This window comes from Mycobacterium barrassiae (assembly GCF_025822765.1).
Classification (GTDB): domain Bacteria; phylum Actinomycetota; class Actinomycetes; order Mycobacteriales; family Mycobacteriaceae; genus Mycobacterium; species Mycobacterium barrassiae.
The window spans coordinates 113,700-170,488 of record NZ_JACKUK010000029.1; the positions used below are offsets into that span (position 1 = coordinate 113,700).

Genomic DNA, 56,789 nt, shown 5'->3' on the forward strand with positions numbered 1-56,789 from the left:
CTTTGGACGCCGCCCGTGACCTCACCGCGACGCACACCAGCGAGCGCGTTCAGTTCGGCCGGCCCCTGGCGAAATTCCAGGCGGTGCAACACTCGCTCGCCACGATGGCCGGCGAGATCGAACGTGCCCGGGCCGCGACCGAGCTCGCCATCGCCGCCGCTGCCGACTACGGGTTCGACAACGCGGCAACCGATTACGCGGTGACGGTGGCGAAGGTGGCCGCGGGCCGCGCCGTGGGCTCGGTGACCACGATCGCGCACCAGTTACACGGGGCGATCGGGGTGACCGTCGAGCACCGACTGTGGCTGTTCACCATGCGGGCGCGTGGTTGGATCGACGACTTCGGCACCACCGTTGAGTACGCGCGACGGCTGGGCCGGATCGCGCTCGCCGCCGACGATCCGTGGCAGGTCGTCATCAGCTGTCCAGAACCTCGCTGACGCGCGCCTCGAGATCGGCACCGTCGCCGAAGTCGGCCAGGTCGATACCGAACCGCTCGGTCAAGGCGTCGAGCACGTCGGCGGCCGTCGCGAACCGGATTCGCTCGGTGTCCCCGGCGCTGTGGATCGCCAGGTTGCGGCCGCGCAGGTTCCACCGGGCGTCGTCGGTGATCAGCGAAACGGACAAACCGGTGACGAAGCCCGACTTCGGATGCGTTGAGACGTACCAGCTTCCGACCTCACGGTCGATGGGCGGCACCGGTCGCGCGGTGAAGATGTACAGCGACTGCCACTGATCGCGAATCTGCGCCTGAAGGACGTAGGTGTCGCCGTGTTCGACCACCCGGTAGGGCTCGTGCCGCGTGGGTTGCACCGTGTCCACTTCCAGCCGGATGGGCGACGTCAGCGTTTGTCCCCCGAACCCGACGTCGACCAGCCACGGCGGACCGTCGGCACCGGGCACCGTCACCGACAACGCCTCGTGCGTCTGCGCAGGCAGTTCATCAGAGGTGTGCATCCACACCACGCGGCCGCCGAGACGCTCGACGCCGAAACCCAACTCCGCCAACGCGTATCCCAGTAGGCCGTTCTGCTCGTAGCAGTAGCCGCCACGCCGCCGGTGCACGAGTTTGTCAGCGAGCGCGGCGGAACCCAGGTCTGCGACGGGGATGCCCATCAGCGGATCGAGGTTCTCGAACGGGATCGCACCGTTGTGCGCCGCGACGATTGCATGCAACGTCTCGAGAGTGGCCGTCGTCGGGCCGGTATAGCCGATGCGCGCGAAGTACGCCGCCACGTCTGTCATGTGGACATCTTGCGACCTCAGCCGAGGTTGAGGTCAACCAGGGGCGAGGCTCAGGTGCCCGTCCACTTCGGCGGACGCTTCTCGGCGAACGCGATCGCGCCTTCCTTGGCGTCGTTCGACATGAAGACGGGGCCGAAGATCTCGACCTGCTTCTTCCACATCTCCTGGGAGTTCCAGTCACCCGACTCGACGATGATCCGCTTGGTCGCCGCCACCGCGAGCGGACCATTGGCGGTGATCTTCTCCGCGAAGGCGATCGCCGCTTCCAGCGCCTGGCCGGGCTCGGCGAGGACGTTGACCATTCCGAGCTCGTGGGCGCGCTGAGCGGACAAGCTCTCACCGGTCAGGGCCAGTTCCATCGCGAGGCCATACGGGATGCGCAGCGGCAGCCGCAGCAGGCCGCCGCCGCCGGCCACCAAACCGCGTTTGACCTCGGGGATGCCGAACGCGGACTCCTTCGACGCCACGATCAGATCGGTGGCCAGCGCCAGCTCACAGCCTCCCGCGAGGCAGTAGCCCTCCACGGCCGCAATCAAGGGTTTGGCCGGCGGCTTCTCGGTGAAGCCGAGGCCGCGTCCGCCGATGGCCACGTTCTCGCCGCGCGCGAACGCCTTGAGATCCATACCTGCGCTGAACGAGCCGCCGGCACCGGTGACGATGCCCACCGACAGTCCGGCGTCGCCGTCGAGACGGTCCATGGCCTCGGCGAGCCCTTGGCTCACCTCCGCGTTGACGGCGTTCTTGGCCTGCGGCCGGTTGATGGTGATGATCAGGATCCGGTCGCGCTGTTCGACCAGTACTGCCTGTTCGCTGTTGTCAGTCACGGGGCTGATCGTAACGGCCGCCGATTTCGGCCGGTCCGGTGCCGTCAGCGCTTCTTGCCGTTGCCGGGGCCACGCCCGTTGCCGTTGCCGTTGCCGTTGTTGCCGTTGCCCGGTTTCTTCTTGGGCGGTGGCGGCGGCGCTTCGACCACCGGCGTGGGCGTAGGTGATGGTGGCGGCGAACTGATCGGAGGTGGTGGGGGCACGGCGGTGCTGCTGCTGACCGGCTGCGGTGTCTGCGTGGACGACGACGGATCCAGCGCCAATGCGAACGCGACGACGAGCAACCCGACGAATGCTGCCGCCGCGAGAAGCAATTTCCGTCGCCGGGTCATCGGCTTTCGCTGTGGTCCCGCGACGAAGTAGTTGGCCGACGGAGCCGGATAGCCGCCCACCGGAGGCAGCGGCTGTGCGAGCACCTTGGTCGACGGCCGCGGCGGTGCCGGAGCGCCCGCGAGGGCGGCCTGCATCTCGAGCGCACTGCGGAAGCGTGTCCCGTTGCGGGCCATCGCGCGGTTGACCACCGCCGCCAGGCCAGGGTCCACGTCGGGGCGCACCGCTTCGATCGGCGGCGGCGGATCATCCAAGATGGCGCGGACCAGCGACGCGGGATTCTCCTGCGGGAACGGGCGCCGCCCGCTCAGCGCTTCGTGGGCCATCACTCCCACGGCGTAGAGGTCGTCGGCAACCGATGCGGGAGCACCGGCCACGCGTTCGGGGCTCATGTACGCCATGGTTCCGACGATCTGGCCGGTCGCGGTGTGGGCGGATCCGGCGGTCTTGGCGATACCGAAGTCGGCCACCTTCATCGCGACGCCGTTCTGGGCCAACAGAACATTGCCGGGTTTGATGTCGCGGTGCACCACTCCCGCCGCATGAGCGGTGGCGAGCGCTCCCAGGACGTCGGCGAGCATCGCCCGCACCCGGTGCTGCGCCATCGGCCCCATCGCGATCTCGTCGCCGAGCGTGCGGCCCGGCAGCCGCTCCATCACGATGAACGGCGCACCGTGGTGCTCACCGCAGTCGTGCACCGCCACGATGTTGGGGTGGCTGAGCGAGGCCGCGGCCCTGGCCTCGTCCTCAAACCGGCGCCGGGTGTCCGCGTCGGTACTGATGGACGGATAGAGCAGCTTGATCGCCACAGCCCTGTTGAGCCGCGTGTCCCAGCCGTCGTGGACCTCGGCCATCCCGCCGGTACCCAGCAGCCCCCGCAACTCGTATCGGCCCGCAAGTGGTTCGCGGCCGCTCATGGCCGATAACGTAGCCCGGCAGACCCTCGGTCAAACTTCGCACGGCCAGGCCTGGGGCGCACTCTGGGCCGGAAGGTAAACTAGAACACGTTTCACTTTTACGCTAGGGGACAGTCCGTGACCGATACCGAATCGTCGGAGCTCACCAAGTGGGATCCGGGCCTGACCCGACGCGTCATGGGAGTGATGCGGCCCTTTCTGAAGCGGTACTTCCGCTCGGAGGTGCGGGGGCTGGAGAACCTGCCACCAGGCGGGGCCTTGCTGGTCTGCAACCACTCGGGCGGCATGTTGCCGATGGACGTCCCGATCCTGGCGGCCGACTTCTACGAACACCACGGCTACGACCGCCCGCTGTACACGCTGAGCCACGACATGCTGTCGGTCGGCCCGACGGGCGACTTCTTCAAGAAGATCGGCTACATCAGCGCCAATCACGCCAACGCCGACGAGGCCCTGCGCTCCGGCGGTCTTGTCGTGGTGTTCCCCGGCGGTGACTACGACGTGTACCGCCCGACGTTCGCCGAGAACGTCATCGACTTCGGCGGGCGCACCGGCTACGTGAAGGCCGCGCTGAACGCCGGGGTGCCGATCGTTCCTGCGGTCGGGATCGGCGGCCAGGAGACGCAGATCTTCCTCAGCCGCGGGACCTGGCTGGCCGAGCGCCTCGGGCCGATCGCCCGCCTGGCCCGCACCAAGATCATGCCGGTCTCGTTCGGCTTCCCGTTCGGGCTGTCGCTGGTGGTCCCGCCCAACATCCCGCTACCGTCCAAGATCGTCATGAAGGTGCTGCCGCCGATCGACCTCGCGGCCGAGTTCGGCGAGGACCCCGATATCGACGAGATCGACTCGCACGTGCGACGGGTGATGCAGCGGGCACTGGATGAGCTGGCCGAAGAACGCCGCCTGCCGGTGCTGGGCTGATCCGGGTTAGGTTTTGAATGGCACGCGCTTCGGTTATCAAGGTCTTCATGAGTAAGCGTCGTCGCTTCCCGTTGCTGCGCGCGGTCGCAGAACTCGTCAACGCCGCCAACGGTGTGCGGCCCATCGGCCGCGAGGGTTACATCACGATTCCGGTGTTCGCATTCGGCTGGCCGACGTCCGAGATGTCGCCGGTGTACATGGGCGCCTCGATGCTCGACGCGCTGCGGCGCGGACTGCGTGGCGACTTCCGCGGGGTTCGGGGTCGAATCGCCTTGGTGCTGACCATGATTGCGTGGGCGCTGCTGTGGTTGATCCATCGCCGAAACGTGTCGTCGCAACCGTATTTCGAGACACCGCTGCAGGAAGCGCTCGGCGCGGACTACGAACAGGTCGCCAACCAGTCACCGGCGCGGCGGCGGCGCCCGCAGATCGGCGTGTGGCCCACCGACCTGGTCCGTCGGCGATACGTCGAAAAGGCGGGCACCGTGCAGTACGGCCCGCACGGTCGGGCGAACCGGGCCGACATCTGGCGTCGCGCCGACCTGCCGCGCGACGGGAAAGCGCCCGTGCTGTTGCAGGTGCCCGGCGGCGCGTGGGCCATCGGCATGCGGCGCCCACAGTCCTACGCGATGCTCAGCCATATGGCCGAGCGCGGCTGGGTGTGTTTGTCGATCGACTATCGCGTGAGCCCGAAGAACACGTGGCCCGACCACATCGTCGACGTCAAGCGCGCGCTGGCCTGGATCAAGGAGAACATCGCCGACTACGGCGGTGACCCCGACTTCGTGGCCATCACCGGCGGTTCGGCGGGTGGCCATCTGTCATCGCTGGCCGCGCTGACGCCCAACGACCCGGTGTGGCAGCCCGGCTTCGAGGACGCCGACACCTCGGTCGCTGCGGCGGTGCCGATCTACGGCCGCTACGACTGGTTCACCGTGACGGGCTCCGGCCGCAAGGAGTTCATCGCCTTCCTGCAGAAGTTCGTGGTCAAGAAGCCGTTCACGGCGAACCGTCAGACCTACCTCGACGCCTCCTCGATCAAACGGTTACGCCCTGATGCGCCACCGTTTTTCATCCTGCACGGTCAGGACGACTCCATCATCCCGGTCGGTGAAGGCCGTGAGTTCGCCGAGGCGCTTCGCGAGGTGTCGACGTCCACCGTCGCCTATGCGGAGATCCCGCACGCACAGCACGCGTTCGACTTCTACTACGGCTCACCGCGCGCGCACTACACGGCGCAGGCGGTCCAGGAGTTCCTGTCCTGGGTGCACGCCAAGCACACGGCGGCCAAGGAACGACGAGCAGTCGCAAACTGACGCAACACGCCGAGACACCTGAGCACTTTGCGTCTGCTCGCGGGAAGAACGCGCTAGGGCGCCATCGCTGATTCGATGACCGTCAGTTTTTCGGAAAGCCCTGCAGCACGACGGATTTCGACGAATGCGTCGACCATCGCGTCGGTGAGCTCATGCGGATCCTGCAGCGTGGCCCCGTCGGACAGCACGGAGACGTTGAGCTGGTCGACGTAGCTCCACACCGTGATGTTCAGCCCGCTGCCCGTGGTGAGCGGACCGACCGAGTAGATCTCGGTGACCAGCGCGCCGCCGACGCGGCCGGGCTGCCGCGGTCCGGGCACATTCGAGATGGGGATGTTGAGCACCTTGTTCTGGCCGTCCTTGTCGGCCAGCCAGTGGAACAGGCGCTCGGCGGGTCGGGGCGGCAAATAGGCCGACCACCTGCTGACGAGCTCCGGGCCCATCAGTTGATGGGTTTCCTTGGCGTTCACCGCGGCGTCGTGGACCGCCTGTACCCGCTCGAGCGGATCCTCGAGTTCGATCGGCACCACCATCATCACGCCGCTGAAGCGGTTGCCGGAGATGCGATCCTCGGAGAAGTCGAAACTCACTGGCACAGAAGCCAATAGCGGGTGGTCCGCCTTGCCGTCGTACTTGAGCGACAGCTGCCGCAGCGCGCCCGCCGAGATCGCGAGCACCATGTCGTTGATCGTCACGTTCAGATGCTTGGCGGTTTCTTTCACATCGGCCAGGGCGAGGGTGGTGGTCGCGAACTTGCGTTGCGCGTCGACGCGGTGATTCATGAACGACGGCGGCGGGGTGAACGGACGGGTCAGCTCGGGCGACAGCTTGCGCGAGCTCTGCCGCACCCGTCGCAGTCCCTTCGCGGTGTAGGCCATGACGCCGGGCAGCCGCCCGATCTGCCGCATGTGGTCGGCGAACGCCGTGCGCAGCAGTTCGCCCTTGGTCGGCGGCGGTTCGCAGGCATAGGAGTCACGATCGGTCTGCGGCGCCTGCTGTAGGTCCATGCCGCGGGCCAGCAGGTTGGCCGACGCGACACCGTCGGCGAGGGCGTGGTGAATCTTGCCAAGCACCGCGATCCGGCCGTTGGCCAATCCCTCGATGAAGTACATCTCCCATAACGGCCGGCTCCGGTCCAGTGGGGTGCTGGCGATGCGGCCGACGGCTTCGTCGAGTTCGCGGCGGCCGCCTGGGCTGTCCACGCGGTATGGGCGGACGTGGTACTCGAGGTCGACCTCGCAGTTCTCTTGCCACATCGGGTGGTGGAACTTGAACGGGATGTCGATGAGCTGATAGCAGAACGGCTCGAGCTTGTAGAGCCGGCTGTGGATGACCTTCCGGAAGTCGTCGATACCGAAGGGGCGGCCCTTCAGCTCGGAGAGATCGATCACCGCAAGCTTGAGGGTGTGCATGTGCACGGTCGGCGTCTCGCTGTACAGCAGGACAGCGTCCCACCCGCTGAGCCTCTTCATAGAGCTACCCCCTGCCCGGAGGAGTCTATATAACCTTCTTCGCCCCGATCAGCGTGCGGCTTCGGTGAATTTGGTTGAGGAACAACCCGATTGCGGTCGACGCCGATCCCGTGCGGGCGCCGTCGATCATGTCGAATGCGTGTCCCGCGCCGGGCAGTTCCACATAACCCACCACCGAGTGCGACACCGCTCGCAACCGCTCGACGAAGCTGCGGGCCTGGGCGACGGGGATGACGCTGTCGCCGGTGCCGTGGACGACGAGGAACGGCGGCGCGTCGGCATGGACGCGCGCGATCGGCGACGCCTTGCGGTAGATGTCGGGGTGCTTGGCGATCTTGCGCTTGACCACCACCCGCTCGAGGAAGTCGACGAATCGGGCGCGCTCGGCGGTCGAACGATCCTCCCAGTCGTACCTGCCGTAGATGCCCACGACCGCGTCCACCGAGGTGTCCGAGCCCTCCGGCAGTTCGCACTGCATCTCGGGGTCGTTGGCGGTCAGGCCGGCGAGTGCCGCAAGGTGGCCGCCCGCCGAGGTGCCGGCGATCGTCACGAAGTTGCGGTCGCCACCGAACTTGTCGACGTTCGCTCGCGCCCAGGCGATCGCCGTCTTGACGTCGGTGATGTGCGACGGCCACGTGTGGTGCGGCGCCACGCGGTAGTCGATCGACAGGCACACCCAGCCGAGTTCGGCCAGGTGCGACATCAGCGCGTAGCCCTGCAGCAGGCGGCTGCCGTGTACCCAGGCGCCGCCGGGCACGAAGATCAGCACGGGTGCGGGTTCGGTGGGCAGATCTTCACGGCGCCAGACGTCGAGCAACTGGGACGGGCGGGGGCCGTACTGCACGGAGGTGCGGTGGACGCTGCGCCGGTGCTCGCGCAACTTCCACAGCGGCGGTGCGCTTTCCGGTGCCGGCCACTCGATGTCGAGATCCTTGGCGTTGACGATTCCCCGCAGCGCGGCCTGCGAGACGGCGTTGGTGCTGTCGCGTTCGGAACGCCTTAGCTCGGCGTTGCCCGGGCTAAGCCACGACTTCGCGGTCGCGCCCACAAAGTCGGGGAGGTGCCGGTATCCCCAGACGCTCATCGCGGTGGCCGCGCCAAGGGGCTCAAGGTGTTTGCCGATGACAGGAAGGGACGCCGACGCGACGCTCATCGCCAGCATGTAGTCCGCGGGTCCGGCGTTCAGCAACCACCGAGCGCGTGTCCACATCGTCGGGCCTGGATACCGGGTTTCCGGTCGTGGCGACATTGCGCGACTGTACCCCGCTGTACAGATTCCAAACGACAACATTCGCTAGATGTCTACTGATCACATCCACACGAAGTTTTGTGAGCCGGATCACGTATACCCTGAGCTGCGCCGACGGGATAGCGTGACGTTATTGGCGTCGAATGTAAACCGATCTGTGAATGAGGACTTCCACCGTGAGTAAGTCAGCACTAGCCATCACCGAAGAGCACACAGACCTTGCCGATGCGGCGTTCGGCCAGCTCAACCGGCTGAAGAGCCGCGCCGCCGCCCGCGCGAGCCTCGACGGCGGATCCTCGAATCCAGCCGAGCTCTGGTCGGCCGCAGCGGATCAGGGGTGGACCGGCCTGGCCATCGCCGAGGAGCACGGCGGGTCGGGCTTCGGGCTGTCTGAATTGGCGATCGTGGTGGAGGCTCAGGGCCACGAGTTGTGTCCCGGCCCGTTCCTGCCGAGCGTCGCCGCGGCCGTGGTCATCGATCGCTGCGCATCGGATTCCCTTCGCGCCCAACTGCTTCCGGGGCTGGCCGACGGCACAACCGTCGGCGCGCTTGCGCTTTCGGGCAGCGTGACGGTCGGCTCCGACCTGGTGGTGACCGGCGAGAGCCCCGCCGTGCTGGGGGCGCCGGACGCGGACGTCCTGGTCGTCATCGCCGGCGACGACGTGGTGGTGGTCGACAGCGGCGCCGACGGCGTCACTGTGACGGCGCTGGAGTCGCTGGACCCGACCAGAAGCATCGGGTCTGTGTCGTTGCGCGACGTGAGGGTCGCCGAGGACCGGGTCCTGCGCGGTGCGGCCCGCAGGGCGCGCACCGTGTTCCGGATCCTGGCGTCGGCCGAAGCCGTCGGCGTCAGCTGGGCGACGCTGGAGATGGCCGTCGACTACGCCAAGGTGCGCGAACAGTTCGGCCGCACCATCGGCACCTTCCAGGCGGTCAAGCATCATGCCGCGAACATGCTCGTCAACGCGGAGGAGACGACCGCGGCCACCTGGGACGCGGCGCGCGCCGACGACCTGGACACCGCGTGGTTCGCCGCCGCCGTGGCCGCATCACACGCCATCCGGACCCAGATCTTCAACGCGCAGAACAATATTCAGCTGCACGGCGGGATCGGCTTCACGTGGGAGCACGACGCGCACCTGTACCTGCGCCGCGCCCGCACCCTCGCCGCGCTGATGGCCGAGGCCGGCGATCCGCTGCCCGAGATCGTCGAAGGCCAGCGCAGCGGTCAGGCGCACGGCGCCTCGTTCACCCTGCCCGAGGAAGCGGAGAAGTACCGCGAACAGGCGCGTGAGGCCGTCGCGACGCTGCGCGGGCTACCCGCCGACAAGCAGCGCGACTTCCTCGTCGACTCCGGCTATCTGGTGCCGCACTGGCCGAAGCCATGGGGCCGCGCCGCCGACGTACTCGAACAGTTGGTCATCGAGGAAGAGTTCAGCGGCGTCGATCGACCGGACTTGGGCATCACCGGCTGGGTTACGCTGACGATCTCCCAGGCCGGTACCGACGACCAGCGTGAGCGCTGGGTGGAACCGGTGCTGCGCGGCCAGGTGATGTGGTGCCAGTTGTTCTCCGAGCCCAACGCCGGTTCGGACGCCGCCGCGGTGCGGACGTCGGCGAAGAAGGTCGACGGCGGCTGGCGCGTCACCGGGCAGAAGGTGTGGACCAGCCTTGCGCACGAGTGCCAGTGGGGGCTGGCGACCGTGCGCACCGATCCCGACGCCCCCAAGCACGCCGGTGTGACGATGATGGCCATCGACATGAAAGCCCCTGGCGTGACGGTGAATCCGCTCAAAGGGCTGACCGGCCACGCGCACTTCAACGAGGTCTTCTTCGACGACGTCTTCGTTCCCGACGAGGATGTGGTCGGCGACGTCAACAAGGGCTGGCTGGTGGCGCGGGCGACACTCGGCAACGAGCGCGTCTCCATCGGTGGCGGATCGGGCGGCGCCAGCGCGTTCACCGCCGACGATCTGATCAAGCTGCTCGACAACGCCCCCGCCGAGACCGCGGCGTACTACGTGCGTCGCGCGGGTGAGGTCATCGCCGAGTCGCATACGCTGCGGCTGCTGAACCTGCGGCGGGTGACGCGGGCGATCGCCGGATCCGAACCCGGCCCCGAGGGCAACGTCACCAAGCTGCTGCTGGCCGAAGCCGGCCAGCGGATGACCGAGCTGGGGCTGGAACTGGCCGGTTCGGCGGCCGTCGTCGGGCAGACCCCGATGCTGACGCTGGCCTACCTCGGCAACCGGGCCATGACCATCGCCGGAGGCACCTCGGAGATCACCCGCAACACGATCGCCGAGCGGATCCTCGGCCTGCCGCGCGATCCTTTGCTGAAGTAGAGCCGAAGCATAGGGAAACACCCGATTCCTCCACCCATGCCTCGCGCGCACACTATGGGACATGGTCGAGAAATGGGCCCTGGTGGCGGGCTTCGCGGCGGCGCTCGTGGCAGCGCCCGCAACGGCATCAGCCAGCCCTGACCCTGCAGACGCGACCGCGGTGCCGATGGTGCCACTCAACGGGCCGTACATCATGACCACGGCCCTGGACCGGCAGACTTTCAACGGCGCCCCCTCGCCCGCCATTCCGTTTGCCAGCGAGGTGTCCTTCACCACGACATGCGCGGCCGGCGGCTGCGTCGCACATTCCAGCCTTTCGGCCCACGGGGTCCCCTTCGACTTCCGCTGGACCGGGAGCAGGTGGGAGTCCGTCCAACCGCTGCAGTGGACGTGCGGTGGCGATCCCGCCCCGGCAACCATGACGATCACACTGGTGCCGAAAGTCAACGGGACATTGGCGGGTAAACGCAGCACGGTCGTCGGCACGCCGGGTTGCGGCAGTCCTCGCGTCCCCGGCACGGTCGTCGCACCATTGTCCGTCGTCCCGGCGTGACATCGGACGGCTGATACATACTTGTCGGGTGGCGCGCGCTTCCCGTACAGCTGACTTCCATCCAGATCTGCGCCGAGCCGCGCGGCTGGCTCCTAAGAAGGCGGTCACTCCGGTGACGCTGCCGGTCATCCGCTTGGTGACCCGGAGGATGTGGCGCAAGGTCCCCAAGGACATCGAGGCGCTGACCCTGCCATCCGGTATCGGGGTGCGGTTGTACCGGCCGACCGGATCCACGGGTGTCGGACCCGCGCTGTTGTGGATGCACGGCGGCGGTTATGTGATCGGCCATCCCGGCCAGGACGACGGATTTTGCCGCCGCTACGCCCAACGCCTGGGTGCCACAGTCGCATCCGTTGACTACCGGCTGGCGCCCGAGCACTCCTATCCGGTGCCGCTGGAGGATTGCTATCAGGCGTTGAAGTGGCTGGCGGCGCTGCCCTCGGTGGACCCCGGCCGCGTCGCGATCGGTGGTGCGAGCGCGGGCGGAGGTCTCGCAGCCGCGCTGGCGCTGCTCGCCCGCGATCGCGGTGAGGTCCCATTGGCCGCCCAGTTGTTGGTCTATCCGATGCTCGACGACCGCACCGTCGGCCACGGGCTGGACCATCCCGGTCTACGGCTGTGGAATCAGTCGCTCAACAAGTTCGGGTGGTCGGCCTACCTCGGCGATGCCGACCCCGAGGTTGCGGTGCCCGCGCGGCGCACCGACCTCAGCGGGCTCCCGCCCGCCTGGATGGGCGTCGGCACCCTCGACCTGTTCCATGACGAGGACCTCGCCTACGCGGAGCGGTTGCGGGCCGCCGGCGTGCCGTGCGACGTCGAGATCGTCAAGGGTGCCTTTCACGGTTTCGACGGAATAGTCCCGAAAGCGCAAGTGTCGCAGTCGTTCTTCGATAGTCAGTGCGCCACGTTGCAGCGATTGCTCGCCCCAGCGGCGGCCTAGTTTCCGTGAACTAAATTTCCGGCGACGATCGTCGCCGTGACCATGCCTGAGTCGAGTTCGGCCAGCACCGCCTCGGGAGGAGCTCCGAGGATGCACAGGTCACCGGGTTCGCCCGGTGCGATCTGGCGCGGCGTGGTCGGCGCGTCCGGGCCGCCGAAGAACATCTGTAGAGCCTCGCGCGCCGGGATGCGTTCGTCGCCACCCAGCAGGGCGCCCGTGCCGGTCGTGCGAAATACGGCGGCGCGCATCGCCTTCCACGGGTCGTCGTCGCCGAAGGGCATATCCGTGGACAGCGCGACGGGTACGCCGGCGGCTGACAGGGTCGCGACCCGCCACAGTTCGTGATGCTCGGCGGGGGGCACGTCCTCGAGATACTGCTCCCCTCGTTCGGCGACGAAGTTGGGTTGCGTGACGACGGTCGCGCCTGTCTCGACAAGCTCAGCGACGCTGTCGTCGGGAACCACCGCGGCGTGCTCGATGCGGTCCTTCGGATGGGGGCCGGCCGATCGCAGCGCAGCCAGGGTGATGACGAGCTGCGCGGCGGTCACACAGTGCACCGCGACCGGCGCGTCATCGGCGTGGCGCTCGGTGATCCACGCGGTCAGGTCGGCCAGGTCGAGGTCGGTGTCGTGGAGGATCCGCTTGCCGGGAGCCAGGCAGTGCACGCGTTGGAGCAGTTCCCCGCGACGGTGGGCGTCCATCAGTTTGACGACGTCACCGACGGTGAGATCGGGCGTCGCGTCGGTCACCCCGGTGACCCCGTAGGCGCTCAGCCGTCTGCTGACCTCGATGAGTCCACTTTCGTTGCGCTCCAACGTATCTGACCAACTATGATCAGCGCTGCGCAGCCGACCGTCGGGGTGATCAGCAAGGCCGACTCGCGCCAGTCCGGCGGAGTTCAGCGTCCACATCACACCGCTGCGGTGTTGGACCCTGACCGGCACCCCAGGAGACACGTCGTCCAGAACGGCGCGGTCCAGCGGTCCGGCCACCGCCTCGTGATATCCGACGGCACGAACCCAGCCGTCGCTGCCGATGTTGGCGTTGGCGAGCACCCGCGCCAGATCGGCCCGGCTGTGCACTTCGGCGGGGCCGACTCGCACAGACGTCAACGCCGCTGCCGCCGAACGGAGATGGACGTGGTGGTCGTGCAGACCCGGCATGACGGTCCCGTTCGCAGCGTCGTAGATCTGCTCTGCCGGTAGCGGTGTCAGTTGGGGTTCGACGGCCACAATCCGGTCTTCGACGCGGATGTCGACGGTACCGCCGTCGAGGAGGGTCGCGCGTTGGATCAACATGAAGCGACGCGCTTCTCGGCGATCAGCTGCTCGACGATATCGTTGTCGGCGCCGAGCGCGGATGCCGCCTCCGATAGTGATGGCGTTGCGGTGCAGTTGGTTTCATCTCTGCGTGGCAACGCGGCGTACGTGGCAGCGACAGCCGCCATCGACATCTCGATGAGCTCACCGCCGCCGCGGCGCAGCGATCGAGCCACCTCGACCGCCGCTTCGAGACCCGTCAATGGGTCGGCGATCGCGTCACCGCAGAAGGTCGGATCGTCGTCGCTACCGCGGACCAGGCCCCCGGACACGGCGGCGTCGTCACCGAACGCCACCCAGTCGGCCCGCTGGCCCTCGGTGCCGTGACCGGTGATGCGCAGCCAGACCCGACCGTCGCGTGGCGCGATCGACGCCGGCCCGAGGCCGCGGCGGATGAGTGCCGCCGGCCGCGACGACTCGATCACCACGTCGGCCGCGGCCAGAAGCGCGTTCAGCGGGCCAGGACTGTTGAAATCCACGGCATACGAGAGTTTTCCGGTGTTCATCCAGTCGAAGAAGGCGGGTGGGCCCGCGCGGGTGCCGTCCGGCCGCGATCGGCTCTCGACCTTCACGACCGTCGCGCCGGCGCGCGCCAGTAACTGACCGCAGAGCGGCCCCGCCCACATCGCGGACAGGTCCGCGACCAGCAGGCCGGTCAGGCCGCGCTCGGTTGTCGACGCTCCGCAGCGCACGACGCGCGGTGGGGCAGCGGGGGTTTCGCCGAGTGCGGCGACCGGGAGGCCGAGCAGACGGGCGCGCTCGGTGACGTCAGCGGAGGAGCGTTCGGCGGTCCAAGTCTCGACGGCCGGCCACGGGTCGTCCCCGATGGCCTCGGCCTCGATCAGCGCGGGGACGGCGTCGATATCGTCGGGGCGCGACAGCGTCAGCGCACACCAGCCATCACGGCTTCGCATCAGGCGCGTCGCCCCGCCCGCCGAGATCCGGCCGTGCGGCGAGTGTCCCAGTAGTCCGGCCCGGCCGGCGATGATCTCGTCAGCGTCGACGTCTACGCCGGTGAGCGCCCGAAAGTCGTCGGCGACGTCGCGGGCCCGCGACAACACGGCGGCGGAGACGACCAACGACGTCACATGCCCATTGTGCTCAGAACTGAAGAGCAGTAAAGCGCCAGTCCAGGACCTGCCGGTCAGGCTCGCCCGGGTGCCCGACAGCGTGGACCACCGACCGCAACTTCAGCACCCCGCCGCGGTCGTCCGGCAGTGGGACGGCGCCTTCGACGTGCAACTCGCTGTAGAGGGTGTCACCCTCGTGTACGGGTCCGGTGTGGTCACAGGACTGCCAGCCCAACACGGTGACCACGTTTGGCAGCAGTCGGGTGGCCTGGGCCAGCGCCAGGCCGATGGTGTGCCCGCCGTATACCAACCGCTGGCCACCGCTGCGCCAATCATGGTGTGTGGCTGCGATATTCAACGTCAGCCGGGCGAGTTCCGGGGCGCTGCTGACGACGTCGGCGGTGCTCTGCAACACCGCACCGGCGAGGCCGGCTTCGAAGTGGGCGCCCGGGACTTTGGCACGGTACGCGTCGGCGTTCCAATCGGCGGTCGGGTCGGGAACCGCCGCTTCCTCAGTGCCGATCGCCGACAGATCGTTGGCGAGGCCCGTCTCGACGGCGTCGCCGCTCAGCGGAAGCATTGCGCAGCGGTGGAAATCGAGGATCAGCCGGCCGACGTCGTCGACGGTCGTCATCCGCAGCGCCGCAAGGCCCGTCGCGGCCCGGCCCGGCTTCGCCGAGTTCTGCTTGAGCCCGACCACTTCCGTGCGGGTGAACAGCGTGTCACCGATGACCGGGAACCGGTGGAACTTCAGCCCGCGGTAGAACAAGTTGGCCTTGACCCGTTGCGTCACCAGCGTCGACTGGCCGATCGCCACATCGCATACGAGGGCCGGATGGGCCAGCGGGGCGGAGGCTCCGGTGACCGCGGCGGCCAGCTCACCGTCGAGGGCGAGGCGCAGGCGATCGCCGATGATCGACTGGTGGACCGCTGCGGCGCCCGCCGTCAGCGTCATCGAGGGTGCCGCGTCAAAGACCTGGCCAACGTGCAAGTCGTCGAAATATGGGCCGCTCACGGCAGCCACTCTGGCATTAGGCCGCACAAAGTGTCAATATGGCCGTACATATGTTGACTGAAGAAGAAACCCTGCTGGTGGACACGGTGCGGGCGTTCATCGACCGCGACGTCAAGCCCACGGTGCGCGAGGTCGAGCACGCCAACGAATACCCCGAGGCGTGGATCGAGCAGATGAAACGCATCGGCATCTACGGCCTGGCCATCCCCGAGTCCTATGGCGGTACCCCCGTGTCGACGCCGTGCTACGTCGAGGTCACCCAGGAGCTGGCACGCGGCTGGATGAGCCTGGCCGGTGCGATGGGCGGACACACCGTCGTCGCCAAGCTGCTGACGCTGTTCGGCACCGAGGAGCAGAAGCAGAAGTACCTGCCGTTGATGGCGACCGGTGAGCTGCGGGCGACGATGGCGCTCACCGAGCCCGGCGGCGGCTCGGATCTGCAGAACATGTCGACCGTCGCCGCGGTCGACGGCACCGACTTGGTGATCAACGGGTCGAAGACGTGGATCAGCAACGCCCGCCGATCCGGCCTGATCGCGCTGCTCTGCAAGACCGATCCGGCCGCCACGCCGAAGCACAAAGGCATTTCGGTGGTCCTCGTCGAACAGGGCGAGGCCGTACCGGGCCTCGACATCAACCCCAGCCCGGGGCTGTCGGTGTCGAAGGATCTGCCCAAGCTCGGCTACAAGGGCGTCGAGGCGTGCGAGCTGACGTTCGCCGACTACCGCACGCCTGCAACTGCGATACTCGGCGGAGAACCGGGCAAGGGCTTTGGGCACATGATGAAAGGACTTGAGACGGGCCGGATTCAGGTTGCATCGCGTGCGCTCGGTGTCGCGAAGGCGGCATTGGAGGACGCGCTGAAGTACGCGCAGGAGCGCGAGAGTTTCGGCCAGCCGATCTGGAAGCACCAGTCCGTCGGCAACTATCTGGCCGATATGGCAACCAAGCTCACGGCCGCGCGACAACTCACCCTGTACGCCGCCGAACGCTATGACAGCGGCGAACGTTCGGACATGGAAGCCGGCATGGCGAAGCTGTTCGCCTCCGAGGTTGCGATGGAAATCGCGTTGAACGCGGTCCGAATCCACGGCGGCTACGGCTATTCCACTGAATACGACGTCGAACGGTACTTCCGCGATGCGCCACTGATGATCGTCGGCGAGGGTACCAACGAGATACAGCGCAACGTGATCGCCGCTCAGCTGGTCGCCCGCGGCGGGATCTGATGCGGAACGCGCCGGCCTATCAGACCCTGCGCGAACAACTGCGCGACGATATCGCATCGGGTCGGTACAGTGACGGTAAGCGACTACCCACTGAGTCGGAACTTGTTGAGCAGTATAAACTTTCGCGTCAGACGGTGCGGCGTGCGTTTCAGGATCTGGTCGCCGACGGCACGGTGTACCGGGTGCCGGGGCGCGGCACCTATGCCAGTGAGACAGGCCGGCGGTATCTCCGTCAGCTCGGCTCGATCGAAGACCTGATGAGCCTGTCCGACGACACGACCATGGAGGTGCTTTCCGGGCTGCGCAGGCGCGTCGACCTCGACGCTGCCAGCCGGCTGCGGCTCGACGACGACATCGTCTACTCCGTGGTGTTCCGTCGCCTGCACGACGGCGTGCCGTTCGTGATGACGACCGTGCACCTCGCGCCATCCGTCGCCCAGGCGGTGCTGTCGTCGCCCGAACTGCAGGACGGTGCGATTGGCACGCAAACGGTCATCGGCGTGCTCGAGCCGCATCTGGACGAGCCGATTGCCGAAGCAGCACAGTCGATTACGGTCGCACCCGCCGACAGTGCGGTAGGGGAAGCGCTGTCGTGCGAGCCCGGGCACGCGATGCTGAGAGTGGACCGGCTCTATAGCGACACCACGGGCCGACCCGTCGAGCTGTCGGTCAGCCATTTCCTTCCGGAGCAGTACACCTACCGCGTGACGCTGCGCCGTAATTAGTGATTTCGGCGTGTTTAGTCTCGCTCAGGGTGACCCAGCACGCCGAAATCACAGGAGTTCGTCGACGAGGCCCCATCGCAGCGCGGTCTGCGGGTCGACGGTCTTACCGCTGAGCACCAGATAGGCGGTGCGCCATCGGCCGATTCGCCTCGTGATGCTCACGGTGCCCCCTGCGCCGGGAATCAGGCCGAGGCTCAACTCCGGCAGGCCGAAGACTGCGTCCGGCCGCGATTGCACCCATCCGCAGAAGGCGGCCATCTCCAGCCCGCTGCCCAGCACCTGACCGTGCACCTCGGCGCGACAGCGCGGGCCCAACCGGGCCGTCAGTTCGTCGAGCACCAACGCGGGGCTGTGCCGCGTGCGGGCCACGTGGGCGCTGGCCGGATCGGCGAATGTGCCGAACTCGGCCAGGTCGCCGCCGCTGCAGAACGAGGGGCCGTTGCCCGATAACACGACATTGGTCACCGACGGGTCCAGCCGCGCGACCTCGAGCGCTTCGAGCAGTGCCGCACGCGCGTCCGTCGAGAACGCGTTGTGCCGCTGCGGCCTGTTGAACCGGACGTACAGGGTTCCGTCGACACGCTCGGCCTGCACCGGATTCGGGATGTCCACCGGCCGCGCGGGGCCCCGCTCGTCGAGCCAGCGGGCGAACTCCGGTCCGGACTGCAGCGTCGAGTAGGCCACCGATTCGGTGATGACGCCGGCGTACGCGGGTTCGTCGACATCGAGCGCGCGCAGCACGTCGCCGCAGACCGCCGCAGCGATCGGCCATCGCCGGCACCGGTCCTCTAGCTCTTCGAGAGCATCGGGCACCGATGCCACCGTCACGACGCGCCGGTCGTCGCTGTCCTCCTCGGTGAGCGTGAAAAGCGCGTCGTCGGAGGCAGATCCGATCGCGACGACCACACCCGAGGCGAGTTCACCGTCGTGCGTCACGAGTACTTCTTTATCAGCTCCTGCTTGAACATCTTGCCGGATTCGGTCCGCGGCATCTGGGCCTCGAAAGAGATCGACTTCGGGCACTTGTAGTGCGCCAGCCGCTCTCGCAGCCACACCAGGAGCTCCTCACCGAACTCCTCGCTGGCATCGGCGGGGTCGACGGTTTGGACGACACCCTTGACGCGCTGGCCCATCTCGTCGTCGGGGATGCCGAACACGGCGGCGTCGAGCACCTTCGGGTGGGTGATCAACATGTTCTCCGCCTCCTGGGGATAGATGTTGACGCCGCCGGAGATGATCATGTGGTGCTTGCGGTCGGTGAGAAACAGATAGCCGTCCTCGTCGAGGTACCCGACGTCGCCGACCGTCACCCAGCCGTGCTCGTCGCGTGACGCGGCGGTCTTCTCGGGATCGTTGTGGTAGACGAACGGCACGACGCCAAGATCGAAGTAGATCTGGCCGGCCTGGCCGGCCGGCAGCTCGTTGCCGTCATCATCGAGGACATGCGCCACCCCCAGCAGCGGTTTGCCCACGGAGCCGGGGCGTTTCAGCCATTCCTCGGCTGTGATGAACGTGATGCCCGCTCCTTCTGATGACGAGTAGTACTCATCGACGACCGGACCCCACCAGTCCATCATCTGCTTCTTGATGTCGACCGGGCACGGCGCCGCCGCGTGCACCACTCGGCGCAGGCTCGACAGGTCGTATGAATCACGCACTTCCTGAGGCAGTTTCAGCATCCGCACGAACATCGCGGGTACGAATTGTCCGCTGGTCACCTTGTACCTCTGAATGGCCTCCAGGGCGGATTCGGGATCGAACTTGGACATGATCACCGTCGTGACACCCATCGCCTGTGCGCTCATCGACCACAGACACGGCGCGGTGTGGTACAGCGGCGCCGGGCTCAGATAGACGGATTCCGAGTCCACCTGGATCGCCGTCAGCAGCACCGCCAGCATGCTCGGCGTATCGGCGGGCTTGAGGTGGGTGAGTTCGCGGCGAATTCCCTTGGGGCGCCCGGTCGTTCCCGACGAGTACTGGAGCAGATCGCCCTCGAGCTCGTCGTCGATGGGCGTGCTCGGATACTCCCCCACACATTCGGGATAGCGCTGCCAACCGTCGAGATCGTCGTCGGCGATCATCAGCAGATCGGGAAGCACGTCGAGCTCCGCCATTCCCTCGAGGGTCTGGCGCATCGCGGCCGATCCGATCACTGCCTTCGCGCCGCAGTTCTCGATGATGTAGGCCACCTCGGCCGGGGTGAGGTGGGTGCTGACCACGGTGTAGTACAGACCGCTGCGGCGGGCCGCCCACATCGCCGTGGGCAGGTGCTCGTTGTTCTCCATGAGGATCGCGACGGTGTCGCCTTCGACCAGCCCGGCATGGCGGAAGTGGTGGGCCAACCGGTTGGCCCGCTCCTCCAGCTCCTTGAACGTGACGACGGTCCCGGCCGGGTGGATGATGACGGCGGGTTTGTCGGGGGTGGCCTCGGCATGCTCACGAATCTGCATGCGCAGACTCTACGACGTGCGATCTTGACAGGTGTCAAGTGGGTCTAATTTGTCTTGGGCGGCGCCGCTTCATCGCACGAACAGACGCAAAAACCCCCGAAATCGCTCCATTTCGGGGGTTTTCACGTCTGCTCGCCGAAGATCGGGAGCTCGCCGAAGAGTTACTCCGCTTCGAGGCGGTGCTTCAGCGCGTCGAACTCGTCCTTGATGCCCGTCGGCAGCTTCTCGCCGACGAACTCGAACCACTCCTCGATCAGCGGGATCTCCTGCCGCCACTCGTCGGCGTTGACCTCGAGCGCGGCGTCAACATCGGCGGAATCCACGTCGAGACCGGACAGGTCGAGATCCTCGGCGGTCGGGACGATGCCGATCGGCGTGGTGCGCCCGTTGGCCTTGCCCTCGATGCGGTCGATGACCCACTTCATCACGCGGCTGTTCTCGCCGAAGCCCGGCCACAGGAAGCGGCCGTCCTCACCGCGGCGGAACCAGTTGACGAAGAAGATCTTCGGCATCTTCGACTCGTCGGACTGCTTGCCGATGTCGATCCAGTGGGCGAAGTAGTCGCCGACGTTGTAGCCGAGGAACGGCAGCATCGCCATCGGGTCGCGGCGCACGGTGCCGACCTTGCCCTCGGCGGCCGCGGTCTGCTCGCTGCCCATGGTGGCGCCGATGAAGACGCCGTGCTGCCAGTCGCGGGCCTGCGTCACCAGCGGCACCGTGGTCTTGCGGCGGGCGCCGAACAGGATCGCCGAGATCGGCACACCCTGCGGGTCGTCCCACTCGGGCGCCAGCGTCGGGCACTGCGACATCGGGGTGCAGTAGCGCGAGTTCGGATGCGCGGCCTTCTCGTCCGAGTCGGGCGTCCAGTCGCGGCCCTTCCAGTCGATGAGGTGCTGCGGGTCGCCCTCGAGGCCCTCCCACCACACATCGCCGTCGTCGGTCAGCGCGACGTTGGTGAACACGGTGTTGCCCGCCGAGATGGTCTTCATCGCGTTCGGGTTCGACGACCAGTTGGTGCCGGGGGCGACACCGAAGAAGCCGAACTCCGGGTTGACCGCGTACAGGCGGCCGTCCTTGCCGAACCGCATCCACGCGATGTCGTCACCGATGGTCTCGGCGCGCCAGCCCGGGATGGTGGGCTGCAGCATCGCGAGGTTGGTCTTACCGCACGCCGACGGGAACGCCGCCGCGACGAAGTAGGCCTTGTTCTCGGGGCTGATCAGCTTGAGGATCAGCATGTGCTCGGCGAGCCAGCCCTCGTCGTGCGCCATCGCCGAGGCGATGCGCAGCGAGTAGCACTTCTTGCCAAGCAGCGCGTTGCCGCCGTAGCCCGAGCCGAAGCTCCAGATCTCGCGACTCTCCGGGAAGTGGGTGATGTATTTGGTGTCGTTGCAGGGCCAGGGCACGTCCTTCTGGCCGGGCTCCAGGGGTGCGCCGATCGAGTGCAGCGCCTTGACGAAGAAGCCGTCGTCACCCAGCTTGTCCAGCGCGGCCTTGCCCATCCGGGTCATCGTGCGCATTGAGACGACGACGTACTCCGAGTCGGTGATCTGCACGCCCAGCTTGGGATCCTCGGCGCCGAGCGGGCCCATACAGAACGGCACGACGTAAAGGGTGCGACCGCGCATGCTGCCGCGGTACAGGTCGGTCATGAGGCGGCGCATCTCGGCCGGATCCATCCAGTTGTTGGTGGGGCCGGCGTCGATCTCGCGCTCCGAACAGATGAAGGTGCGTGACTCCACGCGTGCGACGTCGGAGGGGTCGGACAGCGCCAGGTAGGAGTTCGGCTTCTTCTCGTCGTTGAGACGCTTGAAGGTGCCCGCCTCGACCAGCTGCTCGGACAGCCGCGCGGCCTCCTCCTCGGACCCGTCGGCGAACACGACGCGTTCCGGCTGCGTGAGTTCGGCGACCTCCTGGACCCAGGCGAGCAGCCCCTTGTGCTTCGTCGGTGCGGTGTCCAGACCTGGAATGGTCGCTGCGGTCATCAAAATCTCCTGTGTACGTTTTCTGCCAGGACTCAGGACCTGGAGCGTAAGCCTGAAAAAGGCTGCACATCCCAGCCGTCCCTGTAATAGAGAGGTTAACGCGGGTGACATACCCGTGGTAATTCGGGACGTGTCCAATCACTCACAGGAACGATTCAGAAAGCCCATCTCAGCGATTTATCGATTCAGCTGATCGGGTCTCCCGGCGCCGGGACTGCTCACAGATCGCGAATTTTCGTGAAATGGCGATCTGTGAGCAGTCTCGGCGGGATTCAACTCGGAGCGGACGGCATCCAGCGCGCGCTGCAGCGACGGAAGCCTGCGATCCCTGTCCTTCGCAGCCTGGGCCCTATGAACCGCATGCTGGCGTAATTCGGCGTCGATCGCGGCGACCCGCTCAGCGGCGGCGCCGCTCTCGACCTCGTCGCGGTGTGCAGACTCCGAGGACAGCGCCGTCTCTGCGACGAGCACCCTGGTGGCGATCCGTTCCTCCAGCGCCGACCGCACCACGTTGGCCACGTCGCTGACCCAGCGATCGAGCACTGCCCGGTCATGCAGCAGCCCGCGAATGCCCACCACCCAGACGGTCATCGCCAAACCCACCGCACCGCCCACCACCAGCCCCGCGGCCGTCATCCCGGGAGCGAGCCCGGCGAACAGCCTGGTCACCACGAGCGCCACCCCGAGACCGAAGCCGGCGCCGAGGATCATCATCAGCTGCGTCTCCTGCCTGCGTGATTTCAACGGTGGGCCGACGATCACCGGCACCGACGGTGCTCCGGCCGCCGGGGCCGACGGCAGATCCAGGTCGTTCGCCACGTCCGCCAGCGCAGCGGTGATGCCCTCGTCCACGTCCTCGACGACTTCGCGCATCCGCGTGCGTACCCGCGGCTCGAAGGCACCGACGCCGTGCCGCGTCACCTGGGCGGCTTCCTCTGCCAACTCTCCGCGCACCGACGTGGTGCGCTGCCGCGCGAAGTGCGAAAGGTGTACATGCGCCTGCTTGAGCCGACTGCGCAGCGCGATCCCACGCTCGCTCTTCTCGAGTCGGCGCCGACGCAGGATGTCGTCGCGCCTGTTGTGCAGGGCGTTGACCCGGGCCCTGCGGTCGGCCCCGTCGCCGCCGTCAAGGTAGTGCGCGATGATGCCCTGCAGGCGGGTTTCCCACGCGCGCAGCCGGTTCCGTCGGGCGACATCCGGATCCGCCAATCGCTGCCGCAGCAGGTCGACGAGCTCATCGATGCGGGGCTCTCCCAGGTCGGGAGCTGCGGCCGCCCCGACCCATTGCACGTTTGCGAAGCGCGCTGCGTGCTGCGTCAACAGCTCACGGTCCTCGGCGAGCACGTCGCGCCAGGTGCGGTGCGCGTCGGTCTTCGACACCACGCCGATCACCAGGTCCGTGTACCTGGTCGCGGAATCGATCAGGGCACAGTCGGATTCCGTCAGCGGCGCGATCGCCGACACCGTGAAGACCACCGCGACGGGCGCGTGCGCGGGGCTCAATTCGTCGGCCTCGACGAACGTGCGCTCGGGCAGCCGGTCGCGCAGCACCGAGATCAGGCTGGTGGTGCCTGCCAGCCACGGGCCGACCACCAGCACGACGTCGCGACTCTCGACACCGGGCGAACGCAGCCCAGGCTCGATCGCGGAAACCACGGCGTCCGCCGCACTCTCCCCGGTCATCGTTGCCCCCCGTACATGACCAGCGAGCCCCGGCAGATGTCGGCCGCGCAGCTGCGGTGTAGCGCGCCGACCGGCCCGTCGCCGTAGCGGCGCCAGTAGATCGCGCGCCTGCGGTGCGCCGCGGGATCGTCCCCCCGGTCGACCCGTATGCCGTCGGCTTCCACCACGTCGACCGCTGCGCCCATCACCGCCAGCAGCGTAGCGTCGCTCGCCAGGAAGCCGGCAATCTGCTGGTCTCCGGATCTTGTTGCGAGCGTGCGTAATTCGGTGATCGCCGTGCACACTCGCCGGTACCGCACCGGCGCGGCGGCCGCATTCACCTGCGCCACCACCGCATCGACGTGGCTCAACCGGCGCAGCAACGCCCGCACCGCCGCGGTGTCGGCTCCGTCCTCGATCGCCAGCACCGCATGGGCGATGCCGAAGCGGTCCAGGGTGTCGACCAGGCGTCGACGCGCTCCCGCCGCGAGCGGATGTGCGGACGCGACGAACGCGTCCACCGAGGTGAGATCCGCCGGAGCGGCCACGAGTGTCCGCAGTGCGGCCGACAGGTCGTCGTCCGGTTCGGCGACGGCGAGCAGGCCGATCATCGGCACCGTCGGAGTACCCGTCGATGTCTGGATCGTCGCCGCACGGCGCTGTGCCAGTGCCATCGGTCCACCGGCACCGAACGCCATCAGATCGGCCTTGTTCAGCACGATCACCATCGGCTTGTCCGGCGCGACCCGGTCCTCGGGCTTGAGAGTCTCGGCGATCACCAGCGCGGTGACGTCGGCCGCGGATTCGTCGGCTGTCAACGCGATGCCTGCGTCGGCGAAGGCGGTGGCCACCGTGGCGCGTCCGACGCCGGGGCGGCCGCATACCGCGACACGCACCGGCGCACTGACGCGACGCACGATCGACGACAGCCGTGGATGGCGGCTCTGCTCGGCGAATCGTGTCAATACGTCGACGAAAATCTGGCGCCCCCTATCTATGACCATCCCGATGTTGGCACTCCGCTCGAGGTGCCAATAGCGGCAGATGGGGCGCCTTGGGATAACCGCTGGCGAGTAGCAGGAAAGGCAACTGTTGGGTATCAATCTGTAACACGATGCGGGTACTCGACCCTTGATGAGCGACGATGGACGGATGCTTTCGGGAAGCGCGGATGCAGGGGCACCACCCGCGTCGCATCGGCATCCCCGGGTAACCAGCTTCCGCACCCGCCGCACCACGCTCAGCGGTGCGCAGCAGGCGACGTGGGAGCGGCTGTGGCCCGAGCTGGGCATGCACGCCCGCGATGGCGACGGTCCTGCCCCGCTACTGGACACCGACTCGTGGTTCGGCCGCAGGGCGCCCATCGTGTTGGAGATCGGCTGCGGAGCGGGCACCTCGACGTTGGCGATGGCCCAGGCCGAGCCCGATATCGACGTGGTCGCAGTGGAGGTCTACCGCCGCGGACTGGCCCAGCTGCTGTCCGGCATCGACCGGGAGAACGTCACCAACATCCGCTTGATCCGCGGCGACGGCGTCGACGTCCTCGAGCACATGTTCGCGTCGAACTCGCTGACCGGCGTCCGGGTCTTCTTCCCCGACCCGTGGCCCAAGGCCCGCCATCACAAACGTCGCCTGCTGCAACCGGCGACCGTGGCGCTGATCGCCGACCGGTTGCGGCCCGGCGGCGTGCTGCACGCAGCGACCGACCACGCGGGGTACGCCGAGCACATCGCCGCCGTGGGCGACGCCGAGCCGCGGCTGCGCCGGGTGCGCATCGACGACGACCTGCCCATGTCGACCGACCGGCCGGTGACGAAGTACGAGCGCAAGGCTCTCGCAGGCCCCGTCGTCGCCGAGTTGCTATGGGAGAAGTCACCATGAGCCTCGCAGAAGACGTTCAAGCGATTGACGAAGAAATAGAGGTCTCGCCCACACAGGCCGACCCGACGGCGCCGGTCGAAGGCACCTCGCGTGTCCTGCTGGTGTGGGACGCGCCGAACCTCGACATGGGCCTCGGCTCGATCCTCGGCGGTCGCCCGACCGCCGCGCACCGACCCCGGTTCGACGCGCTGGGCCGCTGGCTGCTGGCCCAGACCGCCGAGCTGTCGGCCGCCCGCCCGGACGTCTCACTGGAGCCCGAGGCCACCGTCTTCACCAACATCGCCCCTGGTAGCGCCGATGTGGTTCGACCCTGGGTGGAGGCATTGCGTAACGTCGGGTTCGCGGTCTTCGCAAAACCGAAGATCGACGAGGACAGCGACGTCGACAGCGACATGCTCAACCACATCGCGCTCCGCAGGAGCGAGGGATTGGCCGGCGTGCTGGTGGCTTCCGCCGACGGGCAGGCATTCAAGCAGCCCCTGGAGGAAATCGCCCGCGACGGCATACCTGTGCGGGTGCTTGGATTTCGCGAACATGCGAGCTGGGCGCTAGCGTCGGATACCTTGGTGTTCGTCGACTTGGAGGACATCCCCGGTGTCTTCCGGGAGCCACTACCGCGAATCGGCCTGGATTCGCTGCCCGAGCAGGGTGCGTGGCTGCAGCCGTTCCGGCCGCTGTCATCGCTATTGACCTCGCGCGTCAACAATTGAACTGCGCAGGTCGCCGCAGAATGAGTAAGGAGCTTTAGGTGTTCGCCTGGTGGGGTCGGATGGTGTACCGCTATCGGTACACCGTCATCGGCGTCATGGTCGCACTGTGCCTGTCTGGCGGCATCTACGGCATCAGCCTGGGTCAGCACGTCACGCAGAGCGGCTTCTACGACGAGGGCAGCCAGTCCGTGCACGCGTCCGTCGTCGCCGACAAGGCGTACGGGCGAGACCGAACCAGTCATGTCGTGGCGATCCTCACTCCGCCGGACGGCAAGAAGGTCGACGACCCCGCGTGGATGAAGAAGACCGCCGACGAACTCAACCAACTCGTGGCCGACCACGAGGACCAGATGGTCGGCTGGGTCGGCTGGCTACGGGCACCCAACAGCGAAGATCCGACGGTCCAGCAGATGAAGACCGCGGACATGTCGCAGACATTCGTCAGCGTCCCGCTCAAGGGTGACGACGACGACACGATCCTGAAGAACTACCAGGCCATCCAGCCCGACCTGCAGAAAGTCAACGGCGGCAATATCCAGCTCGCCGGCCTCAACCCGCTCGCCAGCGAGCTCACCGGCACCATCGGCGAGGACCAGAAGCGCGCCGAGGTCGCAGCCATCCCGCTCGTGTGTGTGGTGCTGTTCTTTGTGTTCGGCGGTGTGATCGCGGCGGCCCTTCCCGGCCTCATCGGCGGCCTGACCATCGCCGGGGCACTGGGCATCATGCGGCTGCTGGCCGAGATCATGCCGGTGCACTTCTTCGCTCAGCCGGTCGTCACCCTGATGGGGCTCGGCATCGCCGTGGACTACGGCCTGTTCATGGTGAGCCGGTTCCGCGAAGAACTCGCAGAGGGCTACGACACCGAAGCCGCCGTGCGCCGCTCCGTGATGACGTCGGGCCGCACCATCATGTTCTCCGCGGTCATCCTCGTGGCGTCGTCGGTGCCGCTGCTGTTGTTCCCCCAGGGCTTCCTCAAGTCGATCACCTACGCGATCATCGCGTCGGTCATGCTCGCGGCGATCCTGTCGATCACCGTGCTGCCCGCCGCACTGGCCATCCTCGGTCCGCGAGTCGATTCCCTCGGCGTGCGCTGGCTGCTCAAGTTCGCCGAGCCGGATCCGATCGTCTCCGACCCGAACAACCCGCGCACCAACACCTTCGCTCTGGCCTCGATCCCTGCGGGCCTGCTGGTCCCGCCGGTCGGCATCGCGCTGGGACACCTTGCGCGTAAACGCATCAGGCAGACCGGCGAACAGGGAGTGCAGTACACGGTCATCGGTCTGACGCTCGGCTACGTCACGCTGCTGGGTGGCCTCGCACTACTCATCTCCTCCTCGAAGGACACCCTGGGCACGGCGCTGTACTGGGTGCTGCTCGGCATCGTGATCTTCGTGGCGGTCGTCGCCGCCGGCGTCGTCCTCGCGCGTTACATCCCGCTCGCTCGTACACCGATCGTGTGGTGGTTGAACTGGCTGGCGGAGAAGACGCAGAAGACGAAGACACGCGCCGAGGTGGAGAAGGGCTTCTGGGGCAAGCTCGTCAACGTCGTGATGAAGCGTCCCATCGCCTTCGCCGCGCCCATCGCGATCGCCATGATCGTGCTGATCATTCCGCTCGGCCAGCTGGCGCTCGGAGGTATCAGCGAGAAGTACCTGCCACCCGACAACGCTGTCCGGATCGCGCAGGAGGACTTCGACAAGACCTTCCCCGGGTTCCGAACCGAACCACTGACGCTCGTCATCGAGAACACCGACGGCCAGCCGGTGACCGACCAGCAGGTCGCCGAGATCCGCAACAAGGCGCTCACCATTCCGGGCTTCATCGAGCCCGACGGTGACGCATCGAAGATGTGGCAACCGCGTGGCGGCGAATCGAGCGATGCCTCGGTGCGCGTCATCCAGAACGGTCTCATCGACCGCAACGACGCCGCCAAGAAGGTCGGTGAGTTGCGGTCGATCACCCCGCCGCGTGGCCTGACGATATCCGTCGGTGGCACACCGGCTTTGGAGCAGGACAGCATCCACAGCCTGTTCGACAGGCTGCCGTTGATGGTGACGATCCTCATCGTCACCACCACGATCCTGATGTTCCTGGCGTTCGGCTCCGTGGTGCTGCCGATCAAGGCCGCGGTGATGAGCGCGCTGACACTCGGCTCGACCATGGGCGTGTTGACGTGGATGTTCGTCGAGGGTCACGGCTCCGGGCTGATGAACTACACACCGCAGCCATTGATGGCGCCGATGATCGGCCTGATCATCGCGGTGATCTGGGGTCTGTCCACCGACTACGAGGTGTTCCTGGTCTCACGCATGGTGGAGGCCCGCGAGCGCGGTATGTCCACGGCCGAGGCGATCCGCATCGGTACGGCCACCACCGGCCGGCTGATCACGGGTGCCGCACTGGTGCTCGCGGTCGTCGCGGGTGCGTTCGTGTTCTCCGACCTGGTGATGATGAAATACCTGGCGTTCGGCCTGCTGATCGCGCTGCTGCTGGACGCGACCATCGTCCGGATGTTCCTGGTGCCCGCCATCATGAAGCTGCTCGGTGACGACTGCTGGTGGGCGCCGAGATGGATGAAGCGCATCCAGGAACGCCTTGGTCTCGGGGAGACCGAACTGCCCGACGAACGTAAGCGGCCCGCGGTGCGCGAGCCCGCCGAGCACCCCGAGGCTCTGGTCGGCGCGGGCGCACCGCTGCGACCTCCGCCGGCCCGTCCGCGTCCGCCGCTCGACCCCACTCATCCGGCCGCCGAGGGTGCGTCGCGTCCCGGCGCAGGCCGGACCGTGGCGCCGCCGCGTACCAACGCACCGTCGAGCACCGGAACGACGCGCATGCCGACCGGCCGCCCCTCCGCGGACGAACCTCAGACGACGCGTCTGACAACCGCCAAGAACGCGGTGCGCAACGTCGTGAGCAACGCCGCGGCGGCCACCCGCTCCGCCGCCGCGCCTCCGGCCCCGCGTCCGCAGCGCGAGGATCGCGAGATCGAGTCGTGGCTCGGCGAATTGCGCGGTACCGGCACGCCGGCCAAACCGCCCACGCCGCCGCCGACGCGTAAGCCGTCGACCGAATCCACCCGCGCGATGCCGGAGCAGTCCGCGGGTCAACCTCCGGGCAACCGACGTCCGGCGCCGCCCGATCCGGGCAACGAGCCCACGACGGCGATTCCCGCGCAAGACGACGACGCCGACGACGCCACGACGGCGATCCCGGCGCAGCGGCCGGAAGACCCGGACACCGCGACGGAGAAGCTCATCGCCCATCAGGAGGGCCAGAAGCCCAAGCGGCGTGGTGGCGGAATGAGTGCGGCGGATCTGCTGCGCCGCGAGGGCCGGATCTAGTCCGTCTCGGCGGCTGTAACGCCACGGCGCGATTGCGCCTGAATTTCCTCCATACGGTTACAACCGGCGGCGCGCAAAGGCGGCGGCGACCCGGCCGATGACGCCACCTTCGGTGTCCCGCTTGGTGACTCGTACGACGATCCAGCCGAGTTCGGTCAGTTCGTCATATCGCCTGATGTCCTTGTTGAAAACGTCCGGGTCGGTCCGATGGTGATCACCCTCGTACTCGGCCGCCACTTTGATGTCTTCCCACCCCATGTCGAGTTCGGCAACCAGCGCACCGTAGGCGTCGTAAACGGGTATCTGCGTCGTCGGACGAGGGAATCCGTTGCGAATGAGCAGCAGACGGAGCCACGTCTCGCGCGGCGACTCCGCTCCCGGATCCACGAGGTCCAAGACCTTGCGGGCGTTCCGAATGCCGTGGCGTCCGCGATACCGGTCGGCCAGCAGCTCGACGTCGGCCATCTTCAGGCGGGTCGCACGAGCGAGCGCGTCGATGGCCGCGACAGCCGAGTCCACGGAATTTCGGCACGCGAGGTCGAGAGCGGTTCTCGCCGGAGTCGTCACCCGCAAGCCGCCGATAACGCAGATCTCGTCGTCCTCGATGCTGTCCGCCCAGGCGACGACTCCAGGAGTGCGCCGACGATTGGCGTCGATGATCGCGGCGGGCAGTCGCGGGTCTATCCAGCGGGCGCCGTGAAGCGACGACGCCGAGAGCCCGGCCAGGATTCCCCGCCGTCTGGATCTCAGCCACGCTCCCCTGGCTCGGACGATGGGCGTGACCCGTACATCCTTGCCGATGTACACGTCCCGATGGAGCGCGACGAAGTCTCGCCTCAGCGTGTGCCGCGTGAGCTCCCCACTCGCGATCGCTTCGCTACCCAGAAAGGGTTGATCCATGGCCGGATTCTGCATTCGGGTGCCGACACCGCGGCGGGCGTAACGCCATGGTGCGATCGCGGCCAAATTCACGCCGTGCGGTTACAACCGGCGCTAGTCGGCATCACCGACGTCGTCGGCTTTGGCGGCGATGACGGGCTCGTCCGCAGTCGACTGAGCGGCCTCTTCTTCCTCTGGGTCATCGGCGAGCAGTACCCTGGCCGCGCTGTTGAGGAACGCCACGGCGGGCACGGCGAGCAGGGCGCCGACGATGCCGGCCGTGACACCACCCGCCGCGATCGCGAGCACGACGGCCAACGGGTGGATCGAGACGGCGCGCCCCATCACCAGCGGCTGCAGCACGTGGCCCTCCAGCTGCTGGACCGCGACGATCAGGCCGAGAGTGATGAGCGCGAAGATCCAGCCCTTCGCAATCAGCGCCACGACGACGGCGAGAAATCCCGCGATCACCGCACCGACGAGCGGGATGAACGCGCCCAGAAACACCAGCGACGCCAACGGAAGCGCCAACGGGATGCCCATGATGGCCAGACCCGCGCCGATCCCCACCGCGTCGACCAGCGCCACCAGGAACGTCGCGCGCACATAGCCGATCAGTGAGCGGAACCCCGCACGGCCGGCTTCGCGGACGCGCGGCTGCACGGTGTCGGGGAAGATCTTGGTGACGAAGCCGAAGATGTTGCGGCCGCCGTGCAGCAGGAAGATCAGCGTGAACAGCACGAGCAGCGCACCGGTGACGATCTCAGTAAGGGTGCTCGCCGTCGAAAGCGCCCCGCTGGTCACCTTCTCCTGGTTGTTGCGCAGCGCCTCGAGGGCACTCTCTCGGATCTGCTGAATCTGTTCATGGCCGACCTGAAGGGGGCTGTGCGCCAACCAGTTTCCGAAGCCTTCGATGCTGTGGCCCACCTGTTCGGCGAGCGCGGGCACACCCTCGATGAACTGGCTGATCACGAAGGTGAGGATGCCGCCGACCACCGCGAAACCGGACAGCAGCATCAACGCCACCGCGAGCCCGCGCGGAGTGCCGAGACGATCGAGGAAGTCCACGGCGGGCAGCAACAGCGCCGCCACCATGGTCGCCAGCGCGACCGGAACGACGATCAGTTCGAGCTTTTTGATCAGCCAAAGCACCGCGAAGACCGCGGCGAAGATCACCAACAGCCGCCACGACCAAGCGGCGGCCTTGCGAACCAGCGGGCTGACCGCCTGGTCAGCATCAGAAAGGCCGGCGGGCATCCCGCCAGCGTAACGGCCCGCCCCGCGGAGTCCACGTATCTCGGGAAACCGCCTCTCACGCTTTACCCTGTAGGGCGTGTCGCACGACGCGCCTGCGCGCGAGGCCCGCGCCGCGCGCGGCAAGTACTGGTGGCTGCGATGGGTGATCATCGCGGTCGCGGTCGTCGTGCTGTCGGTCGAACTGACCCTGGTACGCGATCAGCTCGCCGACGCGTGGCGCAGCCTGTACACGGCCAACTGGTGGTGGGTGCTCGCCGCCGTGGGCGCGGCGATGGCGTCGATGCACTTCTTCGGAGACATCCAGCGCAAGCTGCTGCGCTCGGCGGGCGTGCCAGTGCACCAGTGGCGCTCGCAGGCGGCGTTCTACGGCGGAAACTCGTTGAGCACCACGCTGCCCGGCGGCCCGGTGCTGTCGGCCACGTTCATCTACCGCCAACAGCGCATCTGGGGCGCCACCCCTGTCGTGGCCTCATGGCAGCTGGTGATGTCGGGCGCACTGCAGGTCATCAGCCTCGCGCTGCTCGGCCTTGGCAGCGCGTTCTTCCTTGGCGCCAAACACAACCCGTTCTCCCTGATCTTCACGCTCGCCGGCTTCATCATGCTGATCGTGCTCGCCCAGACCGTGGCGTCACGCCCGGACCTGCTCGACGGCATCGGTGTCCGTGTGCTGTCGTGGGTCAACTATCTACGGGCCAAACCGTCGGACAACGGGCTGGCGAAGTGGCGAGAGACCCTGGCTCAACTCGAATCGGTCAAGCTGTCGCGCCGCCAGATGGGCGTCGCCTTCGTGTGGTCGATGATGACCCTCGTCACCGGTGTGGCGACACTGTTGTTCGCGTGCTTCGCCGCGAGCGGTAAGCCCTCGCTGCTCGGTGTGGTCGTCGCCTACGTCGCCGCCCGTGCCGTCGGTTCGATACCGCTGATGCCCGGCGGGCTGTTGGTGGTCGAGGCCGTGCTGGTACCGGGTTTGGTGTCCAGCGGAATGACCTTGGCCTCGGCGATTTCCGCAATGCTCATCTACCGGTTGGTCAGCTGGATCTTCATCGCCGCTGTCGGCTGGGTGGTGTTCTTCTTCATGTTCCGCATGGAGGCCGACGTCGATCCCGACGCCGCGACCGACACCGCCATCGAGGAACCGCGCCAGCCTGTCACCGACGCCGACGCGCACCACGAGCCCGACCCGTAGCGGATTATGCACCGGCTCATGGGATTCCGGACCGTCACCGCATGCACGGCCGCCGTCATGTTCGTCGCCGGCTGCTCGACCACGTCGGAACCACCCGCAGCGTCCTCATCCCCGACGACGACCTCATCGACGGCCGGCTCCGGGCCCATCCGCGGTCCCCTGCCACCGGTCGCGACACCGTTGGTCGGCAGCGTCCTCGCCGCACCCGTTCCCGTTCCCGCGAGCGACGGCAAGACCCACCTCGCCTACGAGGTTCAGTTGACCAACGTGCTCGCCCAGGAGATAACGCTCACCTCGTTCGTGGTGCTCGACCGCGACGTGTCGCTGCTCAACCATTCCGGTGATCAGCTCGCCGGCTGGACCCGCATCATCGGAACCACTACGCCGACAACGAAAATCGGGCCCGCGCAGACCGCCGTCGTATGGGTGGACCTCGCGCTGGACGAAGGCGCGACAGTGCCGAGCCGGCTTGTGCACGCGATAGGCCTGTCGCTGCCCGACCCCAAGCCGCCGCTGTTCCCCGCGACCATGACCATCGACATCGCGCCGGTCGACGTCGGAACGCGCGAGCCGGTCGTCATCTCGCCACCGTTGACGGGGTCGAACTGGCTCGACGGTGGCGGGTGCTGCGATATGGTCCCGCATCGGATGGCGCTCAACCCGATCGACGGCCAACTCTGGGCGGCCGAGCGATTCGCGATCGACTACGTGCAGCTGGAGTCCGACGCTCGCGAATACCACGGAGACCCGACCGAACTCGAGAGTTATCCGGCGTTCGGCAACGACGTCCGCGCCGTCGCCGACGGTCCGGTGGTGGCCGCAGTCGACGGACTGCCCGAACAGATACCCGGGAAGGTCCCAACAGGACTGGCGCTCGACCAGTACCCCGGCAACCACATCGTCCAAGATCTCGGCGGCGGCAACTTCGCGCTGTACGCCCATCTGAAGACGGGAACGGTCGCGGTCAAACCCGGCGACCGGCTGAGCGCTGGGCAGGTGATCGGCGCCGTCGGCAACACCGGCAACTCCAGTTCGCCACATCTGCACTTCCACGTGATGAGCACCGCCGATCCGCTGCGTTCCGATGGACTTCCCTTCGTGTACACCGATTTTCGGGTCGACTCGCGCATCGCCGTATCGCTGGAGGAACTGGAGGAACTTCCCGACGACCAGCCTGTGCCACTGCAACCGGGCTTAGCCGCGCGCGACGAGAAGGACGTCATGCCAATGAATCTCGATGTGATGACCTATGCCGACTGAAGCGCGTCCCGCGGTGACGGCGTTCCTGACCGACATCATCTGCGTCATCGTCTTCTGCACCATCGGCAGGCGCAGTCACGCCGAAGGACTGACCGTCTCCGGCATCGCCGAGACCGCATGGCCGTTTCTGGTCGGCACACTGGTTGGCTGGCTGCTGAGTCTGGCGTGGCGGCGCCCGGCCGCACTCGTGCCGACCGGTGTGACGGTCTGGGTGTGCACCATCATCGTGGGGATGCTGCTGCGGAAGCTCACGTCTGCCGGAGTGGCCCCGAGTTTCATTGTTGTGGCTTCGCTTTCGACCGCAGTGCTCCTACTGGGATGGCGCGTCGGGGCCCGCCTGCTCACCCGAGGCTGACACCGTCAGGGTCGCTCGCAGCCCGCCCAGCGGCCCGTCGGACAGTTCGATGTCGCCACGATGCAGGGTGGCCTGTTGGGCCACCAGCGCGAGGCCGAGTCCGGAGCCGCCCGGTGCGGCGGTGCTGCCGCGGGAGAACCGGCCCAGCACCGTCTTGTGCTCCTCAGCGGGCAGACCTCGCCCGTTGTCGTCGACGATGATGACGATCATGTCGCCGGTCCGTCGGGCCTCCAGCACGATGCGGGTCGCCTGCCCGTGCGTGATCGCGTTGCGCACCAGGTTGTCGACGGCCAGGCGCAGACCGCTCGGCCAGCCCCAGATGGGTTCGAGGTCGTCCTCTGCCTCGACGACGACCTCGACGTCCGTGTTGAGCCGCATGTTCTCCCTGGCGACCCGGTCCAACATGTCGGCGATGTCGATGGGTTCGCGGTCCTCGACCTGTGCCAGCTGACCGGAGGCCAGTTGTCCGAGCGCGGTGATGATCGCCTCCACCCGGCGCTGCGCCCTGGAGAGGTCCGCGACCACCTCCTGGCGTTCCTCGTCGGGCAGGTCGTGGATCCGCAATGTGTCCAGATCGGCGCGCATCGCCGTCAGGGGCGTGCGTAGCTCGTGGGCCGCGTTGGCGGCGAAATCCTGGGCGGCCTGCAGCGAGTTCGTGGTCGCGCGCTGTGCGGCAGCCAGCCTGCTCAGCATCTCCGACATCGCCTCGGAGAGGTCCTCCGCCTCACGCACGCCCCGCACCTCGGGCATCTGCTCGCTGCCCCGGCTCAATTGCTTGGTGTGCTCGGTGAGCCTGCGCAGCGGTCGGATCGCCGGACCCGCGAGCAGCCATCCCAGCAGAGCGGCGATCAGCACCGTGAGCAGACCAGCCGCGGTGTAGATCGGAATCCTGGCGCGGTTCAACAGAATGCTGTCGGCGCGGATGCCGATCGACATCATCACCCCGTCGGGTTCGTCGACGGGAAGGGTGCGGACCCGATACTCGACGCCGTTGACTTCGACGGTCTCGGTTCCCGGCGGCAGAGGCGGTAGCTGAAAGCCGCGCTGGAACACCACCTGCCCGCTGGATACGGACCGGCCCGTCGTCAACACTCCGCGGCGGGGATCCTGTATCTGCTCGGGATACATGCTGGCGTCGACGATCGCGTCGAGGCGACGATCCAGTTGCGCCGCATCGTTATTCGCCAGCACCAGCGACGTCGCGATCGTGAACACCGCCACGACCCCAGCCGCCGCCGCGGCCGATGCGACAGCGACGCGGGTGCGCAGCGATGCGGATCGCAGAAACCGCGGAACTCTCACGCGCTAAGGCTAAAGCTCGTCACCCGGGTTCGACGGCCCGCCTCAGGCCTCGTCCCGCAGCACGTATCCGATCCCCCGGACGGTGTGGATCACCCGCGGCAGGCCGTCACGCTCGAGCTTGCGGCGTAGGTAGGAGATGAAGACGTCGGCGACATTGGTGTCGACGTCGAAGTCGTACCCCCACACCAACTCGAGCAGTCGCTGGCGACTGAGCACCACACCGGCGTTCTCGGCCAGCACGGCGAGCAGATCGAATTCGCGCTTGGTCAGGTTGACCCGCTCACCGCCTGCGAACACCAGCCGTCGCGCGGCGTCGATGGTCAACGGGCCGACCGTCGTGGTGTCCGACTGCTGGTCGGAGTGGCCGGCCCGGCGCAGCAGGGCGTGCAAGCGTGCGACCAGCTCGCCCAGATCGAACGGTTTCGTCAGGTAGTCGTCGGCGCCGGCTTCCAAGCCTGCGATGCGGTCGTTGACCGTATCCCGCGCGGACAGCACGCAGATCGGAATCTCGTTGCCGAGTGCGCGCAGCGCGGTGACGACGGCGACACCGTCGAGCTCGGGCATCTGGACATCGAGCACGAGTGCGTCGTGCGACTCGTTCGACAGCAGCCGCAAGGCCTCTTTGCCGGTGGCGGCGACCCGAACGTCGAAGCCCGAATGGCGCAGTCCGCGCGCCACGGAGGTCCTGACGTCCGGGTCGTCGTCGACCATGAGCACAGTGCGCCCAGAGCCGTCCCCCGTCGACGGCTCATGCGCACCCCCGAACGGAGGCTTAACTGTCCGCGATGCCGTCGCCGTTGGTGTCGCCGCAGCGGTTCTTGAGGTCCACGAGCGGCTGACGGATTCCGGTCAGATCGGCCTTGGCCTGGGGGTTGGCATCGAGGTAAGCCTTGACGTCATCCTGGACCTCGTCGCGGGGCACGCCCTCGAGGCTCGTGAAGAAAAAGTTCACGTCAGGGTGGGTGAAGAGGTAGGCAGACGTCGCTGCCGAGACACCCGCAGCCACACCAGCCAGGTCCGCCGCGGTGCAGTTGGGCGGGGCGGGTTGCGCCATTGCCGAGGGCATCGCGCCGAACATGATCGCACCGGCGAGCGCGCCGGTTCCCACCGCGCCAGCTACCGCACGTCGGGCAGTACGGGGCGAGAGCAACATGGACAGCTCCTTCTTCGGAAGTGGTAGAGGCCGTAACCGTGAGCGGTTACCGACACCAAAAGCTAAGCAGAATGTTCACAGACTTTCCTGCCTTGGGACCAACGAGTCGCGAGAAACTCGGAAATCGCAGCTCATCGACCCCACCAGCGAAGGCTGCGGGTCGATCTTGACTACGGCAGGCCCGCGATCGCAGTCGTGGGCAGCGGCGCTGTGCCTTGTGAGACCGGCGATACCGCCGACGTTTGCGCCGGTGTCGGCCCGCCCACCGGGCCGGTTGCAGGCCCGCCGGCCGCTGCGCCTGGCAAACTCGCCGGCACCCCGGTGCTCTGCTGCGCGGCCTGTATCAGACCCAGCAGCTGCGGCAGCGTCAGCGGCAACTTGCACCGGCTGGACAGCGTCGCCAGCGGCTGCTGCAGCTGCTGCATGTCCTTGGCGGCTTGCGGGTTCGCGTCGAAGTGCGCCTTGGCCGCCGCGATCGACTGCGGGCCGGGCTGTTGTTTGGCGATCGTCGTCAACGCCTGATTGGTTTGCGGATGCGAATCCAGGTAGTTGCCCGTGGAGGTGGCCACCGATCCGATCGTCTTGGCGACCTCGCTGGCCGCACAGGGGTCCGGCGCCGCACTCGCTGACGGTATCGCCGCGGATGACACCGCGATCGCGACGACGGCTGTGAAACTTGCGGCGATCGATTTCATGACGGGACTCCTCACGGTCTGCGAACCCGGTTTGCGAACGTCTGGGCGCACCGCAAACGCTCGCCACTCGGCGGCAATCGATCCCCGACAACAAAAGTGGCCGATACGGCCGACTCACATAGTGCCATCCGCATCGCGGCGCTTACCAATTCAGCGGGAAGGGGTACAGGAAACTGCCAGCTGACGATCAGGTCGGACGGCCTTGGTGAAGAAGGGGGTTAAAGCTGCCTAAGGCGTTGCTGGCAGGATTCTCGCGGATCCTCGCTATAGCACACGCTGTTGTACGCTCACGCTAGCAACGCCGGGGAGAAAGCGGGGAGTTCGCCATCCAGCAGTTCATGATGCGCTTGAGCAGCACCCTGCGCAGATATCGCTGGGCGGTGTTCGCTGTGTGGCTGCTTCTCCTGGTGCCATCGATCTATCTCGCGGTGACCCAATCGAGTCACCTCACCGGCGGCGGGTTCGAGGTCGAGGGCTCCCAATCGCTGCGCGTCCAACGCGAGCTCGAGGACAACTTCCCGGACCAGGGGGCGTCGCCACTGGCCCTGGTGGCCGCACCCCGCGCCGACGCGTCCTTCGACGACATGAACGACGCGGTCGCCTTTCTGGAACGCGCCGCGGCCGAGGTGCCCAGCGTCAGGATCGTGCCCAATCCTCAGCAGCCCGCTCCACAGCCCGACCGCCCGTACGTCATCACCCTGCAGCTGGACTTCGACAACACCGGCGCGGTGGACGTCGCGAAGAAACTGCGCCAGAAGGTCGGCGTCGACGGCGAGGACCCCGGCGAGATCGAGAACGGCCGGGTCAAGCTCTACGTCATCGGCCAGGGTGCGCTCGGCGCCGCCGCGACGCAGGCCACCAAACACGACATCGCGCAAGCCGAGCGGTGGAACCTGCCGATCGTCCTGATCGTCCTGCTCGCGGTGTTCGGGTCACTGGCCGCCGCGGCAATGCCGCTGGTGCTCGGGATTTGCACCGTCGTCGTGACGATGGGGCTGGTCTATCTGCTGTCGATGTACACCACGATGTCGGTGTTCGTGACGTCGACGGTGTCGATGTTCGGCATCGCCGTTGCCATCGACTACTCGTTGTTCATCCTCATGCGCTTCCGCGAGGAGCTTCGCTCGGGCCGCGACCCCGAACAGGCCGCCGACGCCGCGATGGCCACCTCCGGCCTCGCGGTGGTGCTGTCCGGCCTCACGGTGGTCGCCTCGGTGACCGGCATCTACCTGATCCAGACCCCCGTGCTGGTCTCGATGGCCACGGGCGCGATCCTCGCGGTCACGATCGCGGTGCTGACCTCGACGACGTTGACGCCCGCCGTGCTCGCGACGTTCGGCAAAGCGGCGGCCAAGCGCTCGTCCTACCTGCATTGGTCACGCCGCCCGGAGACCACTCAGTCGCGATTCTGGACGCGGTGGACGGGCTGGGTCATGCGGCGCCCGTGGCTGGCGGCGCTCGGGGCGTCGGCGCTGCTGCTGGTGCTGGCCGCTCCCGCGTTCTCGATGGTGCTCGGCAACAGCATGCAGCGTCAGTTCGACCCCACCCACGAGATCCGCGGCGGGGTGAACGCGGCGGCCGAGGCGCTCGGTCCCGGCGCGCTCGGTCCGGTGCGGGTGCTGGTGAGCTTCCCCGACGGCAATGCCGCCTCGGCGCCGGCCAAGGAACCGCTGCTGGACACCGTCCGCCAGCGAATCGCGCAGGGTCCCAACGTCGTCTCGGTGGCGCCACCGGTGTTCGGCGAGGATTATCGGCACGCCCTGCTGTCGGCGGTGCTGTCGGTGGACCCCGAGGACATGGGCGCGCGTGACACCGTCGACTGGCTGCGCAAAGAACTTCCCGCCACCCCCGGACTCGGCGACGCCCGCATCGACGTCGGCGGGCCGACCGCACTGATCAAGGACTTCGACGATCAGGTGTCCGCGAAACAGCCGCTGGTGTTCGCCTTCGTCGCGCTGATCGCGTTCGTGATGCTGCTGATCGCGATTCGTTCGGTGTTCCTGGCGCTCAAGGGCGTGCTGATGACCGTCCTTTCGGTGGCGGCCGCCTACGGCAGCCTCGTCGTCGTCTTCCAGTGGGGCTGGCTGGAGGCGCTTGGCTTCAAGCAGATCTCGTCGCTGGACAGCACCATCCCACCGCTGGTGCTGGCGATGACGTTCGGCCTGTCGATGGACTACGAGATCTTCCTGCTGACCCGCATCCGGGAGCGGTTCCTGCAGACCGGTAACACCCGCGATGCCGTCGCGTACGGCGTGAGCACCAGCGCCCGCACGATCACCAGCGCCGCGCTGATCATGATCGCGGTGTTCATCGGGTTCGCGTTCGCGGGCATGCCGCTGGTTGCGCAGCTCGGTGTGGCGTGTGCCGTGGCCATCGCGGTCGACGCGACGGTGGTGCGCCTGGTGCTGGTGCCCGCGCTGATGGCGATGTTCGACGAATGGAACTGGTGGCTGCCGCGCTGGCTGGACCGCATCCTGCCGTCGGTCGACTTCGAGAAGCCGCTGCCCAAGGTCGACATCCCCGACCTCATCATCATCCCCGACGACCTGTCATCTCTCGGTCCGACCGGTTCGGAGCTGCGGACAGTGGTCAAGTCGGCGGCGAAGCTGAAAGCCCTTGCCCCCCAGGCCGTTACCGTCGCCGATCCGCTGGCCTTCAGCGGCTGTCAGCCGGTGACGCAGCTGCGCAGCGCCAGCCGCATCAACGGCACGCACCGCGACGGCGGCAACGGCAAGGCGGTGCTGACCGCGGAGCTGCCGGTGCATCCCGTGACGATGTGGCGGGGCCGGCTGTCGGTGGCGCTCGAAGCATTGCAGGCGGAATCCGAACTCGAACGGGCACCGATGGAGCGCACGACGCCCGTCGAGACCACGAACGTGCAACTGCCGACCGGCGACCGTCTGCAGATTCCCACCGGCGCGGAGACTCTGCGGCTGCAGAGCTACCTCATCATGTGCCGGAACAGCACCAAGGACTACGCGGAGTTCGCGGAGTTGGTCGACGCCATGGAAGCTCGAACCGCCGCATTGGTGCTGACGGGAATGGACCGGTACTACTGTGGACAGGATCCGAGGAAACAATGGGTGGCCACCCAGTTGGTGCGCCGACTGGCCGACCCCCAACCGTCAGACGAGCACGACACCCGCATGTCGGGTCCACAGGCGGAGGCTGATTGGGCCAAGGTGAAGGAACGCTGCCTGGCCGTGGCGGTGGCGATGCTGGAGGAGGCGAGGTGACGGTGACTCCCGACGTTCGGGATACTCAGCGCCGTCCGGCCGACGACCGACCGGTCGAGTTCTGGCCCACCGCCGCGATCCGCGCCGCGCTCGAGACCGACGATCTGGCGGTCTGGCAGCGCATCGTGGCGGCGATCAAACGCGACCCCTTCGGCCGCACCGCGCGCCAGGTCGAAGAGGTGCTGCGGACCGCCAAGCCGTACGGCGTCTCCAAAGCGCTCGCCGAGGTGCTCAACCGCACCCGCGAACATCTGGAAGCCAATGAGCGCGCCGAGGTCGCGCGGCAGATCCAGGCGATGCTCGAGAAGTCCGGTCTGGGCCAGCAGGAGTTCGCGTCGCGGATCGGCGTGCCTAACGAGGACTTCGCGACGTTTCTCAGCGGTGACGCCAGTCCGTCCGCATCGTTGATGGTGCGCATGCGCAGGCTCGCCGACCGCTTCGCCAAGATGCGCTCGACGCGCCGCGACGACCGGGCCTGAGCCCCTAGGCTGGCGGCATGAACAGCAACAACAAGGCCGCGATCAGCCTCACCACCGGACTCGAAGATCCCGAGAAGGTCACCGTGGCGTTCCTGGTCGCCGTCGGCGCCGCCGAAAGCGGCCGTCCGACGCTGATGTTCCTGACCAAGGAGGCCGTCCGGCTGGTTGTGCCGGGGGTGGCCGTCGGCACGGCGTGCGACGGCTGTCCACCGCTGGAGGAGTTGATGGAACGCTATGCGAAGGCGGGTGGCCGGTATCTGGTCTGCCCGATCTGCATCAAGTCCAAGCAGCTCGACGCCGACAGCTTCATCAGCGGAGCCGAACCGGGCGGGACGGTCCAGCTCTGGGAATGGATCGGCGACGGCGCGACGACGTTCAGTTACTAGCCGCCCGTGGACATCGAACGCATCCTCCGGGATACCAAAAGCGTGGCGATCGTGGGTGTTTCGAGTGACCCCATGCGCCCGAGCCACGGCGTCTGGCAATACCTGAGGGCGGCCAGCAACTACACGCTCTACCTGGTGAACCCGACGATCAGCGAGATCGACGGCACTCCGGTCTACCCGTCGCTTGCGCACCTGCCCGTCGTCCCTGACATGGTCGACGTGTTCCGCCGCCGCGAGCATCTGCGCTCCGTGCTGACCGACACGATCGACATCGGTGCGAAAACGCTTTGGCTGCAACAGGGTCTGTGGGACGACGACATCGCCCGCGACGGTACCGCGGCTGGGCTACAGGTCGTGATGGACCGCTGCCTGAAGGTCGACCACCAGCGATTTGTGTGCATTCGCGAGCGCTGAGCGCTCCTAAACGCACACAAATCGCCCGGGAAATCTAGCGGGAGTGGATCGGTGACACGTCGTCGACCAGCCAGCGACCGTCGTGTTTGGACAGCTGGACCCGCAATGCGAGCACGGCGGTGTCGGGTGGGCGTCCAGGCGAATTCTGCGTCCCGTGCATGATCACGGCGACGCTGGCGGCGGCCGGTCCGATGGCTTCGACACCCGCGGACACGGTGCTGGCGTGAGCCGTGATGTTCCGGCTCGCCAAATCCTTTGCCACCGTGTCGAATTCCTTCTTGAACGCCTCCGCACTCTCCGGTGACATCCTCGCTGCGGCGCGTTCGATCGACCCGGTCGGGTTCTGCGGGGTGAACGTCGCCGACGCCTCCGCCACGCTGGTGGCGATGCCGACGACTTCGGCGGTGTCGTTGCGCAGGTTGCGGTCGGGCACCGACCAATTCAGGTAGCCGACGACCACCGCGGCCGCCAGCGCCACCGTCGCGCCTCCGGCCACCGCCAGCCGCAGCCGTGGCCCGTCGTCGTCGGTGCCGACGCTGACCCCGTCCCTGCGAGCCAGCACCGCGTTCACCACGACGGCCTGGACGATGAGAAGGCACAGCACCGAACACGCCGAGACCCACCACAACGGCCATCCGAGCGCGATGCCGATGTAGACGAGCGCGGCGATTGCAGCCAGCGGCGGCAACACATCGAACGCCAGAATGCGCCAGGCGTATCTCATCGGATCGGTTCCAGCCGCGAGATCATCAGCCGGCCGTCGATGTCGGAGACGTCGAGGCGCAGCGTCCAGCGCACCGTCTGGGGCTTTTCGCTGCCGGCGTTTTCACTGATCGACGTCGCCACCACCATCACGGTGTCGGTGCGCGACGCGAACTCGGCCATCTCGGGCGCCGATGGCAGGGGCTGCCCCTGCGCGTTCGGCGGTTGATGGTGGACGTACTCCACAGCCACCGAATCGATCTGGCCGGTGGTGCGCGACTGCAACTTCTGAACCAGCTCCCGGTACGGCTTGACCGAGGCGTCGAAGTCGGCGTTCAGCTGTCCGACAGTGCCCTCGTGGAGCCGGGCCAGGCTGGCGTCGACGGTGTCCTTGTTCATGTTGATGAGCACGCTGGTCCAGTCGGCGGCGGCCTGCATCGCGCGGGTGCGGTAGCGCAGTTCCTCAGCGTCGCTGCGGTGCTGCGTCCAGATCAGGGCGGCGAGCACGATCGCTGCGACGGCGATCACACCGATCACCGCGGAGCCGATGCCGTAGCCGGAAATACCGGGACCAGCGTCGTCCTGCACGTCGTCGGGCATGCGCGTGAGGGTACCTGGCGCGCTGTGCCGCGCGGCCCCGACGACCTGTCTGGCACCCTGGTGGGGTGACGGTAGAAACGACGCACGGCGCAGCGGGAGCGACCATCAGATCCGGTATCGACCTGAGCTACGTCGACTCTGACGCCCGCCCACAAGACGATCTGTTCGGCCACGTCAACGGCCGCTGGCTGGCCGAGTACGAGATGCCCGGCGACCGGGCCACCGACGGCGCGTTCCGCGCGCTGTACGACCGCGCCGAGGAGCAGGTCCGCGACCTGATCACCGAAGCCGCATCATCCGGCGCCGCAAAAGGCACTGACGAGCAGCGCATCGGCGACCTGTACGCCAGCTTCATGGACGAGCAGGCCGTGGCCGCGCGGGGCGTGCAGCCGCTGCTGGACGAGTTGGCCGCCATCGACGCCGCCGCCACCCCCGAGGCGCTGGCCGCGGTGCTCGGGGCCTTGCAGCGCACCGACGTCGGCGGCGCGACGGGAATCTACGTCGACACCGACTCGAAGAACTCCACCCGCTACCTGGTGCACCTGACCCAGTCCGGTCTGGGCCTGCCCGACGAGTCGTACTACCGCGAGGAGCAACACGCGGAGATCCTCGCCGCCTATCCGCGCCACATCGCCGCGATGCTCGGACTCGTCTACGGCGAGGAGAGCCAACACAACGAGTGGCAGGCGACGGCGGAGCGCATCGTCGCGCTGGAGACCAAGCTGGCCGCGGCACATTGGGACGTGGTCAAGCGCCGCGACGCCGATCTGACCTACAACCTGAGGACCTTCGCCGATCTGCCCGAAGAGGCGCCCGGCTTCGACTGGTCCGCATGGGTGACGGCGCTGGGACTCACGCCGCAGAAGGTGGCCGAAGTCGTTGTCCGCCAACCCGACTACCTGACCGCTTTCGCCGCCGCCTGGGCCTCCGAAGACATCGAGGACTGGAAGTCATGGCTGCGGTGGCGGGTGATCAACTCCCGCGCGTTCCTGCTGACCGACGACCTCATTGCCGAGAACTTCGAGTTCTACGGTCGCAGGCTCTCGGGCACCCAAGAGATCCGCGAGCGGTGGAAGCGCGCCGTGTCGCTGGTCGAGGGGCTGATGGGCGACGCCGTCGGAAGACTTTATGTCGAGCGGCATTTCCCGCCCCAGGCCAAGGCCCGGATGGACGAACTCGTGGCCAACCTGCGGGAGGCCTACCGCGTCAGCATCAACTCGCTGGAGTGGATGACGCCGCAGACGCGTGAGCGGGCGCTCGCCAAGCTCGACAAGTTCACGCCCAAGATCGGTTATCCGGCGAAGTGGCGCGACTATTCGTCGCTGGTGATCGAGCGCGACGATCTGTACGGCAACTATCTGCGCGGATGCGCGGTGGAGTATGCGCGGGAGGTGGCCAAGCTCGGCGGGCCCGTCGACCGCGACGAGTGGTTCATGACCCCGCAGACCGTCAACGCGTACTACAACCCCGGGATGAACGAAATCGTCTTCCCCGCTGCGATTCTGCAGCCGCCGTTCTTCGACGCCGACGCGGACGACGCCGCCAATTACGGCGGTATCGGGGCCGTGATCGGCCATGAGATCGGGCACGGATTCGACGATCAGGGCGCCAAGTACGACGGCGACGGGAACCTGGTGGACTGGTGGACCGATGAGGACCGCGCCGAGTTCGGTAAGCGGACAAAAGCTTTGATCGAGCAGTACGACGAATACGTGCCGCGGACGCTGAGCAACGGCCACCACGTGAACGGCGCGTTCACCGTCGGCGAGAACATCGGCGATCTGGGCGGCCTCTCGATCGCGCTGTTGGCCTACCGGCTGTCGCTGAAGGGTGAGCCGGCGCCGGTGATCGACGGGCTGACCGGCGAGCAGCGGGTCTTCTTCGGCTGGGCGCAGGTGTGGCGCACGAAATCCCGTGACGCCGAGGCCATCCGGCGGCTCGCGACGGACCCGCACTCGCCACCGGAGTTCCGGTGCAACGGCGTCGTCCGCAATATGGATGCGTTCTACGAGGCCTTCGGGGTCGACGAGTACGACGCGCTGTACCTCGATCCGCAGCGGCGGGTCCGGATCTGGAACTGACGAATAGACGCGAAATCCCCCAATTCCGCAAGGATTTGGGGGATTTCGCGTCTTCTCGCGGTGGAAACCGCGGCTAGAACATCTGCCAGTCGGAGGCGCCGTCGGGTTTGTTGTACAGCCCCACGGAGTTCTTGATGACGACGGGGTCACCACTGCCGAAGTTGTCGTAGAACCACTGCGCATCTTCCGGGCTCAGGTTGATGCAGCCGTGGCTGACGTTGCTGTTGCCCTGCGCGCCGACCGACCACGGTGCGCTGTGAACGAAGATGCCGCTGTTGTCGATCCGGACGGCGTCCTGCACCTTGAGCTTGTAGCCCTCGGCGGAGTTGACCGGCACACCGTAGGTCGACGAGTCCATGATGATGTCGGCGAACTTCTCAAGCACGTAGTAGGTGCCGTTCTTGGTCTCGTAGCCCTTCTTGCCCATCGAGACCGGGAACGTCTTCACCAGCTTGCCGTCACGCATGATCTCCATCTCATGCGTGCTGTTGTCGACGGTCGCGACCAACTGTTCGGGGACGGTGAAGCTCGACTTGGTGCCGGCGGCGTCGATGTAGACGGTGGTGCCGGCGGGCCAGAAGTCCTGCGGACGCCACCGCAACTGCGTGTCGCTGGTCCAGTAGAACCTGCCGGGAACCGGCGGCACGGACGTGATGTGCACGGCGTCCTGGGCCATCTGCCGGTTGGCGATGGGCCGCTGGAAGTTGATGTAGATCGGCTTGGCGGCCCCGACCTTGGCACCGTTGGTCGGATTGAACGACGGCGGCAGGAACGGCGGCTCGCCGATGAACGGCGTCGGGTTCTGCCCCTCAGGCGTTCCTTCCGGGATGGCCATCGGCTGGGGCTGCCCAAAGAGCGGCGGCGGCGGGGGCGGCAGAGGCGCACCGAACTCAGGCGGCGCAGGCGGCCCGGGCGGGGCGGGCGGCGGGAATGCAGCCGGAACCGCCTCAGGCGGCAGCGGTGGCGCGGGCGGCGGCACTGGTGCGGCGGCCGGATCGACCGGAGCGGGCGGCGGTGGCGGGGCTGGTTGAGCCAGCGCTGACGGGGTGCTCAACACCATCCCGCCGACCAACCCAGCCGCCATCACAGCGGTAATCAGGCGCCTTCTCATCGGCTGCCGCATACATGACCTCCCAGTCGCACAACTTCGTCCAGTGTGGCACAGCGCCCCACGTGATTTTTACGATCGCAATGCCGCGAAACCCCTGACCACCGCGCCGCGCAGGGCGCTGACCTGCTGTGTTTATCGTCCACAGGAGCCAAACGTTACGGCTCGAACGTACGACTCGAACGTACGGCTAAGAGCGCACCAACCGGGCGATGGCGGCCGACGCCTCGGCAAGCTTGGCCTCGGCCTCGGTGCCGCCCTCGGCGACGGCCTGGCTGACACAGTGGCCCAGATGCTCGTCGAGCAGCCCCAGCGCGACGGACTGCAGTGCGCTGTTGACGGCACTGATCTGGGTCAGCACGTCGATGCAGTACTTGTCCTCGTCGATCATCTTCGCGATGCCGCGAACCTGACCTTCGATCCTGCGCAACCGCTTCGCGTAGTTGTCCTTCTGCGGCGAGTAACCCGGCTCGGCGTTTTCCTCAGCCATCACTGCCCGCCTTTCAGCATCTGAGTCATCTGGGTGATCTCTGCCTGCTGCGAATCGATGATGGACTGCGCCATGCGCTTGACGTCCACGTTCTGGCCGTTGGCCACCTCGGCCTTGGCCATCTCGATGGCCCCCTGGTGGTGGCCGATCATCGACTGCAACCACAACGTGTCGAACTCCGGGCCGGACAGCGACCGGAGTTTGGCCATCGTCGCGTCGTCGACCATGCCCTGCATCGCACCGTGGTGACCGCCTGCGCCGTGCGAGGCGTCGTCATCGGGATTTTCGTCCCATTGCACGAGGAACACCCGCAATGCGTTGATCTCGGGCTGCTGTGCAGCGGTGATCTGGTTGGCCAGGGCGATCAGTTCGGGATCGGTGGAACGCTCGGGCACCAGGGCCGACAGCTCGATCGCCTGCTGGTGGTGCGGAATCATGTTCTCCGCGAACGCACGGTCGTCGGCGTTGAAGCCCGCAGGCTCCATGCTGACGGTGGACTCGCGGGTCGTACCCGCGTCGGTCTTCTCCTCCGAACTCGAGCACGCGGACAGGAACAGCGCGGCGAAGACGGCTAGGACAACGACGGGGACGAGGGCTGCGGTACGGGTGACGCGATCCGGCATGACGCCACCATACCGGATACCCCAGAGGGGTATAAATATCGGTTTGGCCGGGTGAAACACCGGGGGCATACTGGCTGCCATGCCCTCAGACTCCGCTAGCCCCGATATCAAGCCACGCAGTCGCGACGTCACCGACGGCCTCGAGAAGGCCGCCGCCCGCGGGATGCTGCGCGCGGTAGGCATGGAGGACGGCGACTTCGCCAAACCGCAGATCGGCGTCGGGTCGTCGTGGAACGAGATCACCCCGTGCAACCTGTCCCTGGACCGGTTGGCCAAGGCCGTCAAGGATGGGGTGCACGCCGCGGGCGGATACCCGCTGGAGTTCGGCACCATCTCGGTGTCCGACGGCATCTCGATGGGCCACGAGGGCATGCACTTCTCGCTGGTGAGCCGCGAGGTCATCGCCGACAGCGTCGAGACCGTGATGCAGGCCGAGCGCCTGGACGGTTCGGTGCTGCTGGCCGGCTGCGACAAGTCGCTGCCCGGAATGCTGATGGCGGCGGCCCGGCTCGACCTGGCGAGCGTGTTCCTCTATGCCGGGTCGATCCTGCCCGGTATCGCCAAACTGTCGGACGGCAGCGAGAAGGAAGTGACGATCATCGACGCCTTCGAGGCGGTCGGCGCGTGCGCGCGCGGACTGATGTCGAGGGAGGACGTCGACGCGATCGAGCGGGCGATCTGTCCCGGCGAAGGCGCCTGCGGCGGCATGTACACGGCCAACACCATGGCCAGCGCGGCCGAGGCGCTGGGCATGTCGCTGCCCGGCTCGGCCGCTCCCCCGGCCACCGACCGCCGCCGCGACGGGTTCGCCCGGCGCAGCGGCGAGGCCGTCGTCGAACTCTTGCGCCGCGGGATCACCGCGCGCGACATCCTGGTCAAGGAAGCGTTCGAGAACGCGATCGCGGTGGTGATGGCGTTCGGCGGGTCGACCAACGCCGTGCTGCACCTGCTGGCAATCGCACACGAGGCGAACGTGAAGCTGTCGCTGGAGGACTTCACCCGCGTCGGCAACAAGGTGCCACACCTGGCCGACGTCAAACCGTTCGGCTCGCACGTGATGACCGACGTGGACCGGATCGGCGGGGTGCCGGTGGTGATGAAGGCGCTGCTGGATGCCGGACTGTTGCACGGCGACGTCCTGACCGTCACCGGGCAGACCATGGCACAGAACCTCGCCCACATCGCACCGCCTGACCCGGACGGCAAGGTGCTGCGGGCGCTGTCCGACCCGATCCATCCCACCGGCGGCATCACGGTCCTGCACGGGTCGCTGGCGCCGGAAGGCGCGGTGGTGAAGTCGGCAGGCTTCGACTCCGACGTGTTCGAAGGCACCGCAAGGGTTTTCGAGCGTGAGCGGGCTGCTCTGGACGCTCTCGAGGACGGCACCATCACCGCAGGCGACGTCGTCGTCATTCGCTACGAGGGCCCCAAGGGGGGTCCCGGCATGCGGGAGATGCTGGCCATCACCGGCGCCATCAAGGGTGCGGGTCTCGGCAAGGATGTGCTGCTGATGACCGACGGCCGCTTCTCCGGCGGTACCACCGGACTGTGCGTCGGACACGTCGCACCCGAGGCCGTCGACGGCGGTCCCATCGCCTTCCTGCGGGACGGCGACCGCATCCGTCTCGACGTGGCCAAGGGCACCCTCGACGTGCTGGTCGATCCGGCCGAATTCGATTCGCGCAAGGTGGGTTTCGAACCACTACCGCCGCGCTACACCACCGGCGTGCTGGCCAAGTACACCAAGCTGGTGGGCTCTGCCGCCGGCGGCGCCGTCTGCGGCTAGCGCTACGTCAGCCAACCGCGAATTCGGCATATACCGCTGGCAGGAATCCGGCCAGGTGGTTCATCTCCTGCGCGCAGTGCACCATAAGGTCTCGCGGATCCGGTAGCTGGTGCGCGGCGATGGGCCGAATCACCGTGTCGGTCAGCGTATTTCCCTTCCGCAGCCCGATGTATGGCCCGCCCATCCAGAACCGGGACCGCATCTCGGTACCGTTCGCGGTGGCCCGCACGTGGTGTACGAACCAACCGATGTCGACAGGCACCTCCGAGGATCCCAGCCGGGCGCACACCGCGACGTCACCGCCGAGGCGCGCGGCGTCGAGCCCGATCACCTGGGGTTCCACGAATTGGATCGCGGCCTTCGCGTACGCCGACCCGAGGTACTCCTCGATCAACGATGTGCGCCCGACCCAACTGCCGTCGGGGCCGCCGTCACTCCAGCGCGCCGACGCATGCGCCCGCGGATGCCACAGCTTATAGCGTCGCGAATCGCTCCCGTGCCAGCCGAACCACCAGTCCCACATCGCGGGGCTGACACCCGGCATGTCGGTGCGCACTGACACCTGGAAGCCACCGCCACGCAGCTGACCGTAGCCGTTCTCGGTCTGCTGGTAGCCCTCGTCGAGAATCCTTCCCGCAGAATCGAATCCGAGCAGGGTCTGATCAGCCTGCGGACCGTGCTCCAGCGCGACCACCACATGCCTGGGCAGCTCGGCCATCTCCGGATTGAAGTACTTGCCCCACGGGGTGTCCGCGTCGCCATCGCGGTAGCCCAGATATGCGCTCATCACACCCGTCCCATCCACGGGTAGAAACGGCTGTCGGGATCGTATGCGGCGCGGGCCTTGTCCAGCCGCGCCATCGCCTCATCGGTGGCGAACCGCGCCGGCCGTTGGCCGAGATTCTCGTCGGCCAACTGGATTCCGGCCGCCAGGTGCGCCATTTCGGCCATGTTGGCCCGGGGCCAATCCGCGTACTTGTCGTCGTCGGCCTCGTCCAGCCAGCCCCCGTAGAGCGCCAGGTAGATCTCGGCTTCGACGCTGTAGGCCATGTCCTGGCGGGTCGGTGACGGTCCCCAGTTCAGCCACAGGAAGTGCGCCGGGTGCGGCGGCATGGTGTCGAGGATGCGTTGGATCCCCGGCATCAGGTCCTCCGCCGACGCCGACGTCCACATGTTGTCCGCGGAGTAGCGGTGATCCTCGAGGTAGTTGCCCATCACGGCGGTGTACCAGGTCGGTAGATCCGTTGGGGCGTAAGGGACTTTGGTGATGGCCTTGTCAATGGCCGGGCAGGTGCCCAGGAGCGCGAGCGCTTCCTCGGCCTCCCTCTCGTTGTCCGCGAACACCGGCGACGCGAGCAGGATCGCGGGACTGTCCATCCCGATATCCGGCACGCTCTTGGTGGCGAGGATCTGCAGTTCCACCCTGCGGTCGACGTCGGCACTGATAGCACGCGCCCAGGTGAACACCTCGTCGGCACAGTCGAACGGGTAGACGTACAGGCTCATGCCGCAGACGGCGGGCTTGGCGTACAGCTTGAGGTGAAACGCGGTCACGACCGCGAAGAAGCCGGGGCCCGCGCCTCGCGCCGACCAGTACAGGTCGGGGTGGTTCTCGGCGTCGATGTATAGCTTCTCGCCGTCTGCGGTGATCACGTCGAGACCGATCACGCTCTCGCACGCCGGCCCGTAGACCCGGCTGTTCCAGCCGTAGCCACCCTGGAGCAGATATCCGCCGATACACACGCCCTTGCAGTGACCGGCGGGGAAGAACAGGCCCTCGGCGTCCAGTTCAGCCGCGAGGATGCTGCCACCCTTGCCGGGGCCCGCCACCGCGACCATCTTGTCCTTGTCGATGGTCGCCTGATCGAACCCGTGCATGTCGAGCAGGAGACCGCCGTCGCGTAGATGGTTGGCCGCCCAACTGTGGCCGCCGGACCGAATGCCGACCTGGAGATCGTTGGCCTTCGCGTAGGCAAGTGCGGCGACGATGTCGTCGTCGTCGCGGGCCTGCACGATCACCGCCGGAAACCGGTCGGGCACCCGCTGGTTCCACACGGTCGAGCGCCGGGCGGTCTCGTAACCCTCGTCGCCGCGAACGAAGTATCGCCCTTCTGGAAGCGTCACCGGGACCTCCTAGATTCGCAATCCGAATCTCTGCGGTCCGGATTGCGGATCAATATAGTGAAGGAGTGACGCGCGCGGACCAGAATCGACCAACTGATTTCGCACGTTCAGACGGCATTCAGGTGCTGCGTCGCGCCGCTGCCGCCCTCGACGAGATTGCCGCCTCACCTGGGCAACTTCGGCTGGTCGACCTCGGCGCCCGGCTCGGCCTGGCCAAGTCGACGGTGCGCCGGCTGCTGGTCGGCCTGGTCGAGATCGGGTTCGCGTCCATCGACGAGGACGGCCGGATCAGCCTCGGCGAACGGCTGCTCGCGCTCGGCGGCGCCGACGACGCGAGCCTCACGATGCAGTTTCGGCCGACGCTCGACCGGCTGGCCCGTACGACGGGCGAAACAGTGGATCTGTCCGTGCTACGCGGCCGACAGATGCTCTTCATCGATCAGGTCCAGTCCACCCATCGGCTGCGCGCGGTGTCGGCAGTGGGCATGCGGTTCCCGCTCGAGACGACGGCCAACGGCAAGGCTGCGCAGCAGCTGCTGGGTGATCCGACGGCGAATCTCAGCGGTATCGCGTTCGATCGCGACGAGCACACCGCGGGTATCTCGGCGGCCGGGGTCGCCGTCAGGACGGTTGGCGGTCACATCGTCGCGATATCGGTGCCCGCGCCCAGCGAGCGGTTCAACGCGAACGAGGCCCGGATCGTCGACGCGCTGCGCGAATCCGCCCAGGCGCTCGTCACCTGACCATGGCGACCGCGAAACCGTCCCAGCCCTTGGTGCCCACGGTCTGGATCGCCGCGGTGTCCAGCCGTGGATGCGCGCCCATCATCTCCAACATGTCGCGCACAGCACGGGCCTGATGGTCGTCGGCCGCGGGATCGAGGACTCGGCCGAAGCGAGCGATGTTGTCCACCACGATGATCGAGCCGGGGCGGCCCAGCTTGATCGCCCACTCGACGTATGCGACGTTGTTCTCCTTGTCGGCGTCGATGAACGCCAGGTCGAAGATCTCGCCGCGCTCGGCCAGGTTCGGCAAGGTGTCCAGTGCGGCGCCGACGATCACGTCGACGCGGTCCTCGACGCCGGCGCGCGCGAGGCTCTGGCGAGCCACTTCGGCGTGCTTCGGTTCGAACTCCAGTGTCACGACATGACCGCCGGCGCCGACGGCGCGGGCCAGGTTGATGGTGCTGTAGCCGGCCAGCGTGCCGATCTCCAGGATGCGGGTGGCATGCGTCGCCTTCGCAAGTAGATACAACAGCCTGCCGTGTTGTGCCGACACCTCGATCGCTGGCATACCCGCCGCATCAGCCGCTGCCCGCGCCGCCGCCAGAGCGTCGTCCTCGGTATGCAGCAGTTGATTGAAGAGCTGATCAAGCTCCTTCGGGTCGGGCCCTTCCACACGGGACACGTTATCGGACACCCTCTTTCGCATAGACCACCCGCAACACATGGCCGACCTCCGGGCCCATTACCGCTCCCGCCAGTTCACAGAACGTGGCGATGAACTGGGGCCCGTGCGGCGGCTCGGCGGTGCACAGGTGGTGGGCGATCTCGTGGAGTACGACCAGCTCGCGTAACGCCCAGGTGGTGCGGCCTTCCGGCACGGCGATGACCGCGCCGTCGTCGTCGCGTTCGTAGTGCGCTGCGGTGACCCCGCGCCTGGCACGCACGGTCAGCGGTCCCCTACCGGGCCACGACTCGCGGACCACCGCCATCCCAAGCACGTCGTCGACGTAGCGCTGCACCGACTCCATCGATGCGAAGCGGCCCTCCGGCGGCAGCGTCAGCTGTGTGCCGAAGAAGTCGACCATCCGGTTGCCGTGCTCGGCGGCCCGGTCGAACAGCGTGCGGACGAATTCCTCTGCAGCGTAGACCTTCGACCGCTGGGTGTCCCTGGCGGTCACCGCTCCACGGCCGCGCGCGCACCGCCCAGCTCGGGGCTGGTGCCCAGCCGGGCCTTTCGTCCGGCGCGATCGCCCGCGCGCCGCGCCGCGGACGAGTACCCCGCCGTCGCACTGGTGGCCCGCCACGTGCCCCGGGCTTCTGAGGTCTGCCGGTAGAAGTCCTTGAGCTCGATGTCCTTGTTCCGCAACGCGATAGCGGTGCCCGGTCTGCTGTCGCGCCCGTTGGTGGCCTCCCGCTGCGCCTCCTCGCGCGCCTCGGCCAGCCGCTTGCCGATACGTGCGCCGAACGCGAGCTGGAAGTTGATGCGTGCGGTGATGGTGGGCGTCGGACGGTGCGCGCCCGACGCGATGTAGGCCTCCGATGCCCGCACCATCTGCGTGACCAGACTGGCGTAGAGCGCATGGCTGGCATCGATGTCCTCACCGAACCCGTAGGCGTAGACGAAGGTCGAGTTCGACGCGACGTCGCACTTCACATCGTTGGCCATAGCGATCACCGTGAACAGCTGCACGTAGGTGCGCAGCCCGCGCGTCCCCGCGTTGCCGATCGTGATGGTGCGCTGCACCGGTGTCTGCGCCTTGGTGCGGTTGGACGAATGCGACCGCGCGACCGCCAGGTCGATCGATGTCGCCGTCGCCAGCCGCTGCGCGGTCGCCATGAACGCATCGGCCTCGTGTGTGTTGTCGGTCCCCTCCGCCTGCCGGAGCAGCGCGGCGATGCGCGCCAGCATCTTGTCGTCAGTCATCCGCGATTCCCCACCGCTGTTCGCGAGTCAGTCATGGGCGCCAGATTAGGACTACCTGCCGACAAAGGCGTCGAGCGCATTGGTGAGTTGTGGAGAAAGTGGATCCTGCTTGGCGTAATTGGCCACGTTGTCCGTGGGATCGTCGCGCAGCACGTGGTTGACGCCCTGGAGTTCGACCACCGTCAGTGCGGTGTGCTTGAGCGCGTCGACGAGCGGTCTGATGGATGTGCACGTCGCCTGCGCATCCGCGTCCGAGCACGTCAGCAACACGGGCATACCGGCAGGGATCTTGGCGGCCAGGGTGAGCGGATCGATCTTGTCGGCCTCGACGACGGCCTTGACGTTGCCCTGGTTGAGCAACGCCCCGAGCCCCTCCGGGAGATTCTCCGCCGCGGTGCCCTCGGTGCGGACCTGCTCGACGGCGGCCAGCCAGGTGTTGAGCGCCTCCGGCGAAGCGCTGGCACGCACCCGGTTGGTGATGATGTCCAGGTATCGGCCCGGCAGCGGTTGAAAAAGGCCCAGCGAGTGGATCTTCGGCGCGTCGGCGCCGGTGTCGGTCGCCAGTGCCATCGCGTGGATGGTGCCTTCTCCCACGGCGTAGACGGAGATGCGGGCCTTGTCGGTCCCGGGTTGCTCGGCCAGATAGCTCACCGCGGCCTTGGCGCCGGAGGTGTAGACGGAGCTGACGACGTCCGTGGGGCGCTGCGCGTACGGGCCGAGACCCGTCTTGCCTGTACCGACCTTGTCGAAGCGCAGGCTGGCGACGCCCTTGTCCGACAACAGTTCAGCGAGTTGACGCATGTTGCCGACCGGCCCCGCGACGGCGTTGTCTCCGTTGCGGTCGGTGTTGCCGCTCTCGGAGATCAGCAGCGCCGCCGGTCCTTGCGCGGCGTCTTGCTGGTGGCGATAGGTGCCGTAGATGGTCAGGCCGTCGGCGGTGAACGTGACGTCCTCGTCGACCCAGCGGGGCGCATCGTCGGACGACCCACACGCCGCCAGGACTAGCGCCAACGAAAGCAGAACGCCTGCAACGGCTTTCAAAGCTTGGCCTCGATCCACGAGGTGACGTCGTCGAGCACCACTGCTTTTTCGGGCTCGTTGAACACCTCGTGGTACAGCTCGGGATACACCTTGAGGTGAGCGTCCTTCGACCCGACGCACTCCAGGAGGTGGTGGCTGCCCGCGACCGGGATCAGCTTGTCCTGCTCACCGTGCACGACCAGAAGTGGCGCGGTCAGCGCGCCGGCACGCTGGGGCATGGTCTCGCCGACCTTGATGAGCGCCTTGGCGATGCCCGCAGGCAGCTTGCCGTGATGCACCAGCGGGTCGGCTTCGTAGGCGGCGACCACCTCGGGGTCGCGGGACACCGCGTCGGTCGGGAGTTTCTCGACGGGCAGGCCCGGCAGGATGCTGCCGACCGCCTTGGCGACGCCGATCATGAACGACGACACCGCGTCTTGGGCGTAGACGGCGGGACCGGACAGCACCATCGCCGTGTAGTCGTCAGGATGTTCGACGCCGTATGTGAACACGACGCCGCCGCCCATGCTGTGGCCGACCACGATCCGCGGCAGGTCGGGATGATCGGCGGTCGCGATGCCGACCAGGGTGTGGAAGTCGCCGGTGTACTCGTCGATGTTGCGCAGGTACACCCGCTTGCCGCCGGATCGGCCGTGCCCGCGAAGGTCCAGCGCGTAAGTGATCAGCCCCGCCTCGCCGAATCGCGCAGCCACGTGGTCGTAGCGGCGCGCATGCTCGGCGTATCCGTGACAGAGCACGACGACGCCACGCGGGGCCACCTCAGGGGTCCACACGTCGTAGACGATGCGGACGCCCCCGATGCCGTCGAAGGTGCGTTCGCTGCGGGTAGTTGCCACGAAGGGAGGGTATCGGGCGCCGGCAGAAACGACGGTGTTGGTTGTCACCCCCACTGATTAAGCTCGGCGAGATGACAGTCCTGGCTCACAATCTCGACGACGGCAGCGCCGAGGACGCGTTCCTGGCGGATGCCCAGCGATATCGCCGGGAGCTGCTCGCACACTGCTATCGGATGACCGGGTCCCTGCACGACGCCGAGGATCTGGTGCAGGAAACGTACCTGCGGGCGTGGAAGTCGTATAAGGGGTTCCAGGGCAAATCGTCGGTCCGCACGTGGCTGTACCGGATCGCGACGAATACGTGCCTGACGGCGTTGGACAACCGCCAGCGGCGACCGCTGCCGACCGGCCTCGGTGCGCCCAGCTCGGACCCGGTCGACGACATCGTCGCGCGCGAGGAAGTGCCGTGGCTGGAGCCCATCCCCGACGATTCGACCGACCCGTCCGACATCGTCGGTTCGCGCGAATCGGTGCGGCTCGCGTTCGTCGCAGCGATACAGCACCTGTCCCCCCGGCAACGCGCGGTGCTCGTGTTGCGCGAGGTACTGCAGTGGAAGGCCGCTGAGGTAGCCGACGCGATCGGCTCATCGACGGCCGCGGTCAACAGCCTGCTGCAGCGGGCACGGGCGCAACTCGACGCCATCA

The 56,789-nt window shown here is 67.3% G+C and carries 53 protein-coding genes (2 of these 53 cut by a window edge); 22 read left to right on the top strand and 31 right to left on the bottom strand.

Features of this window, described 5'->3' with window-relative positions; genetic code table 11:
• Positions 1–440, top strand: the end of a protein-coding gene (locus H7J93_RS20200; RefSeq protein ID WP_267308088.1) for an acyl-CoA dehydrogenase family protein. 574 nt of this gene lie to the left of the window's left edge; the window shows 440 of its 1,014 coding nt (coding positions 575–1,014); its start codon lies off the left edge, out of view; the stop codon is at positions 438–440.
• On the opposite strand, the gene H7J93_RS20205 is transcribed toward H7J93_RS20200, so the two are convergent.
• From H7J93_RS20205 to H7J93_RS20215, 3 genes are read right to left on the bottom strand one after another with little or no spacing between them, the layout of a single operon-like run.
• A complete protein-coding gene (locus H7J93_RS20205) occupies positions 418–1,245 on the bottom strand; it encodes an arylamine N-acetyltransferase family protein (RefSeq protein ID WP_267308089.1) in 828 nt (275 codons plus the stop codon). The two genes, H7J93_RS20200 and H7J93_RS20205, sit on opposite strands and share 23 nt — an antisense overlap.
• 50 nt (positions 1,246–1,295) lie before the next feature.
• A complete protein-coding gene (locus H7J93_RS20210) occupies positions 1,296–2,078 on the bottom strand; it encodes a crotonase/enoyl-CoA hydratase family protein (RefSeq protein WP_267308338.1) in 783 nt (260 codons plus the stop codon).
• Positions 2,079–2,113: 35 nt separating this feature from the next.
• The gene (locus tag H7J93_RS20215; protein WP_267308090.1) at positions 2,114–3,316 is read right to left on the bottom strand and encodes a serine/threonine-protein kinase; all 1,203 of its coding nucleotides are present in this window, start codon (positions 3,314–3,316) and stop codon (positions 2,114–2,116) included.
• A 177-nt stretch (positions 3,317–3,493) separates the two neighbouring features.
• Between H7J93_RS20215 and H7J93_RS20220 the strand changes: the two genes are divergently transcribed.
• Both H7J93_RS20220 and H7J93_RS20225 read left to right on the top strand, forming a co-directional pair.
• Positions 3,494–4,237: a lysophospholipid acyltransferase family protein gene (locus H7J93_RS20220; protein WP_276022223.1), complete on the top strand. Its 744-nt coding sequence runs from the start codon at positions 3,494–3,496 to the stop codon at positions 4,235–4,237.
• Positions 4,238–4,284: 47 nt separating this feature from the next.
• Complete coding sequence (locus H7J93_RS20225; protein ID WP_267308092.1) at positions 4,285–5,553, top strand: alpha/beta hydrolase; 1,269 nt, start codon at positions 4,285–4,287, stop codon at positions 5,551–5,553.
• Positions 5,554–5,606: 53 nt separating this feature from the next.
• Here H7J93_RS20225 and H7J93_RS20230 read toward each other — a convergent pair whose 3' ends face one another.
• Both H7J93_RS20230 and H7J93_RS20235 read right to left on the bottom strand, forming a co-directional pair.
• Positions 5,607–7,025 carry a WS/DGAT/MGAT family O-acyltransferase gene (locus H7J93_RS20230; protein WP_267308093.1) on the bottom strand — a complete coding sequence of 473 codons (1,419 nt, stop codon included), beginning with the start codon at positions 7,023–7,025 and terminating at the stop codon, positions 5,607–5,609.
• A 25-nt stretch (positions 7,026–7,050) separates the two neighbouring features.
• Positions 7,051–8,274, bottom strand: a complete 1,224-nt coding sequence (locus H7J93_RS20235; RefSeq protein WP_267308094.1) for an alpha/beta hydrolase — start codon at positions 8,272–8,274, stop codon at positions 7,051–7,053.
• Positions 8,275–8,450: 176 nt separating this feature from the next.
• Between H7J93_RS20235 and H7J93_RS20240 the strand changes: the two genes are divergently transcribed.
• The 3 genes from H7J93_RS20240 (at position 8,451) to H7J93_RS20250 (ending at position 12,112) form a co-directional block, all read left to right on the top strand.
• Positions 8,451–10,619: an acyl-CoA dehydrogenase family protein gene (locus H7J93_RS20240; RefSeq protein ID WP_267308095.1), complete on the top strand. Its 2,169-nt coding sequence runs from the start codon at positions 8,451–8,453 to the stop codon at positions 10,617–10,619.
• A gap of 61 nt (positions 10,620–10,680) precedes the next feature.
• On the top strand, positions 10,681–11,172 hold the full coding sequence (locus H7J93_RS20245) for an Rv2253/PknI dimerization domain-containing protein (RefSeq protein WP_267308096.1): 492 nt from the start codon (positions 10,681–10,683) through the stop codon (positions 11,170–11,172).
• A 28-nt stretch (positions 11,173–11,200) separates the two neighbouring features.
• The gene (locus tag H7J93_RS20250; RefSeq protein WP_267308097.1) at positions 11,201–12,112 is read left to right on the top strand and encodes an alpha/beta hydrolase; all 912 of its coding nucleotides are present in this window, start codon (positions 11,201–11,203) and stop codon (positions 12,110–12,112) included.
• Here H7J93_RS20250 and H7J93_RS20255 read toward each other — a convergent pair.
• From H7J93_RS20255 to H7J93_RS20265, 3 genes are read right to left on the bottom strand one after another with little or no spacing between them, the layout of a single operon-like run.
• A complete protein-coding gene (locus H7J93_RS20255; protein WP_267308098.1) occupies positions 12,109–13,410 on the bottom strand; it encodes an amidohydrolase family protein in 1,302 nt (433 codons plus the stop codon). The genes H7J93_RS20250 and H7J93_RS20255 overlap by 4 nt on opposite strands.
• Positions 13,404–14,519 (bottom strand): CoA transferase, encoded by a 1,116-nt coding sequence (locus tag H7J93_RS20260; protein ID WP_267308099.1) that lies wholly within the window; start codon positions 14,517–14,519, stop codon positions 13,404–13,406. The genes H7J93_RS20255 and H7J93_RS20260 overlap by 7 nt, the downstream gene beginning before the upstream one ends.
• Before the next feature lie 13 nt (positions 14,520–14,532).
• Complete coding sequence (locus H7J93_RS20265; RefSeq protein ID WP_276022226.1) at positions 14,533–15,456, bottom strand: hotdog family protein; 924 nt, start codon at positions 15,454–15,456, stop codon at positions 14,533–14,535.
• Between the two features lie 98 nt (positions 15,457–15,554).
• Here H7J93_RS20265 and H7J93_RS20270 point away from each other — a divergent pair, with 98 nt between their 5' ends.
• Together H7J93_RS20270 and H7J93_RS20275 are read left to right on the top strand one after the other, a co-directional pair.
• Positions 15,555–16,745 (top strand): acyl-CoA dehydrogenase family protein, encoded by a 1,191-nt coding sequence (locus tag H7J93_RS20270; protein WP_267308101.1) that lies wholly within the window; start codon positions 15,555–15,557, stop codon positions 16,743–16,745.
• Positions 16,745–17,470, top strand: coding sequence for a GntR family transcriptional regulator (locus tag H7J93_RS20275; protein WP_267308102.1), 726 nt, complete (start codon positions 16,745–16,747; stop codon positions 17,468–17,470). The genes H7J93_RS20270 and H7J93_RS20275 overlap by 1 nt, the downstream gene beginning before the upstream one ends.
• A 48-nt stretch (positions 17,471–17,518) precedes the next feature.
• Here the strand turns inward: H7J93_RS20275 and H7J93_RS20280 are convergent, their stop codons facing one another.
• The 5 genes from H7J93_RS20280 to H7J93_RS20300 all read right to left on the bottom strand — a co-directional run bounded on the left by H7J93_RS20280 (position 17,519) and on the right by H7J93_RS20300 (position 24,535).
• Positions 17,519–18,406, bottom strand: coding sequence for an enoyl-CoA hydratase/isomerase family protein (locus tag H7J93_RS20280; protein WP_267308103.1), 888 nt, complete (start codon positions 18,404–18,406; stop codon positions 17,519–17,521).
• The gene (fadD4, locus tag H7J93_RS20285) at positions 18,403–19,923 is read right to left on the bottom strand and encodes a fatty-acid--CoA ligase FadD4 (protein WP_267308104.1); all 1,521 of its coding nucleotides are present in this window, start codon (positions 19,921–19,923) and stop codon (positions 18,403–18,405) included. The genes H7J93_RS20280 and fadD4 overlap by 4 nt, the downstream gene beginning before the upstream one ends.
• A gap of 161 nt (positions 19,924–20,084) precedes the next feature.
• The gene (locus H7J93_RS20290; RefSeq protein WP_267308105.1) at positions 20,085–21,908 is read right to left on the bottom strand and encodes a phosphoenolpyruvate carboxykinase (GTP); all 1,824 of its coding nucleotides are present in this window, start codon (positions 21,906–21,908) and stop codon (positions 20,085–20,087) included.
• 177 nt (positions 21,909–22,085) lie between these two features.
• Entirely contained in the window at positions 22,086–23,591 is a 1,506-nt protein-coding gene (locus H7J93_RS20295) for a hypothetical protein (protein ID WP_267308106.1), read from the bottom strand.
• On the bottom strand, positions 23,588–24,535 hold the full coding sequence (locus tag H7J93_RS20300; RefSeq protein ID WP_267308107.1) for a hypothetical protein: 948 nt from the start codon (positions 24,533–24,535) through the stop codon (positions 23,588–23,590). The genes H7J93_RS20295 and H7J93_RS20300 overlap by 4 nt, the downstream gene beginning before the upstream one ends.
• A 187-nt stretch (positions 24,536–24,722) precedes the next feature.
• Between H7J93_RS20300 and trmB the strand changes: the two genes are divergently transcribed.
• From trmB to H7J93_RS20315, 3 genes are read left to right on the top strand one after another with little or no spacing between them, the layout of a single operon-like run.
• Entirely contained in the window at positions 24,723–25,451 is a 729-nt protein-coding gene (gene trmB / locus H7J93_RS20305; protein WP_372507984.1) for a tRNA (guanosine(46)-N7)-methyltransferase TrmB, read from the top strand.
• Positions 25,448–26,161: an NYN domain-containing protein gene (locus H7J93_RS20310; protein ID WP_267308109.1), complete on the top strand. Its 714-nt coding sequence runs from the start codon at positions 25,448–25,450 to the stop codon at positions 26,159–26,161. Before trmB ends, H7J93_RS20310 begins: the two co-directional genes overlap by 4 nt.
• A gap of 38 nt (positions 26,162–26,199) precedes the next feature.
• Positions 26,200–29,502 (top strand): MMPL family transporter, encoded by a 3,303-nt coding sequence (locus H7J93_RS20315; RefSeq protein WP_267308110.1) that lies wholly within the window; start codon positions 26,200–26,202, stop codon positions 29,500–29,502.
• A 57-nt stretch (positions 29,503–29,559) separates the two neighbouring features.
• Here the strand turns inward: H7J93_RS20315 and H7J93_RS20320 are convergent, their stop codons facing one another.
• Both H7J93_RS20320 and H7J93_RS20325 read right to left on the bottom strand, forming a co-directional pair.
• Positions 29,560–30,402, bottom strand: coding sequence for a type IV toxin-antitoxin system AbiEi family antitoxin (locus H7J93_RS20320; RefSeq protein WP_267308111.1), 843 nt, complete (start codon positions 30,400–30,402; stop codon positions 29,560–29,562).
• Between the two features lie 93 nt (positions 30,403–30,495).
• Positions 30,496–31,638 (bottom strand): AI-2E family transporter, encoded by a 1,143-nt coding sequence (locus tag H7J93_RS20325; protein WP_267308112.1) that lies wholly within the window; start codon positions 31,636–31,638, stop codon positions 30,496–30,498.
• Positions 31,639–31,714: 76 nt separating this feature from the next.
• Between H7J93_RS20325 and H7J93_RS20330 the strand changes: the two genes are divergently transcribed.
• From H7J93_RS20330 to H7J93_RS20340, 3 genes are read left to right on the top strand one after another with little or no spacing between them, the layout of a single operon-like run.
• Positions 31,715–32,824 (top strand): lysylphosphatidylglycerol synthase transmembrane domain-containing protein, encoded by a 1,110-nt coding sequence (locus H7J93_RS20330; RefSeq protein ID WP_267308113.1) that lies wholly within the window; start codon positions 31,715–31,717, stop codon positions 32,822–32,824.
• Between the two features lie 18 nt (positions 32,825–32,842).
• Positions 32,843–34,084 (top strand): M23 family metallopeptidase, encoded by a 1,242-nt coding sequence (locus H7J93_RS20335; protein WP_267308114.1) that lies wholly within the window; start codon positions 32,843–32,845, stop codon positions 34,082–34,084.
• Positions 34,074–34,439: a DUF3054 domain-containing protein gene (locus tag H7J93_RS20340; RefSeq protein WP_267308115.1), complete on the top strand. Its 366-nt coding sequence runs from the start codon at positions 34,074–34,076 to the stop codon at positions 34,437–34,439. Before H7J93_RS20335 ends, H7J93_RS20340 begins: the two co-directional genes overlap by 11 nt.
• On the opposite strand, the gene H7J93_RS20345 is transcribed toward H7J93_RS20340, so the two are convergent.
• The 4 genes from H7J93_RS20345 to H7J93_RS20360 form a co-directional block, all read right to left on the bottom strand.
• Positions 34,395–35,741, bottom strand: coding sequence for a HAMP domain-containing sensor histidine kinase (locus H7J93_RS20345; protein WP_267308116.1), 1,347 nt, complete (start codon positions 35,739–35,741; stop codon positions 34,395–34,397). The two genes, H7J93_RS20340 and H7J93_RS20345, sit on opposite strands and share 45 nt — an antisense overlap.
• Before the next feature lie 42 nt (positions 35,742–35,783).
• On the bottom strand, positions 35,784–36,452 hold the full coding sequence (locus H7J93_RS20350; protein ID WP_267308117.1) for a response regulator transcription factor: 669 nt from the start codon (positions 36,450–36,452) through the stop codon (positions 35,784–35,786).
• 61 nt (positions 36,453–36,513) lie between these two features.
• Positions 36,514–36,894 carry a heme-binding protein gene (locus tag H7J93_RS20355; protein WP_267308118.1) on the bottom strand — a complete coding sequence of 127 codons (381 nt, stop codon included), beginning with the start codon at positions 36,892–36,894 and terminating at the stop codon, positions 36,514–36,516.
• A gap of 170 nt (positions 36,895–37,064) precedes the next feature.
• Positions 37,065–37,589, bottom strand: a complete 525-nt coding sequence (locus tag H7J93_RS20360; protein ID WP_267308119.1) for a hemophore — start codon at positions 37,587–37,589, stop codon at positions 37,065–37,067.
• Between the two features lie 338 nt (positions 37,590–37,927).
• Between H7J93_RS20360 and H7J93_RS20365 the strand changes: the two genes are divergently transcribed.
• Genes H7J93_RS20365 through H7J93_RS20380 form a run of 4 tightly spaced genes read left to right on the top strand, consistent with a single transcriptional unit; the run spans position 37,928 to position 42,104 of the window.
• Positions 37,928–40,825 (top strand): MMPL family transporter, encoded by a 2,898-nt coding sequence (locus tag H7J93_RS20365; RefSeq protein WP_267308120.1) that lies wholly within the window; start codon positions 37,928–37,930, stop codon positions 40,823–40,825.
• Positions 40,822–41,304, top strand: a complete 483-nt coding sequence (locus H7J93_RS20370) for an XRE family transcriptional regulator (protein WP_267308121.1) — start codon at positions 40,822–40,824, stop codon at positions 41,302–41,304. The genes H7J93_RS20365 and H7J93_RS20370 overlap by 4 nt, the downstream gene beginning before the upstream one ends.
• A 17-nt stretch (positions 41,305–41,321) precedes the next feature.
• Positions 41,322–41,690, top strand: coding sequence for a DsrE family protein (locus tag H7J93_RS20375; RefSeq protein ID WP_267308122.1), 369 nt, complete (start codon positions 41,322–41,324; stop codon positions 41,688–41,690).
• Between the two features lie 6 nt (positions 41,691–41,696).
• Positions 41,697–42,104, top strand: coding sequence for a CoA-binding protein (locus tag H7J93_RS20380; protein ID WP_267308123.1), 408 nt, complete (start codon positions 41,697–41,699; stop codon positions 42,102–42,104).
• 34 nt (positions 42,105–42,138) lie between these two features.
• Here H7J93_RS20380 and H7J93_RS20385 read toward each other — a convergent pair whose 3' ends face one another.
• Complete coding sequence (locus H7J93_RS20385; RefSeq protein WP_267308124.1) at positions 42,139–42,828, bottom strand: hypothetical protein; 690 nt, start codon at positions 42,826–42,828, stop codon at positions 42,139–42,141.
• The gene (locus H7J93_RS20390; protein WP_267308125.1) at positions 42,825–43,406 is read right to left on the bottom strand and encodes a hypothetical protein; all 582 of its coding nucleotides are present in this window, start codon (positions 43,404–43,406) and stop codon (positions 42,825–42,827) included. Before H7J93_RS20390 ends, H7J93_RS20385 begins: the two co-directional genes overlap by 4 nt.
• A gap of 104 nt (positions 43,407–43,510) precedes the next feature.
• Here H7J93_RS20390 and H7J93_RS20395 point away from each other — a divergent pair, with 104 nt between their 5' ends.
• Entirely contained in the window at positions 43,511–45,487 is a 1,977-nt protein-coding gene (locus tag H7J93_RS20395) for a M13 family metallopeptidase (protein ID WP_267308339.1), read from the top strand.
• A 73-nt stretch (positions 45,488–45,560) separates the two neighbouring features.
• Here the strand turns inward: H7J93_RS20395 and H7J93_RS20400 are convergent, their stop codons facing one another.
• The 3 genes from H7J93_RS20400 to H7J93_RS20410 all read right to left on the bottom strand — a co-directional run bounded on the left by H7J93_RS20400 (position 45,561) and on the right by H7J93_RS20410 (position 47,708).
• Entirely contained in the window at positions 45,561–46,610 is a 1,050-nt protein-coding gene (locus tag H7J93_RS20400) for a L,D-transpeptidase (RefSeq protein WP_267308126.1), read from the bottom strand.
• Between the two features lie 175 nt (positions 46,611–46,785).
• Positions 46,786–47,085: a copper-sensing transcriptional repressor RicR gene (gene ricR / locus H7J93_RS20405; protein WP_267308127.1), complete on the bottom strand. Its 300-nt coding sequence runs from the start codon at positions 47,083–47,085 to the stop codon at positions 46,786–46,788.
• Positions 47,085–47,708, bottom strand: coding sequence for a DUF305 domain-containing protein (locus tag H7J93_RS20410; RefSeq protein ID WP_267308128.1), 624 nt, complete (start codon positions 47,706–47,708; stop codon positions 47,085–47,087). Before H7J93_RS20410 ends, ricR begins: the two co-directional genes overlap by 1 nt.
• A gap of 79 nt (positions 47,709–47,787) precedes the next feature.
• Here H7J93_RS20410 and ilvD point away from each other — a divergent pair, with 79 nt between their 5' ends.
• Positions 47,788–49,494, top strand: coding sequence for a dihydroxy-acid dehydratase (ilvD, locus tag H7J93_RS20415; RefSeq protein ID WP_267308129.1), 1,707 nt, complete (start codon positions 47,788–47,790; stop codon positions 49,492–49,494).
• Between the two features lie 7 nt (positions 49,495–49,501).
• Here ilvD and H7J93_RS20420 read toward each other — a convergent pair whose 3' ends face one another.
• Positions 49,502–50,281 carry a DAPG hydrolase family protein gene (locus H7J93_RS20420; RefSeq protein WP_267308130.1) on the bottom strand — a complete coding sequence of 260 codons (780 nt, stop codon included), beginning with the start codon at positions 50,279–50,281 and terminating at the stop codon, positions 49,502–49,504.
• Positions 50,281–51,618 (bottom strand): FAD-binding oxidoreductase, encoded by a 1,338-nt coding sequence (locus H7J93_RS20425; RefSeq protein ID WP_267308131.1) that lies wholly within the window; start codon positions 51,616–51,618, stop codon positions 50,281–50,283. The genes H7J93_RS20420 and H7J93_RS20425 overlap by 1 nt, the downstream gene beginning before the upstream one ends.
• Positions 51,619–51,683: 65 nt before the next feature.
• On the opposite strand from H7J93_RS20425, the gene H7J93_RS20430 reads away from it, so the two are divergent.
• Entirely contained in the window at positions 51,684–52,361 is a 678-nt protein-coding gene (locus tag H7J93_RS20430; protein WP_267308132.1) for an IclR family transcriptional regulator, read from the top strand.
• Here the strand turns inward: H7J93_RS20430 and H7J93_RS20435 are convergent.
• The 5 genes from H7J93_RS20435 to H7J93_RS20455 are packed head-to-tail and all read right to left on the bottom strand — an operon-like array spanning position 52,354 to position 56,144.
• A complete protein-coding gene (locus H7J93_RS20435) occupies positions 52,354–53,049 on the bottom strand; it encodes an O-methyltransferase (RefSeq protein WP_267308133.1) in 696 nt (231 codons plus the stop codon). The two genes, H7J93_RS20430 and H7J93_RS20435, sit on opposite strands and share 8 nt — an antisense overlap.
• Positions 53,027–53,521 carry a TIGR04338 family metallohydrolase gene (locus H7J93_RS20440; protein ID WP_267308134.1) on the bottom strand — a complete coding sequence of 165 codons (495 nt, stop codon included), beginning with the start codon at positions 53,519–53,521 and terminating at the stop codon, positions 53,027–53,029. Before H7J93_RS20440 ends, H7J93_RS20435 begins: the two co-directional genes overlap by 23 nt.
• Positions 53,518–54,267, bottom strand: coding sequence for a DUF2786 domain-containing protein (locus H7J93_RS20445; protein ID WP_267308135.1), 750 nt, complete (start codon positions 54,265–54,267; stop codon positions 53,518–53,520). The genes H7J93_RS20440 and H7J93_RS20445 overlap by 4 nt, the downstream gene beginning before the upstream one ends.
• A gap of 51 nt (positions 54,268–54,318) precedes the next feature.
• Complete coding sequence (locus tag H7J93_RS20450; protein ID WP_267308136.1) at positions 54,319–55,308, bottom strand: alpha/beta hydrolase family protein; 990 nt, start codon at positions 55,306–55,308, stop codon at positions 54,319–54,321.
• Positions 55,305–56,144: an alpha/beta hydrolase gene (locus tag H7J93_RS20455; RefSeq protein ID WP_267308137.1), complete on the bottom strand. Its 840-nt coding sequence runs from the start codon at positions 56,142–56,144 to the stop codon at positions 55,305–55,307. The genes H7J93_RS20450 and H7J93_RS20455 overlap by 4 nt, the downstream gene beginning before the upstream one ends.
• Positions 56,145–56,215: 71 nt before the next feature.
• Between H7J93_RS20455 and H7J93_RS20460 the strand changes: the two genes are divergently transcribed.
• A protein-coding gene (locus H7J93_RS20460; protein WP_267308138.1) for a sigma-70 family RNA polymerase sigma factor crosses the window boundary here: on the top strand, positions 56,216–56,789 show its 5' portion. 410 nt of this gene lie beyond the right edge of the window; only the first 574 of its 984 coding nucleotides appear in the window; it begins with the start codon at positions 56,216–56,218; its stop codon lies beyond the right edge, outside the window.

Excerpts from the sequence above, each read along its gene's own strand:
- H7J93_RS20235 (WP_267308094.1), bottom strand. The coding sequence starts at position 8,274 with ATGTCGCCACGACCGGAAACCCGGTATCCAGGCCCGACGATGTGGACA.
- H7J93_RS20420 (WP_267308130.1), bottom strand. The coding sequence starts at position 50,281 with ATGAGCGCATATCTGGGCTACCGCGATGGCGACGCGGACACCCCGTGG.
- H7J93_RS20365 (WP_267308120.1), top strand. The coding sequence starts at position 37,928 with ATGATGCGCTTGAGCAGCACCCTGCGCAGATATCGCTGGGCGGTGTTC.
- H7J93_RS20390 (WP_267308125.1), bottom strand. The coding sequence starts at position 43,406 with ATGCCCGACGACGTGCAGGACGACGCTGGTCCCGGTATTTCCGGCTAC.
- H7J93_RS20325 (WP_267308112.1), bottom strand. The coding sequence starts at position 31,638 with ATGCCCGCCGGCCTTTCTGATGCTGACCAGGCGGTCAGCCCGCTGGTT.
- H7J93_RS20360 (WP_267308119.1), bottom strand. The coding sequence starts at position 37,589 with ATGAAATCGATCGCCGCAAGTTTCACAGCCGTCGTCGCGATCGCGGTG.
- fadD4 (WP_267308104.1), bottom strand. The coding sequence starts at position 19,923 with ATGCAGATTCGTGAGCATGCCGAGGCCACCCCCGACAAACCCGCCGTC.
- H7J93_RS20225 (WP_267308092.1), top strand. The coding sequence starts at position 4,285 with ATGAGTAAGCGTCGTCGCTTCCCGTTGCTGCGCGCGGTCGCAGAACTC.
- H7J93_RS20290 (WP_267308105.1), bottom strand. The coding sequence starts at position 21,908 with ATGACCGCAGCGACCATTCCAGGTCTGGACACCGCACCGACGAAGCAC.
- H7J93_RS20255 (WP_267308098.1), bottom strand. The coding sequence starts at position 13,410 with ATGTTGATCCAACGCGCGACCCTCCTCGACGGCGGTACCGTCGACATC.
- H7J93_RS20435 (WP_267308133.1), bottom strand. The coding sequence starts at position 53,049 with ATGCGAAAGAGGGTGTCCGATAACGTGTCCCGTGTGGAAGGGCCCGAC.
- H7J93_RS20265 (WP_276022226.1), bottom strand. The coding sequence starts at position 15,456 with ATGACGCTGACGGCGGGCGCCGCAGCGGTCCACCAGTCGATCATCGGC.
- H7J93_RS20400 (WP_267308126.1), bottom strand. The coding sequence starts at position 46,610 with ATGCGGCAGCCGATGAGAAGGCGCCTGATTACCGCTGTGATGGCGGCT.
- H7J93_RS20230 (WP_267308093.1), bottom strand. The coding sequence starts at position 7,025 with ATGAAGAGGCTCAGCGGGTGGGACGCTGTCCTGCTGTACAGCGAGACG.
- trmB (WP_372507984.1), top strand. The coding sequence starts at position 24,723 with ATGCTTTCGGGAAGCGCGGATGCAGGGGCACCACCCGCGTCGCATCGG.
- H7J93_RS20215 (WP_267308090.1), bottom strand. The coding sequence starts at position 3,316 with ATGAGCGGCCGCGAACCACTTGCGGGCCGATACGAGTTGCGGGGGCTG.
- H7J93_RS20355 (WP_267308118.1), bottom strand. The coding sequence starts at position 36,894 with ATGTTGCTCTCGCCCCGTACTGCCCGACGTGCGGTAGCTGGCGCGGTG.
- H7J93_RS20295 (WP_267308106.1), bottom strand. The coding sequence starts at position 23,591 with ATGACCGGGGAGAGTGCGGCGGACGCCGTGGTTTCCGCGATCGAGCCT.
- H7J93_RS20320 (WP_267308111.1), bottom strand. The coding sequence starts at position 30,402 with ATGGATCAACCCTTTCTGGGTAGCGAAGCGATCGCGAGTGGGGAGCTC.
- H7J93_RS20275 (WP_267308102.1), top strand. The coding sequence starts at position 16,745 with ATGCGGAACGCGCCGGCCTATCAGACCCTGCGCGAACAACTGCGCGAC.
- H7J93_RS20350 (WP_267308117.1), bottom strand. The coding sequence starts at position 36,452 with ATGGTCGACGACGACCCGGACGTCAGGACCTCCGTGGCGCGCGGACTG.
- H7J93_RS20410 (WP_267308128.1), bottom strand. The coding sequence starts at position 47,708 with ATGCCGGATCGCGTCACCCGTACCGCAGCCCTCGTCCCCGTCGTTGTC.
- H7J93_RS20385 (WP_267308124.1), bottom strand. The coding sequence starts at position 42,828 with ATGAGATACGCCTGGCGCATTCTGGCGTTCGATGTGTTGCCGCCGCTG.
- H7J93_RS20310 (WP_267308109.1), top strand. The coding sequence starts at position 25,448 with ATGAGCCTCGCAGAAGACGTTCAAGCGATTGACGAAGAAATAGAGGTC.
- H7J93_RS20375 (WP_267308122.1), top strand. The coding sequence starts at position 41,322 with ATGAACAGCAACAACAAGGCCGCGATCAGCCTCACCACCGGACTCGAA.
- ilvD (WP_267308129.1), top strand. The coding sequence starts at position 47,788 with ATGCCCTCAGACTCCGCTAGCCCCGATATCAAGCCACGCAGTCGCGAC.
- H7J93_RS20245 (WP_267308096.1), top strand. The coding sequence starts at position 10,681 with ATGGTCGAGAAATGGGCCCTGGTGGCGGGCTTCGCGGCGGCGCTCGTG.
- H7J93_RS20340 (WP_267308115.1), top strand. The coding sequence starts at position 34,074 with ATGCCGACTGAAGCGCGTCCCGCGGTGACGGCGTTCCTGACCGACATC.
- H7J93_RS20445 (WP_267308135.1), bottom strand. The coding sequence starts at position 54,267 with ATGACTGACGACAAGATGCTGGCGCGCATCGCCGCGCTGCTCCGGCAG.
- H7J93_RS20205 (WP_267308089.1), bottom strand. The coding sequence starts at position 1,245 with ATGACAGACGTGGCGGCGTACTTCGCGCGCATCGGCTATACCGGCCCG.
- H7J93_RS20220 (WP_276022223.1), top strand. The coding sequence starts at position 3,494 with ATGGGAGTGATGCGGCCCTTTCTGAAGCGGTACTTCCGCTCGGAGGTG.
- ricR (WP_267308127.1), bottom strand. The coding sequence starts at position 47,085 with ATGGCTGAGGAAAACGCCGAGCCGGGTTACTCGCCGCAGAAGGACAAC.
- H7J93_RS20270 (WP_267308101.1), top strand. The coding sequence starts at position 15,555 with ATGGCCGTACATATGTTGACTGAAGAAGAAACCCTGCTGGTGGACACG.
- H7J93_RS20335 (WP_267308114.1), top strand. The coding sequence starts at position 32,843 with ATGGGATTCCGGACCGTCACCGCATGCACGGCCGCCGTCATGTTCGTC.